The 57,462-nt window shown below is 62.4% G+C and carries 53 protein-coding genes, 2 tRNA genes and 1 pseudogene (1 of these 56 only partly in view); 45 read left to right on the top strand and 11 right to left on the bottom strand.

Annotated features, from left to right (window positions below):
• The 5 genes in view from KUV65_RS17225 to KUV65_RS17205 are tightly spaced (at most 34 nt apart) and all read left to right on the top strand, a layout consistent with a single transcriptional unit that may run on beyond the window.
• A protein-coding gene (locus KUV65_RS17225) for an ABC transporter ATP-binding protein (RefSeq protein WP_222192038.1) crosses the window boundary here: on the top strand, positions 1–345 show its 3' portion. 696 nt of this gene lie to the left of the window's left edge; only the last 345 of its 1,041 coding nucleotides appear in the window; its start codon lies beyond the left edge, outside the window; its stop codon occupies positions 343–345.
• Between the two features lie 4 nt (positions 346–349).
• Positions 350–1,399, top strand: a complete 1,050-nt coding sequence (locus KUV65_RS17220; protein WP_261331867.1) for an ester cyclase — start codon at positions 350–352, stop codon at positions 1,397–1,399.
• Entirely contained in the window at positions 1,396–2,415 is a 1,020-nt protein-coding gene (locus tag KUV65_RS17215) for a LacI family DNA-binding transcriptional regulator (protein ID WP_222191964.1), read from the top strand. The genes KUV65_RS17220 and KUV65_RS17215 overlap by 4 nt, the downstream gene beginning before the upstream one ends.
• A complete protein-coding gene (locus KUV65_RS17210) occupies positions 2,412–3,404 on the top strand; it encodes a nuclear transport factor 2 family protein (protein ID WP_222191963.1) in 993 nt (330 codons plus the stop codon). The genes KUV65_RS17215 and KUV65_RS17210 overlap by 4 nt, the downstream gene beginning before the upstream one ends.
• A gap of 34 nt (positions 3,405–3,438) precedes the next feature.
• Positions 3,439–4,425, top strand: coding sequence for a cupin domain-containing protein (locus KUV65_RS17205; protein ID WP_445159136.1), 987 nt, complete (start codon positions 3,439–3,441; stop codon positions 4,423–4,425).
• Between the two features lie 191 nt (positions 4,426–4,616).
• On the opposite strand, the pseudogene KUV65_RS17200 reads toward KUV65_RS17205, so the two are convergent.
• Together KUV65_RS17200 and KUV65_RS17195 are read right to left on the bottom strand one after the other, a co-directional pair.
• Positions 4,617–4,952, bottom strand: a pseudogene (locus tag KUV65_RS17200) (transposase); the annotation flags it as partial.
• Positions 4,936–6,402 carry a mannose-1-phosphate guanylyltransferase/mannose-6-phosphate isomerase gene (locus tag KUV65_RS17195; RefSeq protein WP_261331866.1) on the bottom strand — a complete coding sequence of 489 codons (1,467 nt, stop codon included), beginning with the start codon at positions 6,400–6,402 and terminating at the stop codon, positions 4,936–4,938. The gene KUV65_RS17195 and the pseudogene KUV65_RS17200, both read right to left, overlap by 17 nt.
• Positions 6,403–6,825: 423 nt before the next feature.
• Between KUV65_RS17195 and KUV65_RS17190 the strand changes: the two genes are divergently transcribed.
• A complete protein-coding gene (locus KUV65_RS17190; protein ID WP_222191962.1) occupies positions 6,826–7,413 on the top strand; it encodes a hypothetical protein in 588 nt (195 codons plus the stop codon).
• 60 nt (positions 7,414–7,473) lie between these two features.
• Complete coding sequence (locus KUV65_RS17185) at positions 7,474–8,430, top strand: hypothetical protein (protein WP_222191961.1); 957 nt, start codon at positions 7,474–7,476, stop codon at positions 8,428–8,430.
• 824 nt (positions 8,431–9,254) lie between these two features.
• On the opposite strand, the gene KUV65_RS17180 is transcribed toward KUV65_RS17185, so the two are convergent.
• Complete coding sequence (locus tag KUV65_RS17180; protein WP_222191960.1) at positions 9,255–10,190, bottom strand: hypothetical protein; 936 nt, start codon at positions 10,188–10,190, stop codon at positions 9,255–9,257.
• A gap of 91 nt (positions 10,191–10,281) precedes the next feature.
• Positions 10,282–13,368, bottom strand: a complete 3,087-nt coding sequence (locus KUV65_RS17175) for a glycosyltransferase (RefSeq protein WP_222191959.1) — start codon at positions 13,366–13,368, stop codon at positions 10,282–10,284.
• Between the two features lie 1,072 nt (positions 13,369–14,440).
• Here KUV65_RS17175 and KUV65_RS17170 point away from each other — a divergent pair.
• Together KUV65_RS17170 and eutC are read left to right on the top strand one after the other, a co-directional pair.
• Positions 14,441–15,817, top strand: a complete 1,377-nt coding sequence (locus KUV65_RS17170; RefSeq protein ID WP_222191958.1) for an ethanolamine ammonia-lyase subunit EutB — start codon at positions 14,441–14,443, stop codon at positions 15,815–15,817.
• Positions 15,814–16,572 carry an ethanolamine ammonia-lyase subunit EutC gene (gene eutC, locus KUV65_RS17165; RefSeq protein WP_222191957.1) on the top strand — a complete coding sequence of 253 codons (759 nt, stop codon included), beginning with the start codon at positions 15,814–15,816 and terminating at the stop codon, positions 16,570–16,572. Before KUV65_RS17170 ends, eutC begins: the two co-directional genes overlap by 4 nt.
• 250 nt (positions 16,573–16,822) lie before the next feature.
• Here eutC and KUV65_RS17160 read toward each other — a convergent pair whose 3' ends face one another.
• The gene (locus KUV65_RS17160) at positions 16,823–19,174 is read right to left on the bottom strand and encodes a DUF1989 domain-containing protein (protein ID WP_374107088.1); all 2,352 of its coding nucleotides are present in this window, start codon (positions 19,172–19,174) and stop codon (positions 16,823–16,825) included.
• 95 nt (positions 19,175–19,269) lie between these two features.
• Positions 19,270–20,613, bottom strand: a complete 1,344-nt coding sequence (locus KUV65_RS17155; RefSeq protein WP_222191956.1) for an NAD(P)-binding domain-containing protein — start codon at positions 20,611–20,613, stop codon at positions 19,270–19,272.
• A gap of 237 nt (positions 20,614–20,850) precedes the next feature.
• Here KUV65_RS17155 and KUV65_RS17150 point away from each other — a divergent pair, with 237 nt between their 5' ends.
• From KUV65_RS17150 to glnT, 6 genes are all read left to right on the top strand, one after another.
• A complete protein-coding gene (locus KUV65_RS17150) occupies positions 20,851–22,077 on the top strand; it encodes an ABC transporter substrate-binding protein (protein ID WP_308124719.1) in 1,227 nt (408 codons plus the stop codon).
• Positions 22,078–22,117: 40 nt separating this feature from the next.
• Entirely contained in the window at positions 22,118–22,750 is a 633-nt protein-coding gene (locus KUV65_RS17145) for a helix-turn-helix domain-containing protein (protein ID WP_222191955.1), read from the top strand.
• A gap of 197 nt (positions 22,751–22,947) precedes the next feature.
• Positions 22,948–23,838 carry a class II glutamine amidotransferase gene (locus KUV65_RS17140; RefSeq protein ID WP_222191954.1) on the top strand — a complete coding sequence of 297 codons (891 nt, stop codon included), beginning with the start codon at positions 22,948–22,950 and terminating at the stop codon, positions 23,836–23,838.
• 4 nt (positions 23,839–23,842) lie between these two features.
• Positions 23,843–24,529, top strand: coding sequence for a protein GlxC (locus KUV65_RS17135; RefSeq protein ID WP_222191953.1), 687 nt, complete (start codon positions 23,843–23,845; stop codon positions 24,527–24,529).
• A gap of 10 nt (positions 24,530–24,539) precedes the next feature.
• Complete coding sequence (locus KUV65_RS17130; RefSeq protein WP_222191952.1) at positions 24,540–25,865, top strand: FMN-binding glutamate synthase family protein; 1,326 nt, start codon at positions 24,540–24,542, stop codon at positions 25,863–25,865.
• Positions 25,866–25,933: 68 nt separating this feature from the next.
• Positions 25,934–27,250: a type III glutamate--ammonia ligase gene (gene glnT, locus KUV65_RS17125; RefSeq protein WP_222191951.1), complete on the top strand. Its 1,317-nt coding sequence runs from the start codon at positions 25,934–25,936 to the stop codon at positions 27,248–27,250.
• A gap of 30 nt (positions 27,251–27,280) precedes the next feature.
• Here glnT and KUV65_RS17120 read toward each other — a convergent pair whose 3' ends face one another.
• A complete protein-coding gene (locus KUV65_RS17120) occupies positions 27,281–28,228 on the bottom strand; it encodes a GlxA family transcriptional regulator (RefSeq protein WP_222191950.1) in 948 nt (315 codons plus the stop codon).
• 120 nt (positions 28,229–28,348) lie between these two features.
• Between KUV65_RS17120 and KUV65_RS17115 the strand changes: the two genes are divergently transcribed.
• From KUV65_RS17115 to KUV65_RS17050, 14 genes are all read left to right on the top strand, one after another.
• Positions 28,349–29,599, top strand: coding sequence for a sarcosine oxidase subunit beta family protein (locus KUV65_RS17115; protein ID WP_222191949.1), 1,251 nt, complete (start codon positions 28,349–28,351; stop codon positions 29,597–29,599).
• Between the two features lie 10 nt (positions 29,600–29,609).
• Positions 29,610–29,891, top strand: coding sequence for a sarcosine oxidase subunit delta (locus KUV65_RS17110; RefSeq protein WP_222191948.1), 282 nt, complete (start codon positions 29,610–29,612; stop codon positions 29,889–29,891).
• Positions 29,888–32,836, top strand: coding sequence for a sarcosine oxidase subunit alpha family protein (locus KUV65_RS17105; protein WP_222191947.1), 2,949 nt, complete (start codon positions 29,888–29,890; stop codon positions 32,834–32,836). Before KUV65_RS17110 ends, KUV65_RS17105 begins: the two co-directional genes overlap by 4 nt.
• Entirely contained in the window at positions 32,829–33,404 is a 576-nt protein-coding gene (locus tag KUV65_RS17100; protein ID WP_222191946.1) for a sarcosine oxidase subunit gamma, read from the top strand. Before KUV65_RS17105 ends, KUV65_RS17100 begins: the two co-directional genes overlap by 8 nt.
• Positions 33,401–34,303 carry a bifunctional methylenetetrahydrofolate dehydrogenase/methenyltetrahydrofolate cyclohydrolase FolD gene (gene folD, locus KUV65_RS17095; protein ID WP_222191945.1) on the top strand — a complete coding sequence of 301 codons (903 nt, stop codon included), beginning with the start codon at positions 33,401–33,403 and terminating at the stop codon, positions 34,301–34,303. Before KUV65_RS17100 ends, folD begins: the two co-directional genes overlap by 4 nt.
• Positions 34,304–34,389: 86 nt before the next feature.
• On the top strand, positions 34,390–35,274 hold the full coding sequence (purU, locus tag KUV65_RS17090) for a formyltetrahydrofolate deformylase (protein WP_222191944.1): 885 nt from the start codon (positions 34,390–34,392) through the stop codon (positions 35,272–35,274).
• Between the two features lie 99 nt (positions 35,275–35,373).
• On the top strand, positions 35,374–36,138 hold the full coding sequence (locus tag KUV65_RS17085) for a FadR/GntR family transcriptional regulator (protein WP_222191943.1): 765 nt from the start codon (positions 35,374–35,376) through the stop codon (positions 36,136–36,138).
• 391 nt (positions 36,139–36,529) lie between these two features.
• On the top strand, positions 36,530–37,909 hold the full coding sequence (locus KUV65_RS17080; protein ID WP_308124717.1) for an ammonium transporter: 1,380 nt from the start codon (positions 36,530–36,532) through the stop codon (positions 37,907–37,909).
• A 27-nt stretch (positions 37,910–37,936) separates the two neighbouring features.
• Positions 37,937–38,113: a hypothetical protein gene (locus KUV65_RS17075; RefSeq protein WP_222191942.1), complete on the top strand. Its 177-nt coding sequence runs from the start codon at positions 37,937–37,939 to the stop codon at positions 38,111–38,113.
• 92 nt (positions 38,114–38,205) lie between these two features.
• Positions 38,206–39,339 (top strand): aminomethyltransferase family protein, encoded by a 1,134-nt coding sequence (locus KUV65_RS17070; protein WP_222191941.1) that lies wholly within the window; start codon positions 38,206–38,208, stop codon positions 39,337–39,339.
• 79 nt (positions 39,340–39,418) lie between these two features.
• Positions 39,419–40,021, top strand: coding sequence for a dimethylamine monooxygenase subunit DmmA family protein (locus KUV65_RS17065; RefSeq protein ID WP_222191940.1), 603 nt, complete (start codon positions 39,419–39,421; stop codon positions 40,019–40,021).
• Positions 40,018–40,965, top strand: a complete 948-nt coding sequence (locus tag KUV65_RS17060; protein ID WP_222191939.1) for a PDR/VanB family oxidoreductase — start codon at positions 40,018–40,020, stop codon at positions 40,963–40,965. Before KUV65_RS17065 ends, KUV65_RS17060 begins: the two co-directional genes overlap by 4 nt.
• 14 nt (positions 40,966–40,979) lie before the next feature.
• Positions 40,980–42,023: a heme-dependent oxidative N-demethylase family protein gene (locus KUV65_RS17055; RefSeq protein WP_222191938.1), complete on the top strand. Its 1,044-nt coding sequence runs from the start codon at positions 40,980–40,982 to the stop codon at positions 42,021–42,023.
• Positions 42,024–42,030: 7 nt separating this feature from the next.
• Entirely contained in the window at positions 42,031–42,360 is a 330-nt protein-coding gene (locus KUV65_RS17050) for a DMT family transporter (protein WP_222191937.1), read from the top strand.
• Positions 42,361–42,402: 42 nt separating this feature from the next.
• On the opposite strand, the gene KUV65_RS17045 is transcribed toward KUV65_RS17050, so the two are convergent.
• Entirely contained in the window at positions 42,403–44,178 is a 1,776-nt protein-coding gene (locus KUV65_RS17045) for an SLC13 family permease (RefSeq protein ID WP_222191936.1), read from the bottom strand.
• A 170-nt stretch (positions 44,179–44,348) separates the two neighbouring features.
• A tRNA-Thr gene (locus KUV65_RS17040) sits at positions 44,349–44,423 on the bottom strand.
• Positions 44,424–44,514: 91 nt separating this feature from the next.
• Here KUV65_RS17040 and KUV65_RS17035 point away from each other — a divergent pair.
• From KUV65_RS17035 to KUV65_RS17020, 4 genes are read left to right on the top strand one after another with little or no spacing between them, the layout of a single operon-like run.
• Positions 44,515–44,694, top strand: a complete 180-nt coding sequence (locus KUV65_RS17035) for a hypothetical protein (protein ID WP_222192040.1) — start codon at positions 44,515–44,517, stop codon at positions 44,692–44,694.
• 15 nt (positions 44,695–44,709) lie between these two features.
• Entirely contained in the window at positions 44,710–45,981 is a 1,272-nt protein-coding gene (gene murA, locus KUV65_RS17030) for a UDP-N-acetylglucosamine 1-carboxyvinyltransferase (protein ID WP_222191935.1), read from the top strand.
• The gene (locus KUV65_RS17025) at positions 45,974–46,441 is read left to right on the top strand and encodes a DUF2948 family protein (protein WP_222191934.1); all 468 of its coding nucleotides are present in this window, start codon (positions 45,974–45,976) and stop codon (positions 46,439–46,441) included. Before murA ends, KUV65_RS17025 begins: the two co-directional genes overlap by 8 nt.
• On the top strand, positions 46,438–47,451 hold the full coding sequence (locus tag KUV65_RS17020; protein WP_222191933.1) for a GNAT family N-acetyltransferase: 1,014 nt from the start codon (positions 46,438–46,440) through the stop codon (positions 47,449–47,451). The genes KUV65_RS17025 and KUV65_RS17020 overlap by 4 nt, the downstream gene beginning before the upstream one ends.
• Before the next feature lie 73 nt (positions 47,452–47,524).
• On the opposite strand, the gene KUV65_RS17015 is transcribed toward KUV65_RS17020, so the two are convergent.
• Positions 47,525–47,869, bottom strand: coding sequence for a c-type cytochrome (locus tag KUV65_RS17015; protein WP_222191932.1), 345 nt, complete (start codon positions 47,867–47,869; stop codon positions 47,525–47,527).
• Positions 47,870–48,128: 259 nt separating this feature from the next.
• Here KUV65_RS17015 and hisD point away from each other — a divergent pair, with 259 nt between their 5' ends.
• From hisD to KUV65_RS16970, 9 genes are all read left to right on the top strand, one after another.
• Positions 48,129–49,433, top strand: a complete 1,305-nt coding sequence (gene hisD / locus KUV65_RS17010) for a histidinol dehydrogenase (protein ID WP_222191931.1) — start codon at positions 48,129–48,131, stop codon at positions 49,431–49,433.
• 34 nt (positions 49,434–49,467) lie between these two features.
• The gene (locus tag KUV65_RS17005) at positions 49,468–49,944 is read left to right on the top strand and encodes a UPF0262 family protein (RefSeq protein WP_222191930.1); all 477 of its coding nucleotides are present in this window, start codon (positions 49,468–49,470) and stop codon (positions 49,942–49,944) included.
• Positions 49,945–49,950: 6 nt separating this feature from the next.
• Positions 49,951–50,424 carry an arsenate-mycothiol transferase ArsC gene (locus KUV65_RS17000; RefSeq protein WP_308124716.1) on the top strand — a complete coding sequence of 158 codons (474 nt, stop codon included), beginning with the start codon at positions 49,951–49,953 and terminating at the stop codon, positions 50,422–50,424.
• Entirely contained in the window at positions 50,421–50,837 is a 417-nt protein-coding gene (locus KUV65_RS16995) for a ketosteroid isomerase-related protein (protein WP_374107087.1), read from the top strand. The genes KUV65_RS17000 and KUV65_RS16995 overlap by 4 nt, the downstream gene beginning before the upstream one ends.
• Positions 50,834–51,418 (top strand): GNAT family N-acetyltransferase, encoded by a 585-nt coding sequence (locus tag KUV65_RS16990; protein ID WP_222191928.1) that lies wholly within the window; start codon positions 50,834–50,836, stop codon positions 51,416–51,418. The genes KUV65_RS16995 and KUV65_RS16990 overlap by 4 nt, the downstream gene beginning before the upstream one ends.
• Positions 51,415–52,302, top strand: a complete 888-nt coding sequence (locus KUV65_RS16985; protein WP_222191927.1) for a carbon-nitrogen hydrolase family protein — start codon at positions 51,415–51,417, stop codon at positions 52,300–52,302. The genes KUV65_RS16990 and KUV65_RS16985 overlap by 4 nt, the downstream gene beginning before the upstream one ends.
• A gap of 67 nt (positions 52,303–52,369) precedes the next feature.
• The gene (infA, locus tag KUV65_RS16980; RefSeq protein ID WP_011455993.1) at positions 52,370–52,588 is read left to right on the top strand and encodes a translation initiation factor IF-1; all 219 of its coding nucleotides are present in this window, start codon (positions 52,370–52,372) and stop codon (positions 52,586–52,588) included.
• A 2-nt stretch (positions 52,589–52,590) separates the two neighbouring features.
• A complete protein-coding gene (locus tag KUV65_RS16975) occupies positions 52,591–53,166 on the top strand; it encodes a Maf family protein (RefSeq protein ID WP_222191926.1) in 576 nt (191 codons plus the stop codon).
• The gene (locus KUV65_RS16970) at positions 53,163–54,221 is read left to right on the top strand and encodes a ribonuclease E/G (RefSeq protein WP_222191925.1); all 1,059 of its coding nucleotides are present in this window, start codon (positions 53,163–53,165) and stop codon (positions 54,219–54,221) included. Before KUV65_RS16975 ends, KUV65_RS16970 begins: the two co-directional genes overlap by 4 nt.
• Before the next feature lie 3 nt (positions 54,222–54,224).
• Here the strand turns inward: KUV65_RS16970 and KUV65_RS16965 are convergent, their stop codons facing one another.
• Positions 54,225–55,424, bottom strand: coding sequence for a lytic murein transglycosylase (locus tag KUV65_RS16965; RefSeq protein ID WP_222191924.1), 1,200 nt, complete (start codon positions 55,422–55,424; stop codon positions 54,225–54,227).
• A 211-nt stretch (positions 55,425–55,635) separates the two neighbouring features.
• Here KUV65_RS16965 and KUV65_RS16960 point away from each other — a divergent pair, with 211 nt between their 5' ends.
• The 3 genes from KUV65_RS16960 (at position 55,636) to KUV65_RS16950 (ending at position 57,244) form a co-directional block, all read left to right on the top strand.
• Positions 55,636–55,818 (top strand): DNA gyrase inhibitor YacG, encoded by a 183-nt coding sequence (locus tag KUV65_RS16960; protein ID WP_222191923.1) that lies wholly within the window; start codon positions 55,636–55,638, stop codon positions 55,816–55,818.
• Positions 55,819–55,930: 112 nt separating this feature from the next.
• Positions 55,931–56,005, top strand: a tRNA-Phe gene (locus KUV65_RS16955).
• 63 nt (positions 56,006–56,068) lie between these two features.
• A complete protein-coding gene (locus KUV65_RS16950; RefSeq protein WP_222191922.1) occupies positions 56,069–57,244 on the top strand; it encodes a DUF6538 domain-containing protein in 1,176 nt (391 codons plus the stop codon).
• The last annotated feature ends 218 nt before the right edge of the window (positions 57,245–57,462 follow it).

Below are 57,462 nucleotides of genomic sequence, written 5' to 3'. Positions count from 1 at the left end.
TTCATCGGCAACCCGGCCATGAACCTGGTCGAGGGGCAGATGCGGGGCGGTGTGTTCACCGGCGCGGGGCTGGACATCCCCGGCTTTTCGCTGCCGGATGGCAAGGTGACGCTGGGGTTCCGCGCCGAGGATGCGACGCTCGAAGGGGGCGAGGAACTCCACGCGCCGATCTACACGCTCGAACTGCTGGGCGACAGCACCATGGTCACCGTGCGCATCGGCGGCGCGCTGGTCTCGGTCAAGGCCCCCAAGGATTTCCGGGCCGAGATCGGGGACATGTTCCGCGCGCATATCCCGGCCTCGATCTGCCATGTCTTCGATGGCGACACGGGCGAAAGGGTCTGATCCGATGGAGGCGCATCGCCTGAAAGACACGCTCGCGCCGTTTCGCAAGGCGGCTGAAACCGCGACACCCGACGGGATGCGTGCGGCCCTTGGTGAAGTGGTTGCGCCCGATGCCACGTTGCATCTGTGTCATCCGTTCGGCGACCTTATCGGGCCAGAGGCTCTTTTCGACACGGCCTATGCGCCCTTGTTGCAGGCCATGCCCGACCTCGAACGGCGCGACATGATCGTTGTCGCGGGCACGACGCCAGAGGGGCAAGGCTGGGTCGGGTGCATGGGCACCTACATGGGCACGTTCCTTGCCCCGTTCCTTGACATTCCGCCGACCGGGCACCTTGCTCACATGCGCTATCACGAGTTCTTCCGGATCGAGGATGGCCGGGTCACCGAGATGCAGGCGATCTGGGATATTCCCGAACTGATGATGCAGGCGCGCGCCTGGCCGATGGCGCCGCAACTGGGGGCGTTCCTGTGTACCCCCGCCCCGATGAGCGGGGACGGCCTGCACCTGTCGGGCGAAGGGCAGGCGGCCTTGGACCATGTCATCGCCATGCTGACCGATTTGTGTCGCTACCCCTCGGAAGGCAGCCCCGAGGTTATGAACCTCGATCGCTACTGGCACCCTCGGTTCAACTGGTACGGCCCCGCCGGGATCGGCACCGGGCGCGGGATTGCCGGGTTCCGGCATTGGCACCAGATCCCGTTCCTGCGCGCCATGCCCGACCGCAAGCTCGACGCGATGGGGGATCTGATGTCGCACTGGATCGCCGAGGGCGATGTGGTGGCCGAAACCGGGTGGCCCAACATGCGCCTCACCCTGACCGGCGGCGGCTGGATGGGATTGCCTCCCAGCCACGGGGAGGTTTTGCTGCGCAGCCTCGATTTCTGGCGGCTGGAGGGGGGGCTGATCCGCGAGAACTGGGTGCTCGTCGATCTGCTCGATCTTTATCGGCAGGTCGGGGTCGACGTTCTGGGGCGGCTGGCCGAATTCAACAAGGCCCGCAATATCGGCCCCGTCACCATACCCGACCCAATGGCCGAGGGGGCCGGATGACCGACGCGAAGGTGACATCAATCGACGTGGCGCGGCTGGCTGGCGTCAGCCAGTCGGCGGTCAGCCGGGTTTTTTCGGGCGCGTCGGCGTCGAAGTCGACGATTGCCAAGGTGCGCGCGGCGGCGGCGCAGCTTGGCTACCGTCCCAATTCGCTGGCCCGCGCCATGATCACCGGCAAAAGCCGGATCATCGGCCTGGTCGTGGCCTATCTCGACAACCAGTTCTACCCGGCTGCGATCGAGCGATTGGGGGCGGCGCTGCAAGAGCGGGGCTACCACATCCTGCTGATGATGGCCGAGAATTCGGCCGAGGGTGTCGAACAGGTGATCCAGGACCTGATGGCCTACCAGGTCGACGGGATCATCACGGCCTCGGTCGCGATGACCTCCGACCTGACCGAACGCTGTGCGGCGCTCGGTATTCCGGTCGTGATGTTCAACCGGGGGCAGGATGGTTCGGGCTTCAGCGCGATCACCTCGGCCAATCGCGAGGGCGGGGCCAAGGTGGCGGAGTTCCTGCTTGCCGGTGCGCACCAGAGGATCGCCCATATCGCGGGTTGGCAAGGCTCGTCGACCGGGCGCGACCGGACCGAGGGGTTCGTCGCGCGCCTGGCCGAGGCGGGTGTGACGCCGGTGGCCACCATCGACGGGATGTATGCGCGAGACGCCGCCGCCGAGGCCGCGCGCACGATCATGGCGCAAGACGCGCGGCCCGATGCCATTTTCGTCGGCAACGACCACATGGCTTTCGCGGTGATGGACGTGCTGCGCGGCGAACTGGGCCTGTCGGTGCCGGGTGATGTTTCGGTCGTGGGTTACGATGACGTGCCGATGGCCGCTTGGCCGGCCTATGATCTGACGACCTTGCGCCAGCCGATCAACCGCATGGTCGAGGCGACGGTGGACACGGTTCTGGGACAGATCGAGGACCCCGACCGGCTGCCCGAGAAAATCGAGATCGCGGGGCCGCTGATCGTGCGCGGCTCGGCGCGCATACCGGAAGGATGGACAAGATGAAGGGCTTTGACCCCAAGTTCCGCGACTTTCCCCATTACATCATCGGGATCACCAAGGAGATCTGGGAGGATCGCGGGATCTCGACCCTGCATGACTACTATGCGCCGGATATCGTGGTCCGGTCCCCGTCCTCGGTCGTCACCGGCAACCAGGGCGTGATTGCCGCCACGATGGCGACCTTGGCCGAGTTTCCGGACCGCACCCTTCTGGGCGAGGACGTGATCTGGTCCGGCGACCCTGAGGACGGGATGCTGTCCTCGCACCGGATCTTCAGCCAGGCGACCCATTCGGGGGATGGTGTCTACGGCACGGCGACGGGCGCGCAGCTGGGCTATCGCATCCTCGCGGACTGTCATGCGCGCGACAACATGATCGACGACGAATGGCTGATCCGCGACCAGGGCGCCATCGTCCGCCAACTGGGGTGGGAGCCGCGGGACTATGCCCGTGACCTGATCGCGAAGGAAGGCGGGCCGCTGAGTTGCACGAAGCCGCTGACGCCGGAAACGGACCGGCCCGGGCCGTATGTCGGCAAGGGCAACGACAACGAGTGGGGCCAGCGCCTGTCGGATCTGCTGACCCGTATCATGTCCGCCGATCTGCGCGCGATCCCGCAGGTCTATGACCGCGCCTGCCATCTCGAATACCCCGGCGGCCTGACCGCGCATGGCATCGAGGCGGCCGACTGGTTCTGGATGGGCCTGCGCGCGGCCTTTCCCAACGCGGCGTTCACGATCGAGCACCAGATCGGCCGCGAAGACCCGACCATGCCCCCCCGCGCCGCCGTCCGCTGGAGCCTCTGGGGCAAACACGAAGGCTGGGGCGCGTTCGGCGCCCCGACCGGCGCGCCCGTCTACGTGCTGGGCATCACCCATGCGGAATTCGGCACGCTTGGCACCACCGAGCCGACGCTGCGCCGCGACTACACGCTTTACGATGAAACCGCGATCTGGAAGCAGATCCTCCTTTACGCTGGCGCCGACGAGTGACGAGCGCGCCCCATCGCCCAATCAGGAAGACCCGATGATGACCCCGCCCGAAATGGAAGCCCGCATCGTCCGTTACGGCGATCTGCGGCCGTGCCGCACCGCCTTCATCGATGCGCATACGCCCGGCAGCGACCAGAAGGAGAACTTCACCATCATCGGCGGAGGCGTCTCCGAGGCGGCGGACCAGCATGTTCACATCACCATCCCGCATGGCTTCAACATCGGGGCGGCGGGCCAGCCCCCAAAATGCCGCAACAGCCTGCATTCGCATCGCACGGCCGAGGTGTTCTTCGTCCTGTCGGGCCGTTGGCGGTTCTTCTGGGGGCGTTGGGGCGACGCGGGCGAGGTCGTGCTGGAACCGGGCGACATCTTCAACATTCCAACCGGTATTTTCCGCGGCTTCGAGAATATCGGTGAAGACTACGGGATGATCATGGCGATCCTTGGCGGCGACGATGCCGGGGGTGGCGTGATCTGGGCCCCGCAGGTGATCGAGGACGCGCGCGATCATGGCCTCGTCCTGTCGGAGGAGGGCAAGCTCTACGATACGAAGAAGGGACAGAGCCTGCCTGATGGAGTCGGACTGATGCCGGTCCTCTCGGACGAAGACCTCAAGGCCTTCCCCGAGCCGACGACGCGGGAGGTCATCCCCGGCTACGTGGCACGCTACCTTGATCTGGTGGCAATGGCCGACCGCAAGCCGGTTCTGGTCATCGGCGAAAACGGCATCCTTCGGGACAAGCCCGGCTTTGAGGTCGGCCTGCTGACACGGGCGTCCTCGACCAAAACCATGCATCGCCATGACCGCCCCTCGGTCCTGATGCCGGTCAAGGGCCATTGGCGCGTGGTTTGGGACGGGACCGATCTCTATCCGGCTGGCGAGGCCACATTGGCCCCCGGAGACACGATGAGTGTGCCCGAAGACCTCGATCACACCGCCTATCCAGCCATGACCGGTGAGGCCGCGCTCTACCATATCGTCGCAACGGGGGATCCGGCAGGATTGACATGGCAGTACTGAGCAGGCTGGCAGAGGCGCATATGACGCGAGGCGCATTGGGAACTGCGCGGGCAAGAACCCAGTCTGCGCGCCCGGCGCTGGTCCAACTCAACGACCAAAACAGAATCTGATGACATGACATTTCGTTGCGATGCTCGGCTGTCTCATCTCCTGGAATGGCGCGGCGTTATAGGGTCTGGACCCGTTGAGCTTCAAGCCCAGTAGATGACCAGGGCAGCAAGTGCGATTGCTGACAGGAAGACCTTGGGGCAACGATCGTACCGGGTTGCCACACTGCGCCAGTCCTTGAGCCTGCCGAACATGATCTTGATGCGACTGCGCCGTTTGTATCGACGCTTATCGTATCTCACAGTCGTCTTGCGTTGCTTACCGCCTGGGATGCAGGGACGTATCCCTTTGTCCTGCAACGCTTCTCTGAACCAGGCGGCGTCATATCCAAGAACCCCGAGCAGCCAGTCGACCTCTGGCAAGCTGCTCAGCAGCGCTCGCGCGCCGATGTGATCGCTGACCCTAACAGCGGGCGTAAAAATCCTCGTACCGGATGATGTCATCCTCGCCGAGGTAACTGCCCGTTTGTACTTCGATCAGGACGAGATCGAGTTTGCCGGGGTTCTCCAGCCGGTGGACCGCCCCAAGTGGGACATAGACAGACTGGTTCTCGCTGACCATCGTGATGTTGTCGTCTACCGTCACGCGTGCGGTTCCCTCCACGATAATCCAATGCTCGGCACGATGGTGGTGTGATTGCAGCGACAGGGCGGCGCCGGGTTTCACAACGATCCTTTTCACTTGGAATCGAGCACCCTGGACGAGACTTTCGAAGCTTCCCCAAGGCCGATGATCAACCGGAAAGCTGTCGGCCTGATGTACCTTTGCCTCGCGCAAGGCGGCAACGGCATCCTTAGTGCGCTGCGCTTCCGACTTGCGAGTGATCAGCACGGCGTCAGGCATGGCGATGGCGACGATGTCATCAAGGCCAACGCCGATAATGCACTGGCCGTCCGCTTCGGCCCGCAGAAGAGTGTCTTTGCAGTCGATGGCGATCGACCCTTCGCTGACGGCCGTTCCGCTCGTGTCCCTGGCGCTTTCCTGCCAAACGGCATCCCAACTGCCGAGGTCGGACCATTTCCCGGTATAGGGCATGACAGCGAGGTTCGCGGCCTTCTCCATTATGGCGTAGTCGATGGACACGTCGTCCAGTGCATCCCATGCGGCCGGGTCGAGGCGGGTGAACCCCAGGTCGGTCGTGGCCGCGTCCAGCGCCGCTTTGGTGTCTGACAGGACCTTGGGGGCGTGTGCGTCGTAAGCGTCCCGCAACGTAGCGGCAGAAGCCAGGAAGATTCCAGCGTTCCAGAGAAAACCACCATCGGCCAGCATCGAGGCGGCTTGTTCGACGTTCGGTTTCTCGACGAAGCGCGCAAGACGTTGTGGAGTTGCTGCCGAGGCTTTCGCGCTCTCCGCCAGTTCCAGGTAGCCGTAGCCCGTTTCGGCGCGGGTCGGAGCGATGCCAAATGTGACGATGTTCCCCTCAGCCGCGGCAGGAAGTGCGGCCTCGACGGCTGCGCGGAACGACTCGGTGTCGGGGATCACGTGATCTGACGGTGCGATCAGCATCACGGCATCCGGGTCCTGGGCCTCAAGCAGCAGTGCCGCCGCGGCGATCGCGGGTGCGGTATTGCGTGCCGATGGTTCGATCAACACGGCTTGCGGCGCTTGCCGGATCGCCGCCAACTGTTCGGTTACAATGAAGCGGAACGGATCACCAGTCACCACGACCGGTGCCGTGAAAAGATCCCCCGACAGCCGTTGTGCCGAGCTCTGGAACAGGCTGTACTCGCCCATGAACTTCGAGAACTGCTTCGGATAAGACTTTCGCGACAGGGGCCAAAGCCGGGTGCCGGATCCACCGGCGAGAAGAACGGGATAAATCGGCATCGGAGAGGTCGATCCTTCACTGGTCAATTTGCGCGCGGTCAACAGCCGCCATCAGTTATGCTGCGATGATTGCAGTGCAAGGTTCGGCAAGCAATGCGGCCTTCCAAATAGGCGGTCGCGCAACACCTGTGTACAGGTTTTTGCATCGCTTTTCAGAGTTTTGACATCCTGCGCGGATGGTCGCCTCTTCGATTCAAGGAAAGTGTGAAAAGTCTCTAGGAATTTGGCTTTGGGGCTAATGGCCAATGGATGACAGTTACCACGAAGTCGATGTCCCAGAGGAGGGCCTTGGGGTAGCGGTCATCTATTTGGCTATTGATCCCGAAGCCAAGGGCCAACGGAACGTTGCCAATGAGTTGTACATGAAAACCGTTATAGGTAGCCTATACACCTTCAGTTAAAGAGGACATCAGTATGGTACCTGCTAATGGGCAGCATCCGAGGCATGAGCAGAAGAAACCAATCATGGCCCGCCCTGTGCTCACGCTCCCTCCGGAAGAGGCCACTGCCTTGCGGGCTGCATACGAGAGTGCGCAAACAATATTGGAATACGGATCCGGCGGATCGACCGTCATGGCGTCAGAGATGCAAGGGAAAAAGGTCTGGTCAGTTGAATCCGACCGCAGCTGGGCCGATAATCTCCGCGCCTACCTTCGGACAAACCCGCCTGCGACGGGGACCGATATAGTGGTGCACCATGCCGATATCGGCCCCACGAAGCAATGGGGGCACCCGGTTGACGACACGCACTGGCAGAAGTTTGCAGAATACCCCTTGGGCGTCTGGACGCTGCCGGATTTTGAGTCACCTTGTGTTGTTCTGGTGGATGGGCGTTTTCGCGTCGGTTGCGCCTTGGCCACGGCCTTTCATACCAATACTCCGGTCGATCTCTACTTTGACGATTATTTCGACCGTCCGCAATATCGCATCGTCGAGGAGTTCCTTGGGGAGCCTGAGAAAATTGGAAGGATGGCCAGATTCTGGGTCGAATCGATGCCGTTTCCATCAACTCGCCTACTTGACGTCATGAGATTGCTAACCAATCAAAATTAGTCACGGAACTCATCGTTAGCAGGCGCAAATATGAAGCAAATAACCTTTACCGCGATCACAATGATCCGGGGTGAGGAAGATATCGCTTTCTCGTCGTTGAAATATCATGCACGGCTCGGATTTGACAGGATTATTGTTCTGAGTCACGTGGAGTTCAGCTTTCTTCGCCAATGCGTTGATGTCCTGCGCGCCCAGTTCCGAGATACTGAGTTCTTTCTTGTTGAAATTCCGGCGTTAGAGTTCTCTGCAAGGAAGGGAAATTTTATTAATCATACGCTTTCAGCTTTTTTGAGGGGGGGAGAGGAGAACGTTATATACTGTTTTGACGCAGACGAGTTTCTTGCGACAGGAGTGTTTCATAGCATCACAGATCTTGTTGAAGCATATCAAGAGTTCATCGGTCTATCTGTTACCGATCCTGCCTGCCCACCAAGTCTCGCGACCCTCCCATGGAAGCACCTGATCTGCAATTGTGTCGACAATAATTTCGGCGCGAGCCACAAGGTATCGTCAGATGCTCTTTCCCGGGAGTTCTATGAAATCGAGGAGGATCGCGGGAAAGGAGATAAAGTCATCTTTCTTAAGCGCCACAATGTTTGGGTGCATATGGGATTCCATTGGGTGTTGGACGATGTAAGCCGCGAGATATATGAATCCATTGAAAAAGCAGAACTTTTCGTTCGGCAGTATAATCTAGGCGTCTATCATTTCCCGCTGCGGACGGAAGCTCAACTGAAGTTGCGCATCAAGACGTATCAGCAGTCGGCCGTAAGCTCCGAAAAATATAACGCTATTGGTGAGTATTTGAGTGCCAGCGATGGCGAGCGAGCGTTGCAGCAGTTTTTTGAATATGCAACGGCGTCAATGCCATATTTCTCATCCTGGACGGCTGCCGAGGAATACTTTGACGGTCGGCTTCCTCTTCATCGTTTAGCGCAGTTCGAGCCGTTTCTAGTGTCACCTAGGAAGTTTGTTGGTGCCGTATTATCGAATCCCATGAACGCAGGGCAAACATGAATGGTTATTTCGTACAGACCTGCCGTTCTGGCTTCTTTTGTCCATGAAATTGCCGCTCGAAGCGTCCGATTTGTCATGGCCGCAGCAGAATTCCATCTCGATGTGCACAAGATGGCACATAGCCAAGACATGGAAACGATATCGCCACTCTACCTATAATTCGGGAAGATTGAACTGTGATATTCTCCAGAGTTCCGACACTGACGCAGACAACGATGTATTATCTGCTGATCTTCAACCCCAGCAGATCGTAGATGTTGAAACGCAAGCATAAGGCGATGGGGTTCTAGGCAGATGTCGTGCTGGAGGTGAGCAGGGTAAGAAAACCTCAGCCGAGGCGGTGGGCTAGTCGGGATGAATCTTTCACCGTCAGGTTATTGCTCCAGGTAATGTTTCGAATGGCGACGACGATGCGTCAATGGGAGCGCGCTTTGTGAGAAGGTCCGACTGGCGTGCTCGAGCGCGGGAACCGCAAAAGACCCGAGATTTACGAGGAGCGAAGGCCACCGAACTCATGAGCGAGGCCGGTGCATGGCTGCGGGCGCAAAGGCGGAATGGATCGTTAGCCGACGCTCTAGTCAGGGCAAAGCGGTTGACGGAGCCGCAGGAGGGTGTGAAAGCCCTTGTGGCCCGGTATCCGGACTTCGCGGATACGTTTCACCTGAGATCGCGGATTTGTGTCGCTCTCTTAGCTAAGGAAGACGCCCGCGATACGGCAACGCAATCTTACCGCGCGTCAGGGGTTCTGAAAAAAATCGATAAACTGGAAAGCTCGCATTAGACGGCGCCCACAGTATCAGGCGGTAAAATGGAGCGGGCGCGGTTCAGTCAAGATGATTGATCACACGGCTGTCTTTCGTGGTGGGGTCTTGCAAGACCGCTTGTCGGAACCGGGAGATCAGCGCCGGGCTCGCTGTGCGGAAATACGGCCCTTTGTTACCGGCCTTGTCCAAGCCGTCTATTTGCCACCTCGATTGAAAGGATTCATTCTCGGCTTGGTAATGTGCCTGAAATGCGTTCAGTGCGATCTCATCTTCGAAAAGGGTCGTCTTCGGCTTGCTCGAGAAGTTCTGCAACAGCCAGCGGTTCACGGGGAAGTCGATCGCCTCGATCGGCACATTGGCATTCAACCAGTGCTTTATTTTCAAACATTCGCCGTCGAGGCTGGGATTGTAGAGACGTGAGTTGCCGCACCCGTCGAGGACGACCCCCGAAAAGTTACGGAATTGGTCCCACAGGGTATCCCAATTGCCGTCGTAAAGACCGACCTTGAGCGCAATCCTGTCGTCGAACGCGTCCCACCAGTCCGCGTATTTCGAATAGAACAGCTGGCCGCCATGCTGCTGGAGGAACTCGTTCGGCCCCGCCGACAGGCGCACGGCGTCATCCTTGACCCATTGCTTGTAGATCGACTGGATGACCTTCGCCTGATTGCGCACGAAATAAAGCACGTCGATGCGTCCGAACAGCTCAAGAAAGGTGGCCAAGTTCGCCGCACGGCGCGGATCCTGTGCCAGTTTTTCCAGAAGCTCCGAGGACAGGAGGATCGATGTCACGCTATCCCCTTGGGCCGAGATTTCCTCCTCCAGCGCCGCGATGAATTGCGCGGTCTCGTCATGATCGTGCAGGGCCTGCCACAAGCCGTGATGGGCGCCATCATGAGCCTGGCCCGTGGTTGGGTAGAGGACTCCCTGCCGCAACAACTCGGGGGCGTTCGCACGCAGATGGGCCTGTATGGCCGACGTACCCGTCTTGTGCATTCCGATGTGCAGAAAGAGGTGTAGATCGGTCCTGTGCATTCCTGTCCGTTTAAGTTCGCGCTAGGTCGTTGATTGAGACACCTACGCGCAGTTACCGATAAAGTATACGGGAGCGCCAGAACCCTTGGGTCGTAAACTCTGTGCTGCCTCGGTGGCGTTTCAGCTCCGCGTCGGCTTTTGCCACCTCGGAGAAGATCACTCCCATACGGTGTTCGGTGCTTTCTGCTTGGTAACGTTCCGCCGCCTTCGACGCGAAGTTCATGGCCATCGCGAACTGTTCGGGATCGCGTTCGAACAGGTTCATCCAGCGCATCGACTCGTCGATCCATTCCGTACGATTCCGGAACCGGGACCCAAAGCGTTGGTCGTGCACGATCTCGGTTTGCCCCGCAGCATCCAGAACCACCGGGATGCAGCCGGCAGACATGGCTTCCACCGTCGAAATGCCGAAATGCTCGAGTTCGTCTGGGTTTCTGGTAGCGTCCTTGCCGAACCCCGTGGCGTGCCAATAAAGGGCCGCGTCGCGATAGGCGTCTGTCAGGTCGTCGAAACTTGCATTCGGCCACAATTCCACATTTGCGCCTTCGGCGAGTTCCGCGACCAAGTCGAAGTATTCAAGGCAATCTTTGCGAGATCGATCCACGCCACCCACACAGATCAGCTTCCAATCGGCGAGATCCGGTTGCCGCGACGTCAGTTCCCTGAATGTCGCAACGATCTCGTGCTGCATCTTGCTGTGGCCGTCGGGGAAGAATCTGCCCACGTTAAGCACGACCTTCTTCTTGTCGGCCAGGGTTGGTTCATCGATGACCCGCCGCACCATCGGGTAGAGCAACTTCGATTCACGCGATCCCCACATCTCAATACACCAGTGGTGCGTAAATTGGGAGTTCGGCAAGAATGTGTAGCTGTCCAACATCGCTTCGGGAGCGCCCTGGTGCGGAAAGCTCACGATGAAAAACGAGTGTTTGGCTTTGGATGCCAAGTTCGACGCGTAGGTGGAGTTCACGAACACATCGTAGGCTGCCGTATCCTCTGGAGAGAGCGGGTAGAGTAGGATCTTTCGGAACCGTTCCCTGGGCAGCCGGAACCGGGCGACCAATTGATCGAGGTCGAAATCTGCGTCCGAGATGAGGTCAACCACACCGAAGCGGGACAAGTAGAACGCAACGTTGAGCGCGTGAAGTTCGCCGCCGCCCGCAGTCGCCCAGTAGGAATTGTAAATGCCCATGCGGAGCGTTCGGTGGCTGCCGTGGAACTCGCGCCCGGAGGTGAAGGCTTCCATCATGTCGTCGAGTTGGGCCATCACCTCCGGGTAAGCCTCTGACAGTGCGCGCTCTCGGTCCGTGCTATCCGGCGAACTGGCGAAGTAATTGGCCAGATGATTCAATTGCGACTTCTTTCGCGCGATCTGCTTGCTCGTAGTGGCGAGGCCGCGCCTGCGAGCGAAGTAGGCCGAATAATTCCGTTCGACCCGGCGCTGGAAGAACACCGATTTCTCTTCGCTGGTCGATGCGTGCTTGTGGTACACTACGCTCTTGGGGGCATAGCCGATGTTGTATCCGTCGCGACGCAGCCTAACCGATAGCTCGGTATCCTCATAATACGCAAAAAGATCCCCTATGAAGAGCGGCAGCCCCTTCAATGCCGTGCGATTGATCAAGAAGCTGCCTCCGCAGAGGTAACGCACGTCTTCATCCGTATCGTACTGCCCGACATCGTATTCGCCGAAACCGCGGTCCGCTATCACATCTTCGGATTTTTCATGAGACCCGGCATTATTGACGACCCATCGCCCGGCGTGTTCGAACATCGCGGGATCCAACAGGATGGAGGTTGCGCCCTCCGCGGTATGCATAGCGACCCCGTTGGCGCGGATCAAAAGTCTCGGCTTGTCCGGCCCGTCGATCTCCGGCGCGATTTCGATGGTCTTGCCCAGTTCGCAGGGAATTTTAATGGTGATGGTATGATCTTCCGCGCTCGTGATGCGGTCGCCCATAACCCGGCCATGATCGACGAAGAACTTCTTGTAATCGTGGTTCTTCAACACATGCGGCACGCTCAACCCAAAGGGACGGTCCCCCTGCACCGACAGCGTCAGGAATGGCTTGAAGAACAGAATTTTCGATGTCACGGCTGCCCGCTCGGGTGAGGATTTCATCGCGTCGACCAGTTCCCGAAGCCAGGCTTTGTCCACCGACATGTCGTTGTTTAGAACTGCGACTAGTTGCGTTGGTGCAAGGTCCAGCGCGAGGTTGGCGGCATCCGCAAAGCCGATATTCTCGTCTAGTTCGACAATTTCGGCGAACGGGGCGTTCTCGTGCATCCACTTGACTGACCCATCTGTCGACCCGTTGTCGATCACCATGACACGGTAGGACGGATAGTCGAGCTCGGCCAATGATGCCATCAGGTCCTGAAGATGAAATTCTCCGTTCAGGTTGATGACCGCGATGGTTACTTCTGGGCTGTCGGGGTAGACGAAACGCGCTGTCTGCGCCAACTTGCGCAGACAACGGATATCGGACGGGTTGCGTGCCCCGTGCATCGGGGCATACCCCGAGTAAATGCCTTGGGTGTAATAGTGCCAGAGTGGATTCACCCCTCTGTCGCCGCCAAGATGGGCATTGCGATACCATTCGAGTGAGAAGATACGCGACGGGTCCCGTCCTTCTTTCCAGCCGTATTCCATGAAGTGTTGCAACGGGTCCGTGGTGCAGCATGCCAGATCGCGATTTTCCGAAAGGTAGAAATCGCCATCGAAAACGCCGGTTGCCTTACAAAATGCGGCAAAGTCATCGGCACTTTCCGCCTCTTGGCCAATCGAGAAGGGGATCGCCGTGCCGTCCTGCACTTGGGAAATAGGCGTCGTCGTGGGAAGGCCGGCGTCCTTTCCCTCGAGAAGGTAGTGCACGACGGGGTTGATCCGCAAATCTCCCCCGAGATGCTCGGCGCGGTAGAAATTCGGGTCGAAGTCCGCTGTCGGCCATCTGCCCTCGGCATGTCCGTAACGAAAGAAGTGTTCAAGCAGATCTATCCCCGCGTTCACGACGTCAGGGCTGTGGCTGGCGTAGAAGGCGGGGTCGAATAGTCGTTCTTTTTCTATGTCTTGACGGTAGGCCTCGAGCGGGTCCGAGGCCAACCTTTCTTCGTCCGACCCTTTAGACCGGCGTTGCATCAGTAGTTTTGGTATGCGGACCATTGCAGAACTGTGAAAGCAGAAACAGGCGACGCATCTTATGCGCCGAGAACAAGCAGAGAAGGAGAGTGCGTTTCATTTGGTCAAAAGATCATCAAGCGCAAGTTGGACCATATTTCGACCGCTTGTCGACTGTGGCCGCAATGCAATACCTAAATTGATGTCGTGCGATTCCACTTTCAGCTAAATGCCTTTTTTACTTTAGGTAATGCTGGCATTGCACGCGGGCGAAGCGCCGATGCTGTTTGCCTGTCGATAATTTTCTTTAATTTTATTTGAGATATCGGGCAGCAGCGATGGCACGATCCACACGGCTCCCAAATCCATTGCAACCGGCCATGAATGAGGCTGCATCGCGACATCCTGTCCAGTTTTTTCGCGTAAACGGTGAAACGCGCAGCAGGAAAACAAGCGATCGCCGACCGAAGCGGACTAGTGAAGAACCCTCCTGCGGTGGAGGAGCCGCGAGAAAACAAGTCGGGGTCGCCACCAGACGGCAGGTGCGAGAGTTGCGTGAGGGGCAACGCATGACCCGGCTGATCTCACTGCGCATGCGGGGTTGTAAGCCGCTATGATGTCCAAGCTCGAAAACGGTGTGATCTCGGCCTCAATCAGAACGATTCCGGCGTGGGTGCATAGACCGCGCGTCCCCCTGAGCCAACTTTTCGCGGCCTCCGTGCGCCCACATGTGGCAGCATGGAAGGGCGGCGAGGGGATCGCCCCCGGGTCTGGCGGCGGTGCTTGCCGGGTCCGACATCTTGGGCAGGCCGATGGCGCAGCTTTTTCTCTGGGGAAGCCGTACGGTGAGCATCGCGCAGTCGCGAACCAAGGAAATCGCGGCAGAGCGCAAAGCTTTTGTCTCGCTTGATCACGATGCCGGAAGCCCGGGTTCGTCGCGGGCGATCCGTGCCCATGCGCATAACCGCGTGTTCCTGAACGGCAACGATCGCGGTCTTCTCGGCCTCGCCCGGCGGCTATTCCAGCGAACGCATGGGCTAAGATGCGCACGAGAGGGCTTGCCGCGGCAGGCCCTCGGTGGTCTCTTCATCGCATGGGATTTCACGCCGACATCAATGCAACGCGCTACAGCTTTCCGTCGCTCAAGGTCTTGCTGGCCAAGGCCAGCCCCGAGCGAAGCGGAGATCACCTCGCCGGCGTGTCGGCCGATGGCCCGGTCGAGCGGATCGCCGCGCAGCATTGTCTCGCCGATGTGCCGCTTGCCGCTTTTCTGGACGATGTGCTTGAGGTGGACGGCGATGCGGTGACCGATCTGATCGCCGCGCAGCATGATGCCGACGCTTTCTCGCCTGTGGCGTCCTTGACGGTGGGCGAGTTCCGCGACTGGCTTCTCGATCCGGGTACGACGGGCGTGCGGATTGCGGGCGTGTCCCCGGGGCTGACCCCCGAGATGGCGGCCGCGGTCAGCAAGATCATGCGGGCCCAGGACCTGATCGCCGTCGCCGCCAAGATCGAGGTGGTCACTCGCTTCAGATCGACCATCGGCTTGAAAGGCCGGCTTTCGACCCGCAACCAGCCCAATCACCCAACCGACGACAGTCGCGGCATCGCGCTCTCAGCGCTGGACGGGCTGATGATGGGCGCAGGTGACGCCGTGATTGGGGTGAACCCCGCGACGGACACGCTGCCCGACTACATCCGCATCTGCGAGGTGCTGGAGGCGATCCGAACGCAGCTCGATATCCCGACGCAACATTGCTGCCTCGGTCATGTCAGCACGGCGATCGCGGCGATCGAGGCCGGCGCGCCGATCGATCTCGTGTTCCAATCGGTGGCCGGATCGCAAAAGGCCAATGACGGGTTCGGTGTTACCCTCGCCATGCTGGACGAGGCCCATGATGCGGTGACGCAGCTGGCCCGCGCGCCGGAGGGCGCGAACCTCATGTATTTCGAGACGGGGCAGGGGGCCGCCCTCTCGGCAGAGGCGCATCACGGCATGGATCAACAGACGATGGAGGCCCGCGCCTATGCGGTTGCTCGGCGTTACCGTCCATTGCTGGTGAACACGGTGGTTGGATTCATCGGGCCCGAATACCTCGCCGACGGCAAACAGATCATCCGCGCGGGGCTCGAGGATCATTTCTGTGGCAAGCTGCTCGGCCTGCCGATGGGGGTGGATGTCTGCTACACCAATCACTCATATGCCGATCAGGAGGACATGGATATCCTGCTGACCACGCTGGCCGCCGCCGGGGTAAGTTTCGTCATCACGGTGCCGGGCGCGGATGATATCATGCTGAACTATCAATCCCTTGCCTTCCATGACGCGCAATTCATTCGTGAGACACTGGGCCGGCCACCGGCGCCCGAATTCGCCGCGTGGATGCAGACCAACGGGATCGGAACGCCCGAGATAACACTGCCCACCCTCGAAACGGCGCTGTCGCGTCTGAGGCTTCCGGCCGGATGAGCGACCCGAAACCCATATCCCGCGCCGAGATCGGTGCACTGACACAGGCCCGGCTCAGTTTCGGTGGTCGGGGCAGGGCCCTGACGACCGGTCAGGCGCTTGGCTTCGCGCTGGACCACGCGCAGGCGCGTGCTGCCGTTCTGGCCGAACTCGATACCGCGCAATTGGCGGAAACATTGGAACGCGTGGGGCTGACGCATCGCGTCGTAGCAAGCGCTGCGCCCTCTCGCGATGATTTCATCCGCCGCCCCGATCTTGGCCGGGCCTTGCCGGACCGCCACGCGGCAGCCCTGGCAGAAGAGGCTGCGCCGGACGTGGCCCTTGTCCTCGGGGACGGCTTGTCGGCCACGGCGGTTCACCTCAATGGTCCGGCCTTCATGTCGGAGCTATCCAAACGCCTTTCGGACGCGGGCATGACGGTATCTCCGATCATCCTTGCGCATCAGGCGCGCGTGGCCCTGGGCGACAAGGTCGCGCTGGCCTTGGGCGCGAAAACGGTTGTCATGGCGCTTGGTGAACGTCCCGGGTTGTCCGCCGCCGACAGCCTTGGTGTCTACCTGACCCATGCCCCCATGGCCGAAATCCCGGACAGCGCGCGCAACTGCATCTCCAACATTCGCGAGGCAGGAACGAGTGTCGAGGCCGCCGCCGATCAGGCGACGCGATTGATCGTAGCCATGCAGCGCTCCGGCCAGAGTGGCGTGGCGCTGAACCAGCTGCTGGCCCGCGACGGGGCGCTGCTCACTGGGCCTTGAGGTTCGGGAGGGCCCTCCCACCGCTGGGCTTGAATGCGGTCTTGCATGGGCGTGTCGTCGATCTGCGGATGTAATCCGCTGAGCATCCGGGGTTACGCGCGATAGAGCTCGGATTGTGGGGACCAGACCAGATGAACCTCTGAGACCCAACCATCATGGAAGACAGAGGCATGCCCCAGAAGAGGCATAAGCCTGAGGACACCGTTGCAAAGCTGGGTGAACGCGTCGGGGGATGCGACCGTTGGCGCGGTCAGGATCGTGGACGCGTCTTTTGCGGGTCGTAATGCGGAAAGGGCACGACGCGGGCGGCGTATCGTTTCAGGTGCCCGTCCAGTTGCCCGACCTCCACCTCGGTGCCCTCGGCAGCATGCGCCACATCCAGCCGCGCCAGCGCGATCCATTGACCCGTCCGGGGCGAACGCATGGCGGAACAGACCTCGCCCACCTGCGCACGCCCGATGCGGATGCAGTCGCCATGGGCCACGGCGTTCTGCCCCTCGATCTCAAGCCCCACGAATTTGCGCGACGGGTGCTCTTTGCGGCGCAACAAGGCCTCGCGCCCGACGAAATCGGCGGTCTTGGATTTCAGCGGCACCGTAAAGCCGATCCCGGCCTCGAACGGGTCGGTCTGGTCCGAGAAATCGTAGCCCGCAAATACGAGTCCCGCCTCGATCCGAACCATGTCCAAACCGGCCAGCCCCATCGGTCGCATCCCCATCGGTTGCCCTGCCTGCCAAACGGCGTCGAAGATCGCCGTGCCGTCTTTGGGGTGGCAAAAGACCTCGTAGCCCAATTCGCCCGTATAGCCGGTGCGCGAGATCACCACCGGCACCCCCTCGGGGCCGCCGAGGCGAGCCGGGGTAAAGCGGAACCACCCCATCTCGGACAGGTCGGCGTGATGCGGCGCGGTCCAGAAGATCGAGGTGATCAGATCGCGCGATTTCGGCCCCTGGACCGCAAGGTTGTGCATCTGGTCGGTCGAGGATCGGATCATCACGTTCATGCCAAGGCGCTGCGCCTCTTCGCGCATCCACGCGCCGCCCTCGTCCGAACCGCCGATCCAGCGGAAATTATGCTCGCCCAACCTAAACAGCGTGCCGTCATCGATCATTCCGCCATGGGGGTAGCACATGGCCGAATAGACGACCTGTCCGATGGCCAGTTTTTCCACGTTTCGCGTCAGCACCCAGTTCAGCAGTGCCTCGGCATCTGGGCCGGTCACCTCGAATTTGCGCAAAGCCGACAGGTCCATCGCCACGACACCCTCGCGGCAGGCCCAATAGCTTTCGACCGCATCGCATTGCGGGAAGCTGTTGGGCAGCCAAAAGCCGTTATAGTCCGCGAAATCGCGCGTCATCGCGGCAAAGCTGTCGTGAAAGGCGCTTTCTCGCGTCATGATCGGGTCCTCGTCAGGGGTCGGGCGCCAGGCCGTGGCGCGGGAAAAACGCTCATCCGCGCCATAGGTGCGCAGGTGAATGTCGGTCAGGTGCCAGCCATTGGCGGCGCTGGTGTCATCGGGGCAGGCCGATGACACACAGATCAGGTCGGTCAGCGCGCGGAGCAACACGTAGTCGCCGGGGCGCGACCATGGCTCGTCGGCATACATCACGCCGTCATGGTCGATGGCGGTGTTGAAAAAGAAATTCGCCGCCATCCAGCCAGGCCGGGCCGGGATGCCGTAGCCCGCCAGTTCCGCGTTGAAGTTGTCGGAACAGTTGGCGTGGCCCGGATAGCCGATATCGTCGTAATACTTGGCGTTGCAGGCCAGTGCGAAGGCATCGTGCCGCCCGCAGGTATCCTGCACCACCTCGACCAGCGGGGTCAGGTCGTGGTCGAAATACTTCGCATGCAACCCCGGCATCGGGTAGGCGTGCCCGTGGATCGTGCGGGTGGTGGTCACGTCGAGCGGGTGAAAGATGCCCTTGTCGACCTTGCGCGCGTCGAAGCATTGGAAATCGGTGCATTGGCGACCATCGACATCCATGATCTGGATGAACTCGCCCTTTTTCACGCGATAGGCGCGGGCGGTGGCCGAAGAAACGCGGATATCTTGCAGCGGGTCAGCCAGCGGGTCGGGCAAGGCATAGCTGCCGGCATGGCGGGGCTGCGCGCGGGTGATCGTGACCGACAGCGGCGTGGCCGTTGTCTGCGCCTCGAAATCCGGGGCGGGTGCAGGGGCTGCCAGCAGCACCCAGCCATTGGATTGCGCGGTAAAGCTGACCGCGTCGCCCGCCGGGGTGTCATAGTTGAACAGCCCGATGGCGGGTGCGGTTTCGATCTCGACCTGCCGCCGGACCAACCCCGCCCGTAGACGCGCCATGCCCGGGCGGTCACTGGCCAGCGTGGCGCGCAACCCGTCGCCCGCGGCATCCGCCGATACGCCCAACAGGCCCGGCGCGATGCGTCCGGCTGCGTCAGCAACCAGCATTTCGCAGATCTGTCCACCCTCGGCATTGGTGATGGTGATGCGGTCGCCGGGCTTGACCTCCCACAGGGCGGCGCCGCCGCCCGGCACGCTGTGGCGTTCCTCGGTCGGGGCAAGCCGATAGGCCGCCGCGCGACGCGGATGCGAGCCCCTTGGGGCACCGGGACGAAATGGCAGGCCGGAAGGATCGAGGATCACGGGGGACTCCAACGGTCAGACAGGAAAGGCCCGTGGGGCGCGCAGCCGCGCCCCACGGAGTGGCGAGGACGCGCTCAATTCTGCAGGTAGGCTTCCATGCTGTCGTCGAGCGCATCCTTCCAGGGGGTGTGGTGAATGGGGGCCATCGTGCCCGTGATGACCGATTTGTAGCAGTTGTTGCGGAACGCCATGATGTCCTGCGCCTTGTGTTTCTTCCACTGCATGAAGGCCTCGGTCGCGCCGTCCACGTCGAAGGACGGGTAGTCGGTATCCGCGATCAGTTCCTTGATGTAATCGGCCTGATAGGTGATGGCGTATTTCACATCATCCGAGGCCTCTTCGCGCACCTCGCGCTCGGCCACATCTGCCATCAGCACCTGCTTGTCAGCGGGCACCTCGATCCGGTCCAGAATGATGTCGCGCACATACCAGGCCTGGGCATCGAACATATTGAAGGTGAACCACTGGTCCTGCATGCCGAGGTAAAACAGCTTGGTATTATGGACGTAGGCCACCCCCTTGTAGAGGTCGGCCGTGGCGAGGCGGTTGGCCGTTTTCAGGCGCAGATCGTCGGGCAGGAACGGGAAATAGTGCTTGTAGCCTGTGCAAAGGATGATGGCGTCGACATCCTTGGTGCTGCCGTCCTTGAAGAATACGGTCTTGCCCTCGACTTTTTCCATCGCGGGCTTTTCTTCCCAGTTATCAGGCCAGGCAAACCCCATGGGCGCCGAGCGGTAGCAGCTGGTGATCGACTTGGCGCCGTATTTCCAGCATTGCGAGCCGATATCTTCGGCCGAATAGGACGAGCCGACGACCAGCACATCCTTGCCCTCGAACTCGCGCGCGTCGCGGAAGTCATGGGCATGCACGATGCGCCCGTTGAACTGGTCGAAACCGGGGTATTCCGGCACGTTGGGTGACGAGAAATGGCCCGACGCCACGATCACGTGGTCAAAGCGCTCCTTGTAAACCCGGTCGGCGACCATGTCGTGAACCGTCACTTCGAAATCGCCCGCCGCTTCGTCATACTCGACCCAGCGGATGACCGAGGAAAAACGGATCCAGTCGCGCACATTGGCCTTGAGCACACGGCCCTCGATATAATCGAACAACACGGCGCGTGGCGGGTAAGAGGCGATCTGTTTGCCGAAATGCTCCTCAAAAGAATAGTCGGCGAATTCCAGACCTTCCTTGGGGCCGTTCGACCACAGGTAGCGATACATCGAACCATGGACCGGCTCACCGTTCTCGTCGACGCCGGTGCGCCACGTGTAGTTCCACAGGCCGCCCCAATTCGACTGTTTTTCGAAGCAGACGATCTCGGGGATGTCCGCGCCTTTCTGGGCGGCGGACTGGAACGCCCGCAGTTGCGCAAGGCCCGAGGGACCGGCACCGATTACGGCGACTCGTTTTGTCATGGTCATAGCTCCACTGGCTTGATGCTTTGGTATGAACCAATATTGAAAACTGGTCCGATCATGTGACTCTGGTGTGGGCCAATATTTTTCCTATGGTCAATGAATTTTCTTTGGAGGAATATGAATCCACTGATTTGAGTGACCCGTTTGGCGAAAAAATAAGCTGGAGTTCAAAAAGTGAGCAGCTCATCGCTGGCGCAGAGGCTTGCCGTAGCCGGTTCCCTTCCGAGGCTGACCGTGCAGGATCGCGCTCCGATCCGGGTTGGTGTCTTGGTGCCGCTATCGGGCAGCGAAGAGCGCTGGGGTCGCCCCGGCGTCAAGGGCTGCCGCCTGTGGGTGGATTGGATCAACGCCCATGGGGGCATGATGGTGGCCGGGCGTCGGCATTTGGTCGAGTTGATCGTCGAAGACAGCGCCGCCGGGCCCGAGGGTGCGCTGGAAGCCGCGCGCCGCATGGTCGAGATGCAGCGCGTGCGCCTTGTCATGACGCTGGGGGGCGGCGAGTTGGGCCTTGCCTTGGCCTATCTGATGCAGCGGCGTGTTCTGACTGCAACGCTCCTGCCTACCGACCTGTCGCCGGATCACCCTTATCTGATTGCCCCGGCCGAGGTGCATCCCTTCTTTAATGTCACCGGGGTGGATTGGCTTGCCCGCCATTACCCCGAGGCGCGGCGCATGGCCATGTGCTCTCAGACCGATCTGATGGGGTTGCCATCGCTTGCAACCTATCGTGCCGCCTTCAAGGTGGCCGCGCGCGAAATCGTGGCCGAAGTGTCCTACGACCCCGACACCGCAGATGCGGTACAGATCGTCGCTCGCTTGATGGCCAGTGATCCGGATGTCTTGTGTTGGTGCTCCTCCGCGCCGCCGATGGTCGAGGCGTTGACGGTAGCGGCCTTCGAAGCCGGTTTCACGGGGCAGATTCTGTCCTGCACCTGTGACAATTATCAACGGTTGATTGCGCGCACCTCGCCCGAGTTCATGGAGCGGGTCATCTTTCAGTTTCCGGATTTCGACGACCCCAAGCTGGGGGACTCGGCGTTCTTCTTTCACAGGCCCAAGGCATTTTTCGACAGCTACAACGAAAGATTTCCGGGCCTGTGGTCCGCGGTCAGTTGGGAATACGCCTTCATTCTGGATTTATGGCACGAAGCGGTCGAAACCGCCGACAGTCTGACGCCGTCAACCGTTCTGACCGCGCTGAAGCGGGGACGGCGCATGCCGCATGCTTTTGGTCTTGCGACGTGGTGGGGAACCGAGGTGTTCGGAATCGACAACGCCCTGGTTGGGGACTGGCCGGTTGTAACGATCCGCGAGGGCAAGGCACGTATACAGGAGTTCGGCTCGGTGCTGGATTGGTTGAAGGTGAACGGCCCCCTTCTGGCGGCGGAATTGGGTGCGTTGAACCAGTTGTGGCACCAGCGTGCCAAGCCTGACCTGGCCCAGGCCTTGGCCGATGACTGAGACTTCGGTGCGCCCCGCACCATATGAGGAGAGCACGGACATGTCCGATCGCAACAAGCTGGAACAAAACCCGCACGCGGTGAAGGAGCCCCGCGAAAAGAACCTCGAGGTCGCCATTGGTCGACAGGTACGGGAGTTGCGCAAACGTCAGCGTATGACGGGGGCCGATCTCGCGGCGCAAACGGGCATCTCGGTCGGCATGCTGTCGAAAATCGAGAACGGGGTGATCTCGGCCTCGCTCAACACGATTTCGGCGTTGGCGCATGGGTTGCGCGTGCCGCTGGTCCAGTTGTTTGCGGGCTATGAAGAAGAACGCGGCTGCATGCATGTCAAGGCGGGGCAGGGCGCCGAGATCGAGCGCGCCGGAACGCGTGCCGGGCATCAATACAACCTGTTGGGTCATATCGGGTCGAACAATTCCGGTGTGGTGGTCGAACCCTATCTGATCACGCTCGACAGCAGTTCGGATCGCTTCCCGGCCTTTCAGCACGAAGGGATCGAGTTCCTCTATATGCTGGAGGGGCGTGTCAGCTATCGCCACGGTGACAAGATGTACGATCTGGAACCGGGCGACTCGCTGCTTTTCGATGCCGATTCTCCCCATGGTCCGGAGCAATTGGTCGAGATCCCCGCGCGGTATCTTTCGATCATCACCTATCCTCAGGCCCGCTAGGCAGTCACGAAGCGCCCGGAAAATGGGCGTGCCCGCCGGTGCGTGGCTGTTTCTGCCTGAAAATGATGCACATGCAGCTATGTTTCGGGGTTTTTCCCGCGGCGTGAAATACTTTCTTGAAAGGAAAATAGGTTTCTCTTTAGTGATGCCGTGACGGCGCGAACCTCGCCGGGATCACACCCATTACGGAGGAACCTATGTGTGGCATTGTTGGCCTCTTCCTGAAAAAGGATGACTTGCGCCCGCAGCTGGGCGACATGCTGACCGATATGCTCATCACCATGACCGATCGCGGACCCGACAGTGCGGGTATCGCGATCTACGGCCCTGAGACCGAGGGCATGGTGAAGATTACGGTGCAATCGGACAGCCCCGAGACGGCATTTGCCCATCTCGACGCGGCGCTATGCGCGGCAATCGACGCGCCGGTGACGATCAAGGTAATCGACACCCATGCCGTTCTGACCGTGCCTGAAGCGTCCGAGGCCGCAGCTATCGCATGGCTTGAGGAAACCGGCCTGCGCATCATGGGCTCGGGCGCCTCGATGGAGATCTACAAGGAAGTCGGCCTGCCCAAGGATGTCGCCGCGCGCTTTGGCCTGCGCGAGATGGGCGGCTCGCACGGCATCGGCCATACCCGTATGGCCACTGAGTCTGCCGTGACGACGATGGGCGCGCATCCGTTCTCGACCGCCGATGACCAATGTCTTGTTCACAACGGGTCACTGTCGAACCACAACCAGATGCGCCGCACGCTGGCGCGCAAGGGCGTGTTCACCCGCTCGGAAAACGACACCGAGGTTGGCGCGGCCTATATCTCGTCGCGCATCGCCGAGGGCGCCACGCTGGGTGAGGCGCTGGAGGGGACGATCAAGGATCTCGACGGGTTCTTCACCTTCGTGACCGGCACCAGGAACGGGTTCGGCGTGGTGCGCGACCCCATCGCCTGCAAGCCCGCCGTCATGGCCGAGACCGAGGACTACGTCGCCTTCGCCTCGGAATATCGGGCCTTTGCCGACCTGCCGGGGATCGAGGCCGCCCGCGTCTGGGAACCCGAACCTGCCACCGTCTATTTCTGGGAGCGCTGATCCAATGACCACCACGCTCGACATGACCGCGACCGACCTGCGCGCGGTCAACACCACGCTTCAGGCCGCGGCCCGCGCACAGGCCAACGAGGATTACGAGATCATCAATCCGCGCGGGGCCCATGCCATGGCCTGCGGCCTCGACGGGCCGCTGACCGTCACCATTAAGGGCTCGACCGGCTATTACTGTGCCGGGATGAACAAGGAAGCCACCGTCACCGTCGAAGGGTCCGCCGGGCCCGGCGTGGCTGAAAACATGATGTCCGGGATCGTCACGATCGAAGGCGACGCCAGCCAGTATGCCGGGGCCACGGGGCATGGCGGATTGCTGAACATCAAGGGCAACGCGTCGTCGCGCTGCGGCATCTCGATGAAGGGGATCGACATCGTGGTGCATGGCAATATCGGCCATATGTCGGCCTTCATGGCGCAGAAGGGCAACCTTGTCGTGCTGGGCGATGCGGGCGATGCGCTGGGCGACTCGCTCTACGAGGCGCGGCTCTTCGTGCGCGGCAGCGTCAAGTCGCTGGGGGCCGATTGCATCGAGAAAGAGATGCGGCCCGAGCACCTCGAAATCCTGGCCAAGCTGCTGGAGCAGGCCGGCGCCGATGCCAAGCCTGAAGAGTTCAAGCGCTATGGCTCGGCCCGCAAGCTTTACAATTTCAACATCGACCACGCCGACGAATACTGAGGAGCGCGACATGGACAAGACACCGCAGACCGAACCGCGCCAAAGCTGGACGTTCTCCAACTCGATCAACTCGGAGATCCGTCGCGCGGCCGATACGGGCATCTACGACATCCGCGGCGGGGGCGCGAAACGCCGCGTGCCGCATTTCGACGACCTGCTGTTCCTCGGCGCGTCGATGTCGCGCTACCCGTTGGAAGGTTACCGCGAGAAATGCGAGACGGCGGTCACGCTGGGCACGCGCTTCGCGAAAAAGCCCATCGAGTTGAAGATCCCGATCACGATTGCGGGCATGTCCTTTGGCTCGCTTTCGGCCAATGCCAAGGAGGCGCTGGGCCGTGGCGCGACGATGGCGGGCACCTCGACCACCACGGGCGATGGCGGCATGACCGAGGAAGAGCGCGGCCATTCGGAGAAGCTGGTCTACCAGTATCTGCCGTCGCGATATGGGATGAACCCCGACGACCTGCGCCGCGCTGACGCGATCGAGGTCGTGGTGGGGCAGGGCGCAAAACCCGGCGGCGGCGGTATGCTTCTGGGCCAGAAGATCACCGAACGGGTCGCAGGTATGCGCGATCTGCCGGTGGGGATCGACCAGCGCTCGGCCTGTCGCCACCCGGATTGGACCGGCCCCGATGATCTGGAGATCAAGATCCTCGAATTGCGCGAGATCACCAACTGGGAAAAGCCGATCTACATCAAGGTGGGCGGCGCGCGCCCCTATTACGACACCGCGCTGGCGGTCAAGGCGGGGGCCGACGTGGTCGTGCTGGACGGGATGCAGGGCGGCACGGCCGCCACGCAGGACGTGTTCATCGAACATGTCGGCCAGCCCACGCTGGCCTGCATCCGCCCCGCCGTTCAGGCCTTGCAGGATCTGGGCATGCACCGCGAGGTTCAGCTTGTCGTCTCGGGCGGTATCCGCAGCGGGGCCGACGTGGCCAAGGCGCTGGCGCTGGGGGCCGATGCGGTCTCGATCGGGTCGGCGGCGCTGATCGCCATCGGCGACAATGACCCCAAATGGGAGGCCGAGTACCAGGCGCTTGGGTCCACCGCGGGGGCCTATGACGACTGGCACGAGGGGCGCGATCCGGCGGGCATCACCACGCAGGACCCCGAGTTGATGAAGCGCCTCGACCCGATGGCGGCCGGGCGCAAGCTGCGCAACTACCTCAACGTGATGACGCTGGAGTGTCAGACCATCGCGCGGGCCTGTGGACACAACCACGTCCACAACCTTGAGCCCGAGGATCTCTGCGCCTTGACGATGGAGGCCGCCGCCATGGCGCAGGTGCCGCTGGCCGGGACCAACTGGTACCCGGGCAAGCCGGGCTTCTGACGCAATCGGACAAGATCGAGAGGGGCCTTTGCGCCCCTCTTTCATCAACAGGATAAAGGATGACGACGATGAGCAAACTGGCAGATTTCGCCGCGAAGACCGGCGTCAAGTATTTCATGATCTCCTACACGGATCTGTTCGGGGGGCAGCGCGCCAAACTGGTGCCCGCGCAGGCCGTCGCCGATATGGAAGAGGACGGTGCGGGCTTTGCCGGGTTTGCCACATGGCTCGACCTGACGCCGGCGCATCCCGATATGCTGGCCGTGCCCGACCCTGATGCGGTGATCCAGCTGCCGTGGAAGCCCGAGGTCGCCTGGGTCCCCGCCGATTGCGTGATGGAGGGCGAACCGGTCGAACAGGCCCCGCGCAACGTGCTGAAAAAGCTGATCGCCGAGGCCGAGGCCGAGGGGCTGCGTGTGAAAACCGGGATCGAGGCCGAGTTCTTTCTGCTGACGCCCGAGGGCGACAAGATCTCTGACCCGTTCGATACGGCGGAAAAGCCCTGCTACGACCAACAGGCCGTGATGCGCCGCTATGACGTGATCGCCGAGGTTTGCGACTACATGCTCGATCTGGGCTGGGGTCCGTATCAGAACGACCACGAGGATGCGAACGGCCAGTTCGAGATGAACTGGGAATATGCCGATGCGCTGGTCACCGCCGACCGCCACAGCTTTTTCAAGTTCATGGTGAAATCGGTCGCGGAAAAGCACGGGCTGCGCGCGACCTTCATGCCCAAGCCCATCGCCGGCCTGACCGGCAATGGCTGCCATGCGCATATCTCGGTCTGGGATCTGGAGGGCAAGACCAACGCCTTTGCGGGCGATGCCGGCGGCCAGATCGGCGAGGTGGGCCTGTCTCAGCAGGGCGGCTATTTCCTCGGCGGGATCATGAAACACGCCGAGGCGCTGGCCGCGATCACCAACCCGACGGTCAATTCCTACAAGCGGATCAATGCGCCGCGCACGATGTCAGGTGCAACCTGGGCGCCCAACACCGTGACCTGGACGGGCAACAACCGCACCCACATGGTGCGCGTGCCGGGGCCGGGCCGGTTCGAATTGCGCCTGCCCGATGGGGCCGTGAACCCCTATCTGTTGCAAGCGGTCATCATCGCCGCGGGTCTGTCGGGTATCCGCACCAAGGCCGATCCGGGCCCGCGCTACGACATCGACATGTATGCCGAGGGCCACAAGATCGAGGGCGCGCCGAAACTGCCGCTCAACATGCTGGACGCTATTCGCGCGCTCGAGGCCGATGACGAGTTGACGGCGATGCTGGGCGCCGATTTCTCGGCGTCCTTCATCAAGATGAAGCACCAGGAATGGAACTCATTCGTGTCGCATTTCTCGCGCTGGGAGAAAGAGAACACGCTCGATATCTGAGTGCGATGATCTTGCATCGGAAGGCCCGGCTCAGTCCGGGCCTTTTTCATTGCGCAAGGCCGAGGGTGGCGTGCCGAACAGGCCCGAGAACGCATCCGAGAAATGCGCCTGCGAGGAAAACCCGGTCATATGCGCGATCTCGGCCAGCGGCAGGCGCGTCTCGACAACCAATTCACGCCCGGTTTCAAGCCGGATGCGCCGGTATTCCTGCATGACAGACCGCCCCGTCGCGGCGCGAAACTGACGCTGCAATTGTCGGATTGACAGGCCCGAAAGGGTCGCGATCTGATCTTGCGACAGCGGGTCGGCGACATGGCTTTCCATCAGGTCCAGCGCGGCCTCGACCGGGGGCGGCACCGCGCCGTAAGCCCGCGCGGTCGCGCGGCGTTGCGGGGCATCTGCGCCGCGCACCTCGGTCTGGATGAACCAATCGGAAATCCGCTGCGCGAACCCCGTGCCATGGTCGCGGGCGATGATCGCGTGCATCATGTCCAAGGGTGCCGAGCCGCCCGCGCAGGTGTAGCGGTCGCGGTCGATCACGAACAGACGTCGCTCCAACAGCCAGTCGCCGGGCAGGGTGTCAAAATCCTCGTAATGATGCCAATGAACCGTGAAGCGCCGGTTTTCGAGCAGCCCGGCCTTGGCCAGTACCACCGCGCCGCCCGAGATGCCCCCAAGCGCCACGCCGTTGCGATCCGCCTGTCTGAGCCATGCGAACAGGGTTGGGTCATGGACCCGCGCCGGGTCGCCGCCGGCCACCACAAACAACAGGTCGTACAAGGGGACCGCATCGCGATAGCGCCGTGTTTCGAACATACCCCCGACGGACGAGGTGGCCTGCCGTCCCGTATCCGACAAGAGCGTGATGTCGTAGCGGAGTGTCGGCGAAAACAGATTCGCCGCACGCAAAGGTTCAAGCGCCGAGGCCGTCGACATCAGCGCGAAGCCGTCCAGTAGCAGAAAGGCGATTCTCTTCATCGGGCAGGCGGATCCGTGTTTTGTCGATCGTGGCCTAATAATGAATGCAAACGACCCAAAACAGGAAGAGGCAAAAGAATTCCCCAGCTAGAAATATCGCAAGAACATGGAGCACACCGTATGACATTCTCTGGCTTCAAGGTCGTGAAAGAGGCGCTGACCGGCCATAAGGGCTGGCGACCGCTGTGGCGCGACCCGGACCCGAAACCGGCCTATGATATCGTCATCGTCGGCGGCGGTGGGCATGGGTTGGCGACGGCCTTCTACCTCGCGCAGACCTTTGGCGAATTGAAGGTCGCGGTGCTGGAGAAGGGCTGGCTTGGCTCGGGCAATATCGGGCGAAACACCACGATCATCCGCTCCAATTACCTGCTGCCGGGCAACGAGCCCTTCTACGAGTTTTCCATGAAGCTCTGGGAAAACCTGGAACAGGCAACGAACTTCAACTCGATGGTCAGCCAGCGCGGCATCATCAACCTGATCCATACCGATGGCCAGCGCGACGCCTATCGCAGGCGCGGCAACGCGATGTTGCTGGCGGGCGCCGATGCGCGCCTGCTGGGCCGCGATGAACTGCGCCAGATGGTGCCGTTCCTGAACTTTGACAACCCGCGCTTTCCCATCAAGGGCGGGCTGATGCAGGCACGCGCAGGCACCGCGCGCCATGATGGCGTGGTCTGGGGCTATGCACGCGGGGCCGATCAGCGCGGCGTCGACATCATTCAGAATTGCGAAGTCACCGGCTTTCGGATCGAGGGTGGCGCGGTGCAGGGGGTCGAAACCTCGCGCGGCTATATCGGCGCCAAGAAGGTCGGCGTCGCGGTGGCTGGCAATTCCAGCCGCGTGATGGCCATGGCGGGCATGCGCCTGCCGATCGAAAGCCACGCGTTGCAAGCTTTCGTGTCGGAGGGGCTGAAGCCCACCATTCCCGGTGTCATCACCTTTGGCGCGGGCCATTTCTATGTCAGCCAGTCCGACAAGGGCGGGCTGGTCTTTGGCGGCGATATCGACGGCTACAATTCCTATGCGCAGCGCGGCAACCTGCCCGTGGTCGAGGATGTGATCGAGGGCGGCATGGCCCTGATGCCGATGATCGGGCGCGCCCGCCTGCTGCGCGCCTGGGGCGGGGTGATGGACATGTCGATGGATGGCTCACCCATCATCGACCGAACTGGTATAGACGGCCTATATTTCAATGGCGGCTGGTGTTACGGCGGGTTCAAGGCGACGCCGGCCTCCGGTTATGCTTTCGCGCATCTTCTGGCCACCGACCGCCCACACGAGACCGCCACCGCCTACCGGTTCGACCGCTTCGCGCGCGGCTATGTCATCGACGAAAAGGGCGTTGGCGCCCAACCCAACCTGCATTGAGGTCGCCCGGATGCTGATCCCCCATCCCCTGCTTGGCCTGCGTGACGCGCAGGAATTCACCTATCTCGGCGATGCGTCGCTGATGCATCGCCCCGACCCGGCGCGCGAGGACGCCGTGGCGGCCTTTGCCGACTACGTCTTCCTGCGCGACAACCCGGCGGGCGTGCATCGCGAGCTGTGGTTTCACGAGGCAGGCGACCGATCCTGGCTGGTCGTGACGCGCGACACCACCACGCATGAGATCCTCGGCGCGGAACTGGCCAGCGACGTGAAACTGGGGGGCGTGCAATGACCCGTCTGTCGAAAGGTGGTCTGATCGACCGCGACGCGCGCCTGCGCTTCAGCTTCAACGGCACCGAGTATAGCGGCTACCAGGGCGATACGCTGGCCTCGGCGCTGCTGGCCAATGGCGTGCAACTGATGGGCCGCAGCTTCAAATACCACCGCCCGCGCGGGGTGTTCGCCGCCGGCTCGGAAGAGCCCAACGCCATGGTCACGCTGCGAGATGGCGCGCGGGCCGAGCCGAACACCCGCGCCACGATGACGGAGCTTTACGATGGTCTCAGCGCACGGTCGCAGAACCATATCGGCTCTCTCGAGCGGGACCTGCTGGCGGTCAACGACCTGCTGTCGCCATTCCTTGCGGCGGGGTTCTATTACAAGACCTTCATGTGGCCCAAGGCGTTCTGGGAAAAGCTTTATGAACCCGCGATCCGCCGCGCGGCGGGGCTGGGGGCCTTGTCGATGCAGGCCGACCCGGATGAATACGACAAAGGCTTCCTGCATTGCGATCTGTTGGTCATCGGCGGCGGGGCGGCGGGGCTGTCGGCGGCGCTGACCGCTGGACGTGCCGGGGCACAGGTCATTCTGGCGGATGAGGATTTTGCCCTTGGCGGGCGTCTGCTGGCCGAACGCGACCGGCTGGACGGGGCCGAGGCGCGCGATTGGGTCGCCATCACCCGGGCCGAGTTGGATAGCCTGCCCAATGTCCGCGTGATGCCGCGCACCACCGTCTTCGGCGTCTATGACCATGGCATCTACGGCGCGGTGGAACGCGTGGCCGATCACCTCCCCACCCCCGGCGACAAGGTGCGTCAGACGCTCTGGCGGATCACGGCGAAGCGTGCCGTCCTCGCCGCCGGTGCAACCGAGCGGCATATCCCCTTTGCCGACAATGACCGCCCCGGCATCATGCTGGCCGGTGCCATGCGCGCTTATGCCAACCGTTGGGCCGTGACGCCGCTGAAACACGCGAACGACCCGATTGCCATCTTCACCAATGGCGATGACGGGCACCGCACGGCGATGGACCTTATCGCCCATGGCGCGCGCGTCCTTGGCGTGATCGACAGCCGCGCAGATGCGCCTTGCTTTGGCCAGTATGAGGTTTTTCCCGGGGCCACCGTGACCGGCACCAAGGGCCGCCAAAGCCTCTACGCGATCGAGATCACGCGAAACGGCCAATCCGAATGGCACTCGGTCGGGGCCTTGGGGGTTTCGGGCGGCTGGAACCCGAACGTGCATCTGGCCTCGCACCATCGCGGGCGGCCAGTTTGGGATGACGCGCTGCTGGCCTTCGTGCCGGGGCCGAATGGTCCGCAGGGCCTGATCCCGGCAGGCGCTGCGGCGGGCAAGGGTGGCGTGGCAGATGCGCTGGCTGATGGCATGCAGGCGGCGATCACGGCCCTGTTGGAGATCGACATCGCCGCCAAGCCCATTCCCCTGCCGCAGGCCGAAAACGCCCCCGCCGCGCAGGAGGCCTTCTGGCATGTTCCCGGCAAACGCCGCGCCTGGGTCGATTTCCAGAATGACGTGACGGTCAAGGATATCGTCTTGGCCCACAAGGAAAACATGCGCCCGGTCGAGCATCTGAAGCGCTGGACGACGCTGGGTATGGCAACCGATCAGGGTAAAACCTCGAACATCTCGGCCTTGGCGGTGATGGCCGAACTGACGGGAAAGACAATTCCGCAGACCGGCACGACCATCTTCCGCCCGCCTTATACCGGCGTCTCGCTCTCGGTTCTGGGCGGCGGCGATACGGGGCCGCATTTCCGGCCCAAGCGCCTGACGCCCACCCATCACTGGGCCGAAGCCCAAGGTGCCGAATTCGTCGAGGTCGGCCCATGGATGCGCGCGCAGTATTTCCCGCAACCCGGTGAAACCCATTGGCGCGAAAGCGTCGATCGCGAGGTTCTGGCCGTCCGGTCCGGCGTTGGGCTTTGCGACGTGACGACCTTGGGCAAGATCGACGTGCAGGGGGCTGATGCGGGCGAATTCCTCAACCGCGTCTATGCAAACATGATGGGCACGCTGAAGGTCGGCATGGTCCGCTATGGCCTGATGCTGCGCGAGGATGGCCATTGCTACGACGACGGCACCTGCGCCCGCCTCGCCGAGGATCACTACGTCGTCACCACCACCACCGCCAATGCGGGGCTGGTCTATCGCCAGATGGAGTTCTTCCGCCAATGCGTCTGGCCCGATCTGGACGTGCAGCTGATCTCGACCACCGATGCCTGGGCGCAGATCGCCGTGGCAGGGCCGCAGTCTCGCACGTTGCTGCAGCGCATCGTGGATGACGCCGACATCTCGAACGAGGCCTTCCCCTTCATGGCCTGCCGTGAATTGACGATTTGCGGCGGATTGCGCGCACGTCTTTTCCGCATCTCGTTCTCGGGCGAGCTGGCCTACGAGGTCGCCGTGCCTGCCCGCTACGGTCATGCGTTGATGCAGCGGCTGATGGAGAAGGGCGCGGACCTGGGCGTCACCCCCTACGGGACCGAGGCGCTGGGCGTTCTTCGCATCGAGAAGGGCCACGCTGCCGGGGCCGAGTTGAACGGCCAGACCACGGCGCAGATGCTGGGGCTGGGCCGCATGGTCTCGGTCAAGAAGGATAGTGTCGGCGCAATCATGTCCCGGCGCGAGGGGCTGGCCGGGGACAAGCGCCGCCTTGTCGGGCTGAAACCCGTGAACGCACAAAAGCCTGTGGCCGCCGGGGCGCATCTGTTCGCCAAGGACGCGTCGCGCGACATGGCGAACGATCAGGGCTGGGTGACCTCGGCCTGCTATTCGCCGCATCTGGACAGCCATATCGCGCTTGGCTTCCTCGAAGATGGCGACACCCGCATGGGTGAGGTCATCACCGCCGCCAACCCGCTGGAGGGGCAGGAGGTGACCGTCGAAGTCGTCTCGGCCCATTTCGTCGATCCCGAAGGAGGACGCCTGCGTGACTGACCTGACCCCCATCACCGCGCTTGGCGGAACGGTTGCACGATCGGAAGATTTCGGTGTGCTGCGCCTGACCGAACAGCCCGACCTTTCCCTTGCCTCGCTCAGCTTGCGCAAGGGGCAGGGGGTGCCATCCCCCTTTGGCTTGACGCTGCCCGGCGTTGGACAATCGTCGCAGGCAGGTGAATACGGCGCCTTCTGGATCGGCCGTGACCAATGGATGATCGAGGCGCAGGGCACGCAGGATATTGCCGCGATGCTCAAGGCCGAGGTGCCCGAGGCGTCGGTTACCGAACAGACCGACGGGTTTGCCACTTTCGAGATCTCATCGGCTGGCGGTGCAGGCCCGCTCGAGGCGGTTATGCGCAAGCTGGTCAATCTCGACCCGCAAGCATTCGAGCCGGGGGCAGCGACACGAACGACCCTTGAACATATCAGTGTCTTTCTGGTTCGCAGGGCCGAAGACAGGCTTGCGGTGATCGGCATGCGGACCTACGCGGGGGCGCTGTGGCACGCGCTGAGCACCGCCGCGCGCCGGATCGGCGCCCAGACAGACGGAGAACTTGCAAAATGACCGCCCAGATCATTGACGGAAAAGCCTTTGCCGCCACCGTGCGCGAGAAAGTGGCCGCCCATGTGACGCGCCTGAAAGACGATCACGGCATCACCCCCGGCCTTGCCGTGGTGCTGGTGGGCGAGGATCCGGCCAGCCAGGTTTACGTGCGAAACAAGGGCAAGCAGACGGTCGAGGTCGGCATGACGTCCTTCGAGCACAAGCTGCCCGCCGAAACCTCGGAAGCCGATCTGCTGGCGCTGATCGATCAGCTCAATGCCGATCCGGCGGTGCATGGCATCCTCGTGCAACTGCCGCTGCCGGGGCATCTGGACAGTGATCTGGTCATCAATTCCATCGATCCGTCCAAGGACGTGGACGGATTTCATATCTCGAACGTGGGCCTGCTGGGGACGGGGCAAAAGTCGATGGTGCCCTGCACGCCGCTGGGATGCCTGATGATGCTGCGCGACCATCACGGCAGCCTGTCCGGTCTGAACGCGGTGGTGATCGGGCGCTCGAACATCGTCGGCAAGCCGATGGCGCAACTGCTGCTGGGCGATAGCTGCACCGTGACCATCGCCCATTCGCGCACCAAGGACATCGAAGAGGTCTGCCGCCGCGCTGATATCCTTGTCGCCGCCGTGGGCCGGCCCGAAATGGTGACGGGCGACTGGATCAAGCCGGGCGCGACAGTGATCGACGTGGGCATCAACCGCGTGCCTGCGCCGGAAAAGGGCGAGGGCAAGACGCGGCTGGTGGGCGATGTGGCGTTTGCCAGTGCGTCCGAGGTCGCAGGCGCCATTACCCCGGTACCGGGGGGCGTGGGCCCGATGACCATCGCGTGCCTGCTGGCCAATACCGTGACCGCCGCCTGCCGCGCCAATGGATTGCCTGAACCCGAGGGGCTGACGGCCTGACCGCCTGAGCTTTTACCACACCGAAATCGACCAACCCAAGGATCAAGGGGGGTGCGGCCTGCGCCACCCCATAGATGGAGAGCACCATGACGAAATTTTGCCTGACCGTGACGTGCCAGACGCAACGCGGGATCGTCGCGGCGATCGCGACCTTTCTTGCCGATCAAGGCTGCAACATCACCGACAGCTCGCAATATGACGACATGGAAACGGGCCAGTTTTTCATGCGGGTCAGTTTCGACTCGCAGAAAGGCGCCGATCACGCCGCGCTCGAGGCCGCCTTTGCCAGCATCGCCGAGGCCTTCGACATGACCTTTGCCTTCCATGACGAGACGCGGAAGATGAAGGTCGTCATCATGGTCTCGCGCTTCGGTCATTGCCTGAACGACCTTCTGTATCGGGTTCGGATCGGTGCCCTGCCGGTCGAGATCGTGGCCGTCATCTCGAACCACATGGACTACCAGAAGGTCGTCGTGAACAACGACATCCCCTTTCATTGCATCCGCGTGACCAAGGACAACAAGCCCGAGGCAGAGGCCGCGATCATGCGGGTCGTCGAGGACACCGAGGCCGAGTTGATCGTTCTGGCGCGCTACATGCAGATCCTGTCGGACGAGATGTGCACCAAGATGTCTGGCCGGATCATCAACATCCACCATTCGTTCCTGCCATCCTTCAAGGGGGCCAACCCGTACAAACAGGCCTATGCTCGCGGTGTGAAGTTGATCGGGGCAACCTCGCATTACGTGACGGCTGATCTGGATGAGGGCCCCATCATCGAACAGGACGTGGTACGCATCACCCACGCGCAAAGCGCCGAGGATTTCGTCTCGCTTGGGCGCGACGTGGAAAGCGCCGTACTGGCTCGCGCCATTCATGCTCACGCGCACCACCGCGTGTTCCTCAATGGCAACAAAACCGTGGTATTCCCGGCCTCGCCTGGCGGCTATTCCAGCGAACGCATGGGATAAGACGGCCACGCCACGCGAGCATATGGCGATCATTCAGACTGTTCAGGGGCGCGGAAGATCCGCGCCCCTTTGCCGTTTCTTGTGGCGTGCGCTGGACCAGTGCTCAAAAATTGGTCTAAACGAGGGGAAAGTCCCAAAGGGAAATTCACCTTGCCCAAAATCAACCCGGCGCGTGGCGCCGCCCCGTTCCCTGGTGCCACAGTCAAATACGTGTACGAAACACTCAGTACGCGCATCGTGACGCAGGAATATGCCGCCGAGGAGCGTTTGCCGTCGGAGCGTCAACTGGCGCAGGATTTGGGCGTGGCACGCAACACGGTGCGCGAGGCACTGGACCAATTGGAAAGCCGTGGCTTGATCCGGCGGCGGGCGGGATCGGGATCTTTCGTTACCTACGACCCGGACGAACAGAATGCAGCGCTGGCGCCGGTTGCGCTCGACACTGGGCCGCTGCAGTTGCAGGTGGTGCGTGGGATCCTCGAGCCAGAGATGGTGCGCCTTGCCATCGTGAACATGACGCCGCGCCAGATCGAGGCGTTGTCCGTCGTTCTGTCCAAAATGGAGTCGGTTCAGACCGACGCAACCGCCTTTGTCCGGCTAGAAGAAGAATTTCACCGTCTATTGGCCGAGGGAACGGGCAATCCCCTGCTGTTGGCATGCTACAACCTTGTGCTGGATGCGCGTCGTCAGTCGTTTCGCACGGCGATGTATCGCCGCCATCTGACGCCGGCGCGGATCGCGATCTATCAACGTGGGTATAATGGCTTGTTCAACGCGATTGCCGCCCGCGATATCGAAGAGGCCAGCGAGTTCATGAAGCTTGCCTTGATCGAAGATCAGCGTCTGCTGTTGCAGGAAGATTGACACGCGGTTGGTTCAACCAATCTGACCAATTGGTCAAAGCTAGGGCCGGACATCTCCATATCGAAAAAGCCGCGAATCGCTCCCTTCAGGGGGTATTCCGGCGGGCAGGCTGCGGCAGATCATGCCGCAACCAGCATACGCTCGGCGTATCGGCAAGTTTTGAATGATTCCAGCTCTGCTCAGAAATTGATCTCAGAGTGCTCGCGGCGCTGTTCATTGCGCCAAAATGGGTCGAATTATCGCTTCAAGGAAATTCCCTACAGGAAAAAACTTTGATCATGGGTGATCTCCTGCGCCTTCTTTCAGTGCCAATTGAGCCAGTTCAAAGAATTGGTACTGACCAAATCTGGGTGCGTGACCCGCCACAGGCTCGCAAAACAAGGAGACGGACGTGGAACAGGAACTCGAAACCTTGGCTGCCGCCGTGGCCGAACTGCAGGGGAGCATCGCCGCGACGAACGGCACGTTCTCCGAGACTTTCTATTATCTGACGATCCCGCTCATGGTGCTGATCCATGCCGGGTTCCTCGCCTACGAAATGGGCGCCTCGCGCTCCAAGAACGCGCTGTCCTCGGGTATCAAGAACATTCTCGCCATCGCGATGATCGTTCCCTTCTTCTACTTCATTGGTTGGTGGATCTACTGGGCCTTCCCGACGGGCTTCACCCTGTCCGAGGGCGCGATGGGCATTTCGGGCGCAGCCTATGCCAATGCCGTGGCCTTGCCCTGGAGCGAATTCATGGGCCCCAACCTCGATGATCGCGCCTCGGGCGTGTTCTGGGGCGCCTTCGTGCTATTTGCGGCGACGACGGCCTCGATCCTGTCAGGCAGCGTGATCGAACGCATCAAGCTGACTGGCTTTGTGGTGCTGTCCATCGCGCTGGGGGCCTTTGTCTGGATCCTTGCCGCCGCATGGGGCTGGCACGCGGACGGCTGGCTGGTCACGCAGTTCGGCTACCATGACTTCGGCGCAGCCGGTGTTGTTCACATGATCGCCGGTTTCTTTGCCCTCGGTGTCCTGATCAACCTCGGGCCGCGGGTGGGCAAGTTCAACGCCGATGGCAGCGCCAACCACATCGCCGGCCACTCGATGCCGATGACGTTGATCGGCCTGATGCTGATCATCGCGGGCTTCTGGGGCTTTCTCATGGGCTGCGTGATCGTGCCGGGCGAGGCCTGGTCCTGGAGCGCGTCGATCGAGACGACGATCTACGGCACGCCGATGACGATCTCGGGCATGACCTTCAACACGCTGATGGGCTTTGCCGGCGGCATCATCGGGGCCTGGATGGTCACGCGTGACCCGTTCTGGATGATGTCCGGCGCGCTTGGCGGCATCATCTCTTGCGCGGCGGGTCTCGACCTGTGGTATCCGCCCATGGCCTTTGCCATCGGTTTCATCGGTGCCAGCGCGATGCCCTTCGTCGCCTCGTTCATCGAGAAGATGGGCATCGACGATGCCGTGGGCGCCTTCGCAGTGCATGGCTTCCTCGGGATGTGGGGCCTGATCGCGGTGGGCATCGCGGCACAGGGCTACCCGGCGCTCTTCGGTGAAGATGTCATCACCATCACCTTTGTCGGCCAGCTTGTCGGCGCCATCGTGATGGGTCTGCTGGGGTTTGTTCCGGGCTACGTCATCTCCTTCATCCTGAAGGTGACCGGCCAGCTGCGTGTCCCCGAAAGCGCCGAGGTCATGGGCCTCGACAAGGTCAAGGTGCCGGCCTCGGCCTACCCCGAGGCCCTTCATCCCTCGGTCAGCCCGGCTGAATGAACCCCCTGAAACGGAAAGGAAACCATCATGGAAGCCCCCTTTGAAGCCACCAGCTGGGACGGCATCACCGGTGCCATCTACGCAGGCTACGGATCGGTCGAAGGCCTCTGGCTGATTGCCATCCTCGCCATGGTCGTCGTCGCCATCATCTTCGGCTGGCGTCACGAAGAACACGCCTACAAGGCGACCGAACCCAAGAACTGACCCCGAGATCATGGCCCCCGGCGGCGCATCCCGCCGCCGGGGGCCACCCACCCCAAAGCCCAAACGCACAAAGACCCTGAGGACAAATAGACATGATCGCATCCTGGAGATTTTCGGCGCTGGCCGACCGCCACCGCGCCCTCGGCTCCGAGCTGGAAGACTGGAGCGGAATGGGCACCGCCTGGAGCTATGACAAGGACCAGACCGAGGAATACCTGGCGATCCGCACCAAGGCCGGTGTGATGGACGTCTCGGGCCTGAAAAAGGTTCACCTGAACGGGCCGCACGCCCAATACGTCATCGACAAGGCCACTACCCGCAATATCGAGAAACTGAAGCCCGGGCGCTCGACCTATGCCACGATGCTGAACGACCAGGGCAAATTCGTGGATGACTGCGTGATCTACCGCATGGGGCCGCACAGCTTCATGGTGGTTCACGGCTCCGGCGCGGGCCACGAGCAACTGTCGATGTATGCCGCTGGCCGCAATGTCGCCCTGACCTTCGACGACGATCTGCACGACATCTCGCTGCAGGGGCCGCTGGCTGTCGACTTCCTCGAACAGCACGTGCCCGGCATCCGCGACGTGGTCTATTTCAGCCACATCCAGACCACGCTTTTCGGTAAGCCCGTCATGATCTCGCGCACCGGCTACACGGGCGAGCGCGGCTATGAGATCTTTTGCCGCCGACAGGACGCGCCCGAGATCTGGGATACGATCGTGGCTGAGGGGGCCGCGATGGGCATCATCCCCACGCGCTTTACCACGCTCGACTGGCTGCGCGCCGAAAGCTACCTGCTGTTCTTTCCCTACGACAATTCCGAGATGTACCCGTTCGCGGATGAAGGCCCCGGCGACACGCTGTGGGAATTGGGCCTCGATTTCACCGTCTCGCCGGGCAAAACCGGCTTCCGCGGGGCTGAGGAACATTACCGCCTCAAGGGCAAGAAACGCTTCAAGATCTTCGGTGTGAAGCTTGAGGGCACGGACCCCGCCCCCGAAGGCGCGCCCCTGCTGAAAGACGGGGTCGAGGTCGGCGTGGTGACGATCGGCATGTATTCGCCCCTGAACGAGCACAACGTGGGCATCGCCCGCATGCCCGTCGATTGCGCGGTCGAGGGCACACCCCTGACCGTCAAGATCGGCGAGACCGAAGTGCCCGCCATCGCGCATTCGATGCCGTTCTACGATGTCGAGAAAAAGCGCCGCACGGCCAAGGGCTGAGCCCCTGACGCGACACTGCCGGGGAGAGGCCGATCCTCTCCCCGCCACTTCAGAAATCCGCAAGACCGAGGCTCCGATCATGCCCAACACCGTCTTTTCCCCTTCGATCGAAAGTCGCCCGACCTATGCCGGGCTTGCCCCGCGTCCCGGTGCCCCCGCGATCATGGTCGCGGACGAGGCCGGGGCCGCCGCGGTGACCCATCTTGCAACGGTCGATGCCACGGCGATGGCCAAAGCGCATGTGGTCCTTGTCGGAGCTCCGGCCGAGACCAGCGATGCGCTGGCCGCCCTGTCTCCCGCCGCTGTGCAGACCGTGCCCGATCTCGACACGGCGACCCCCATCGTCGAACAGTTGCTGTCGCAGGCGCGGATGGGGACGCAGCTGTTTCTGGCCGGGTCCGAGGGGTTGATGGGCCATATCTCGGCTATTGCACTGGCATCGGGCATGGCCCTCGAAGACATCCAGATGGAGCATCGCGGCTCGATCGCGCGGCGCATGCAATGTGTGCATTGCAAGGGCATCACCGACGGGGTCACGACCGATCCCTTCACCTGTTCGCATTGCGGTCTGACGCTATTCGTCCGCGATCACTTCTCGCGTCGCCTTGGCGCGTTTCAGGGCGTCTGCGTCGATGCCGAAACGCCCGGCGACATTCCCGCTACCGAGGAGATCCGCCCATGACCAAACTGGCCCTGAAAGTCGCCGCGGTCGAGCAACTGACCCCGCTGGTCAAACGCTTCCGCTTCGAGGATCCGACCGGCGCGCCATTGCCGGTGTTTTCCGGCGGCGCACATATCACCGTCGAGATGCCCAATGGCGACACGATCCGCCGCAATTCCTATTCGTTGATCTCCGACCCTTATGATCCGTCCGGCTACGAGATCGCCGTGCGGCGCGAAGATACCGGGCGCGGTGGCTCGAGCCACATGCACAGCGCCGTGGCCGAGGGCGACACGATCACTGTCTCCGTGCCCGCAAACCTGTTCCAGCTCGATCTGCGCGCGCGCAAGCATGTGTTGATAGGCGGCGGCATCGGCATCACGCCGTTCCTCTCGCAACTGCGCCAACTGGACCGCGAACAGAAACCCTACGAGTTGCACTATGCCGCACGATCCCGCGCCGAAGCGGCCGGAATCGCGCTCTTGCCGGAAGCCGCGCATATCCATGTTCACATATCCGATGAGGGCAATCGGATGGACCTGGGTGCCATCCTCGACGGGCAACCGCTTGGCACGCATGTCTATACCTGCGGCCCAGAGGGCCTGATCGCCGCCGTAGCCGATCAGGCCGCGCGCCTTGGTTGGCCGAAAAGCGCCGTTCATTCCGAGGCCTTCACCGCCCCCCCGCCCGGTGCGCCCTTCGAGGTCACCATCGCCTCGTCCGGGCAGATCGTTCCGGTCAAGGCAGATCAAAGCCTGTTGGAGGCGCTGGAAGCGGCCGGCGTGGAAATCGATTACTCCTGCCGCGGCGGCGCCTGCGGGCGCTGCGAGACGGCAGTGACCGCCTGCGACGGACAGATCGAACACAACGATCATTGGCTCAGCGCGGATGAACGCGCGGCGCAAAAGAAAATCATGCCCTGCATGTCGCGGTTCAAAGGCACGCGGCTGGAACTCGACCTGTAAAGAGGACCCCGACCATGACGATGCAATTCAACGACGAGACCTTTCGCGGCGATTACACCTATCGCAATTCGCCCGAGGCAATCCGGCGCTTTCCCTTTCCCTTCGACCAAGACAGTTACATGTACTCGGTCAATATCGAGCAGCACCCCGGCGGGCCGCAGGGCAGCCCGTTCGAACATATGTTCGACGTGGACGAGCATTACGTCGCCGAGATGCGCGACCGCGAGATCACGCTGGCCGAAGACCCGCTGCGCTGCCAGTCGCTGCCGCATATGGAACTGGCGGGCTGGGATCTGCTGGAACTGATCATGGTCAGCAAGGCGCGGGATTATCCCGATCTGTTCTCGCTGACCCGTGATGGCAATGACTGGCATTGGGTCAACAAGCCTATGGGCATCGACAAGCGCTTTACCTTTCTCGATGCCGCGACGCTGCCTTATGGGCCAATGGAATACATCACTCGCCAGACACAGGGCGATTTCGCGCTGCTGCATGAACGTGACGGCAACCTCTGGATGGATGCGGGCATGGTCACCTCGCAGGCCGATTGGTCGCTGGATTTCGATGTCGGGATGAACTTTTTCGAGTGGCACGCCCCGGTGCCCAAGGCGCGTCAGATGGGCGTGTTCGACAAGGCCTTGAAATTCCTGTTGGCCGTCGGGCAGGGGCAGCATTACCGCCGCCTGAACTGGACCATGACGGTCAATCCGCGCCTCGATACCTCGCCCGAAAACTACCACAAGTGGGGCCCGGAAAAGCGCACGATCACGCCCGAGAACGTGGGTCACAAGCAATTCCTGCGGGTCGAGTTGCAGACCTTCTTCCGCCTGCCGCGCTCCAACGCGCTGGCCTTTCCGATCCGCTGCTACCTTGCCAGTCTCGATGATCTGGTGACGCAGCCGAAATGGGGCCGTCGCCTGCACCGCGTGCTGCGCGACATCGACCCCGACCTGGCCGATTACAAGGGCTTCGCCGTCAACCGCGAGGTGATCGTGAACTACCTGTCGCAATATGATGATGGTGAACCCACGTCGCCCGGCATCTTTCCCGAGGATTGAGCGTATCATGGCGTGGATCTTGGTAACGGTCGCGGGCCTGCTGGAAATTGTCTGGGCCACATCGATGAAACAATCCGACGGCTTCACCCGCCTTTGGCCCAGCGTGATCACCATCGTGACCATGCTGGGGTCCTTTGGGCTGTTGTCGATTGCGATGCGCAGCCTGCCGCTGGGGACCGCCTATATGGTGTGGGTCGGGATCGGGGCGGTGGGGGCGTTCATCGCGGGCATCATCCTCTATGGCGAGGCGCTGAACCCGATGCGCGTTGCGGCCGCCGTCCTGATCGTGTTGGGCATGGCCCTGATGAAATTGTCCACCCAGGGGCCTGTCGCTTGATCGCAAGATGGTGCGGCCCGCCTTCGGGCCATCTGGCCGCTGCTACAGGGGCCAAACCATCAGCAGCATCGGGATGGAGACCGCAACCACGATGATCTCGAGCGGAAGGCCAATGCGCCAGTAATCGGAAAACCGGTATCCGCCCGGCCCAAGGATGATCGTGTTGTTCTGATGCCCGATCGGGGTGAGGAAGGCGCAAGAGGCGGCCACCGCCACGGCCATTAGATAGGTGTCGGGGTTTGTGCCCGTTTCGGTCGCGATGGACAGACCAACCGGAGCCGCAATCAGGGTGGTCGCGACATTGTTGAGGAAATCGGACATGGTCATGGTGACGATCATCAAGACCGTCAGCATAGCCCATTCAGGGTAGCCCTGCATCGCGGCGATGATTTGACTGGCAAGAAACTCGGCTCCTCCGGTTCGTTCAAAGGCTGCGGTCAACGGGATCAGGCTGGCAAGCAGGACAATGACCTTCCATTCGACCGAGGCATAGACCTCGCGCCCGCTGACAAGGCCGAGGCTGATGAAACAGATGACCGCAAGCGCCAGAGATACAAGCAACGGCAGCACGCCAAGCACGGCCATCAGTACCGCGCCGATGAAGATCGCAATGGTGGCTGCGGCCTTGTGGCGTTGGACAACATCCGTTCGTCGGCCCTCGATGGGCAGGACACCCATCCATTCGATGGCTTCATCGACCCGTTCCGGTGTGCCCAGCAACAGCAGCACGTCGCCCGCCCGTATGTTGAGCAGGCGGACCCGATCACGAAACCTGCGACCTTCTCGCGCGACGCCCAGCAACGTGACCGAGTGGCGATTCAGCAGGTGAAGTTGGCGGGCCGTCCGGCCCTGAATGCGCGCACCGTCCGGCACGATGGCTTCGCTCAGCATAAGACCCTTGCTGGTCAGCCCACCCTCGTGCTTTTCGGCGCCAGCAAATTCCAATGCTGCCTTTCCCATGAAGGTTTCGATGGCTTTGGGGTCGCCCTCGACCACCAGGAAATCGCCGCCCTGGATTGCTTCGCGCCGCGCAAGGCCGGGCCGCCGCGCCCCGTTGCGGATCAGGCCGATGATGTGGACGTCGGCGGCGTTCGCCTGTTGGTCGAGATCGCGTACAAGGATGGGTTGATCGGGGTCCTGATCGCCGACGCGCAATTCGGCGATGTAGCGTCCGCGCGACACGTCCTCTTCGGTCTCCTGATCCTGCAGTCGGGTCGGCAGCAGGCGCCAGCCCACCACGGACAGAAACGCAATCCCGACACAAGCCACCGTCAGGCCCACGGGCGTGAAGTCGAACATCGAGAAAGGTTCGCCCAAAGCGTCTGTTCGATATTCCGAGATCACGATGTTGGGCGGCGTTCCGATCAGCGTGATCATGCCCCCGAGGATCGTGGCGAAAGACAGCGGCATCAGCGTTTTGCCGGCCGCGCGCTTGGCTGTTCTGGCCGCGTCCATATCCAGCGGCATCAACACGGCGAGGGCCGCGACGTTGTTGATGACAGCCGACAGGATCGCTCCGATGCCGGAAATGACCGAAATATGCAGCGGCACGGGCCGCGTCGGGTCGATCAGGTGCCTCGCAACCAGGTCCACAGCCCCAGACGAGGACAGCCCGCGGCTGATGATGAGGACCAGCGCTATGATTGCGACCGCCGGATGCCCGAACCCTGCAAACAGGCCATCATAGGGCACAAGCCCCAGAACTGCAGCAAGGACCAACGTGGCAAAGGCCACGAGATCATAGCGGATCCGTCCCCAGATCAGGAGGAGGAAGAACCCGACAAAAAGCCCGGAAATCAGGGTGCGATCGTCCAGCATGCGCGCAGGCTAGCAGCCAGAGTTGTCGCGCAGAAGCGGTGTTTGGCTGCGCGAGGTGGGACGTGTTTTCGCCATTGGCGGCAGTTCGTTTGTACGAGGGACCCTCGCCCCGCGAACAGCGACCAGTAGGCACGTCGTCAGCGCGCGATCTTTTGGAGAGGTGCGTGAAATGGTGCCGCAGGGGAGGATTGAACTCCCGACCTCACCCTTACCAAGGGTGCGCTCTACCACTGAGCTACTGCGGCGCCGTTCACGTGGGCGGTCAATTAGACGCTTCGCGCAGGCCTTGCAAGCGCAAACTGGACGCCCCTTGTCCCGCGCTGTAAACCCCTGCCCATGACAGCAAGATCGTCGACAGGAAAACCCGGCAAACCGGACGCGGGCGACGCCACGAACCCGCGCGAGGCGCGGCTAAAGGCGGCGCTGAAGGCGAATTTGGCACGGCGCAAGGCACAGGCGCGCAAACGCGCCGACGGGTCAACGGGGCAAGACACCCCCGATCCGCAAAAGGATTGAGGAAAGGGACGCAGCGTGGACAGAATCATCGTCGAAGGGGCGGGCCCTCTGCATGGGCAAATCCCGATCGCGGGCGCCAAGAATGCCTGCTTGACCCTCATGCCGGCGACGCTGTTGAGCGACGAGCCCCTGACGCTGACCAATGCGCCGCGCCTGTCGGATATCCGCACCATGTCGACGCTTCTGCAATCGTTGGGGGCCGAGGTTCAGGCGCTGAATGGCGGGCAGGTTCTTGCGCTGTCGTCGCATGGGCTGAACAACCATACCGCCGATTATGACATCGTGCGCAAGATGCGGGCCTCGATCCTTGTGCTCGGCCCAATGCTGGCGCGCGACGGACGGGCCGTGGTCAGCTTGCCGGGGGGCTGCGCCATCGGCGCGCGGCCGGTGGACCTGCATCTCAAGGCGCTGGAGGCGATGGGCGCGGATCTGGACCTGCGCGACGGGTATGTCCATGCCGAGGCAAAGGGGGGGCTCAAGGGGGCGACGTTCGAATTCCCGCTGGTCTCGGTCGGGGCGACCGAGAACGCCTTGATGGCCGCGACATTGGCGAAAGGCACGACGGTCCTGAAGAACGCCGCGCGCGAGCCGGAGATCGTCGATCTCGCGCAATGCCTGCGCAAGATGGGCGCGCGGATCGAGGGGGAAGGCACCTCGGAGATCACGATCGAGGGCGTCGACCGGCTTCATGGCGCGACGCATCCTGTTGTCACCGACCGGATCGAGCTTGGCACCTACATGCTGGTGCCGGCCATTGCCGGGGGAGAGGTCGAGATCCTCGGGGGGCGGATTTCGTTGGTCGAGGCGTTCGTCGCAAAGCTGCGCGAGGCAGGGGTCGAGGTGGAGGAAACTGCAACCGGGCTCAAGGTGTCGCGCAAGGCCGATCGTATCCGGGCCGTCGATGTTGTGACGGAGCCGTTCCCGGGCTTCCCCACCGACCTTCAGGCCCAGATGATGGCGCTGCTCTGCCTTGCCGACGGCACGTCCGTTCTGGAGGAGACGATCTTCGAAAACCGCTTCATGCATGCGCCCGAATTGATCCGAATGGGCGCCAGGATCGATGTGCAGGGCGGCACTGCGACCGTCACCGGTGTCGACAAGCTGAAGGGGGCCCCGGTCATGGCGACGGACCTGCGCGCCTCGGTCAGCTTGATTCTTGCGGGCCTTGCGGCCGAAGGTGAAACGGTGGTGAGCCGCGTCTATCACCTCGATCGTGGCTATGAGCGGGTCGAGGAAAAGCTCTCGGGCGTGGGCGCGAAAATCAGGCGGGTTCAAGGCGATGACTGAAGACGCACGGTTCGAGGATGCAGGTGAGCGCCCGGTTTCGCTCCGCGCGCTTGATGCCGATGACCTGAAGGTGATCGCCAGCCTGGCGCAGGATGCCGTCTTTCCCACCACCGAGATGGGTTACGACAGCCGCCGGCGCAGGTTTGCCATTCTGCTCAACCGGTTCCGCTGGGAAGTCGCCGGTCGCCGTACACCGCCCGAACGCGTGCAATCGGTGTTGGCCGTGGAAGATGTGCTGCGCGTGGCCACGCAAGGCGTGGACCGCGCTGACCCCGATCTTGTCCTGTCGCTTCTGACAATCGAATGGGAGCCGGGTGAGGACGGCACCGGGCGTCTGACGCTGGTGCTGGCCGGGGACGGGGCGATTGCCCTCGATGTCGAGGCGCTGGAAGTGACCCTCAAGGACGTCACCAAGCCTTACGTTGCACCATCGCGAAAAGCGCCGGCGCACCCGGAATGATCGTCGCCCGGCCGCTCAGGACCACCGAGGTTGAGGCCGCCCATGCCCTGCGATTGAAGGGCATTTCAGAATTCCCCTTCGCCTTTCTGCTGACCATGGACGAAGCCCGGCACGCCGGGGTGGATCAGTTGCGCCGTCAGGCTGCGACGGGCAGCTTGATCGGCCTTTTCGACGGCGAATCCCTGATCGGCATGGCGGGCCTGAACAGCCCCACGCTCGATCGCATCCGCCATCGTGCCGAAATCGGTCCGTTCTATGTCGCACCGGACCATCATGGCACGGGCGCAGCGGGGCTCTTGATGCGGTCGGTGGTTGAAACGGCGCGTGGTCAAGGGACCTCGCTGTTGGAGTTGAACGTCTGGGAAGACAACGCGCGCGCCGTACAGTTCTACCGCTCCCACGGGTTCCGCACCGTGGGGCGGATTCCGGCGGCTGTTCGGGGGGAAAGCGGGTGGGAAACGGACCTGCACATGGTGCTCGACCTCGCACCGAAACTGCAAAACGCGCGTCCGCAGGCGGATGGAGCGGTCCCCAAACTTGAACCAGGGGATTGGGCCGCGTTTCGCGATATCAGGCTGGAGATGCTCGCGGAAAGCCCGACGGTTTTCGGGTCACGGTTGGAGGATTGGGCGGCGAAAGCCGAAGCGCAAATCCGCCGGTGGCTGACGGAGCTGCGCGCCTTCGCGGTCATGGATGGTGCGCGCTGTCTGTCGGTCGCGGCGTGGCATGCACAACCCGGTGTCGTGCAGCAGCACCGCGGGCATGTCATCTCGGCCTATACCCGGCCCGAGGCGCGCGGTGCCGGTATGTTTCGCGCTGTCATGGCGGCGGTCGAAGCAGACGCGAGGACGCATGGCATCCGCCAGATGGAACTGGATGTCGCCGATGGGAATGACGCTGCGGGGGCCTACGCCGCCTTGGGATACAGCGAGGTTGGACGCGTCCCCGATGCGATGAACCATGACGGGAAGATGTCCGACAGCCTGATCTTCATCAAACGGCTGGCTTGAAGGGCAGGCGGGGCGCCACTCGGCTTGGCGCATTCGGAACGAGGGACGGCCCCTTTCAGGGCCGCCCGCCTGGTCATTCTTCCTGGATGGACTCCAGATGCGTTGCGAGGGCGAGGATGCGACCGCGAACGATCAACTCGGCCCCGTACTCGCCGATCTCCGGCGCGAGTTCCGTCGAGAAACGATCCCCCCAAACCGGCATCGGGTAGCCATGCCCACGGACACCCGTGCGCCCGTCGATGATCTGGATCACCTGCAGCATCGGGAACTCGCCGTCGTTATTCAGCGAAATCTGCGTCAGGTCCGGCACGGGCACGGTCATGAACTCGGCCAAAGGCCCGTTCCCTTGCGCCGCGATGCCGTGGCAACTTGCACAGGCGCGCTGGTATTCCAACATCCCCGCTTCAGATTGTGCCATAACGGCCCCCCCGATGAGGGCCAAACCCGTTGCCAGCATACCGCTGATCAGTGCGTTTCTCATTGTTTCCTCCTATTCCAATGAGCGCCTTGCGGCCATTCTCAAGGATCAGCCCTCTTTGCTGACCCGACGTAATTTTACTTCGATTTGAAGCCGTTGCATTTGACATGAGTCAACGCGGCTGGATGGCGGCGCGATCTGCGCTTCACCCCGGCGTGCGAAACCGATAGACGAAGGCGCGGTCACGAAGGAGTTTGCGATGCCCCAGTTCCTCGACACCAGCGACGCCGATTTCGAGGCGCGATTCTCGGCGCTCTTGAACATGAAGCGCGAAGATGCCCCCGAGGTGGATGATATCGTGGCGGGTATCATTGCCGACGTCCGCACGCGCGGCGATAAGGCTGTGATCGAGTTGACCGAGAAATTCGACCGTTTGCAGCTGACGCCCTCCACCCTCGCGTTTTCGGCCGAGGAGATCGAGGCCGCGATTGCCGTCGTTCCCGAAGAAGAGCGCAAGGCGCTTGAACTCGCCGCCGAGCGCATCCGCGCCTACCATGCCCGCCAACGGCCAGATGATGCGCGCTGGACAGATCCCGATGGCGCCGAGCTTGGCTGGCGCTGGTCGGCGGTCGAGGCAGCGGGACTTTACGTGCCCGGCGGGCTGGCGAGTTACCCGTCCTCGGTCCTGATGAACGCGATCCCGGCGCAGGTGGCAGGCGTGAAAAGACTGGTGATCTGCGCACCGACGCCGGACGGAAAGGCCAACCCGCTGGTTCTGCTGGCCGCGAAACTCTCGGGCGTCGATACGATCTATCGGATCGGGGGGGCGCAGGCCGTGGCCGCCATGGCTTACGGGACCGAAACAATCACTCCGGTGGACAAGATCACCGGCCCCGGCAACGCCTTCGTCGCGGCGGCCAAGCGGCGCGTTTTCGGCAAGGTCGGGATCGACATGATCGCCGGGCCGTCCGAGATCCTCGTGATCGCGGATCGGGACAATGATCCGGATTGGGTTGCCTTGGACCTGCTCAGCCAGGCCGAACATGACGAGGTCGCGCAATCCATCCTGGTGACGGACGACGCGGCCTTCGGGCAGGCGGTTGCCGAAGCTGTCGAAAAGCGGCTTGAGACCTTGGAACGCCGCCACATCGCCGGGCCCAGCTGGCGGGATTACGGCGCGGTCATCACCACGCGTGATCTGACCGAAGCGGCGGAACTGTCGAACCGCGTCGCTCCCGAGCACCTGGAACTGTGCGTCGCCGATACCGAGGGTTTGCTCGACAAGATCACCCATGCCGGCGCGATCTTCCTTGGGCAATGGACGCCGGAGGCCATCGGCGACTACATCGGCGGCCCCAACCACGTTCTGCCCACCGCACGCTCGGCCCGGTTCTCGTCCGGGCTGTCGGTGCTGGATTTCATGAAGCGATCGACCTTGGCCAGGATGACGCCAGCGGGCTTGCGCGCGATTGGACCTGCCGCCGAAACACTGGCAATCTCCGAAAGCCTGGAGGCACATGGCCTATCGGTGCGCGCACGGCTCGATCGGTTGAACCAGGAATGACGATGCGGCGCAGACAGGGGCGGGGAGGTCGAAGATGAGCATCTGCCATATCGAGATTGATACCGCGGGAATGCCCGCGCCCACGCCCGAGATCGAGCAGGAGCGCAAGGTCGCGATTTTCGACCTTCTGGAAGAAAACACCTTCGGACTTCCCGCGCGCGACGAACGGGCGGTGCCGGAAGGCCCTTATCGTTTGACCCTTTCAATCCGCGAAAAGCGCCTGGTCTTCGACGTCGATACCGAGGATGGGCAGGATGCAGCCGAATTTCACCTGTCGCTGTCGCCCTTCCGGCAGGTGGTCAAGGATTACTGGCAGATCTGCGAAAGCTACTATGACGCGGTGAAAAAGCTGCCGCCCGGCCAGATCGAGGCCATCGACATGGCCCGGCGCGGCATCCACAACGAGGGCGCGCGCATCCTGCAAGAGCGGTTGGAGAACAAGGCCGAGGTCGATGTCGACACGTCGCGCCGGCTTTTCACTCTGATTTGCGTCCTGCATTTCGGGGGCTGACGGATCGTGGCGCAGGGCTTCCCCCAGTCGGTACTGTTCTGCTGCGACCACAATTCCATTCGGTCCCCGATGGCTGAAGGGATCATGAAGAAGTTCTACGGCCACCGCGCCTATGTGCAATCTGCCGGCGTGATGAACGAGTTGGAGATCGATGGCTTCGCCGTTGCCGTCTGTGCCGAGATCGGGGTCGAGTTGCAGCGCCACCGGGTCCGCAGCTTCGATGATATGCAGGAATGGGGGGATGATATCTCGGGCTTCGACCTGATCGTGTCGCTGTCACCCGCCAGCCAGCGCCGGGCGCTGGAACTCACCAGCAGCTATCACCTCGAGATCGAGTATTGGCCGGTTCTTGATCCATCCGGCCTTGGCCAATCCCGCGAGGAGAAACTGGCCGCCTATCGCCAGACGCGCGACATGATCGTGAAGAAGATGATCGAACGGTTCGGACCGCCGACAGAAGAGCAGGAGAGCGAGAAATGAGCGAAGCGATGGAGGCCGCCCGTGCCCTGGTGACCCGCTATTACGCGGCATTCAACACGGGCGATGTCGAGGGCATGGTTGCCTGCCTGTCACCCGAGGTGGCACATCACGTGAACGAGGGTGGGGTGCGCGTCGGGCATGAGAAGTTTCGCGACTTCTGCGCCCATATGAACCGCTGCTATGCCGAGGAATTGACGGATATCGTCGTGATGGCGCACCCGGACGGGGCGCGCGCGGCAGCCGAGTTCACCGTGAACGGCCGCTACCTCGTGACGGATGACGGGCTGCCCGAGGCGAAGGGGCAGGTCTATGTCCTCCCAGCGGGCGGCTTCTTTTCCATTGAGGGCGGGCTCATCACGCGGGTCGTGACCTATTACAACCTTGCCGATTGGGTGCGGCAGGTCTCGGCATGAGCCTCAGCTTCCGCGACTATACCGGCGAGGCCATCGCGGAGGTCGTGGAAGACCTCGCCCGGCTCAGGATCGCGGTGTTTCGCGACTGGCCATATCTCTATGACGGGGATCTCGACTATGAGCGCGGCTATCTGGGCCGCTACGCGCGTGGAGACAGCATTCTGGTCGCTGCTTTCGACGGCGAGAGGATGGTCGGCGCCTCCACCGGCATGCCGTTATCAGATCATGCCGACGATTTCGCAGATGCGTTTTCCAGCCAGAACATCGACTTCAAGGATGTCTTCTACTGCGCGGAATCTGTTCTGCTTTCCGAGTTTCGGGGGCAGGGGGCGGGACATGCATTTTTCGATCGCCGCGAGGCGCATGCAAAACGCTTGGGTTTCACTTTTTCCACATTTTGTTCCGTGGTGCGCCCCCTCGACCATCCCAAGCGACTGGATCACTATCAGCCGCTCGATCCCTTCTGGCGCAAACGCGGATATGCACCGCTCGAGGGCGTGATCGCCCGGTTTGACTGGCGCGATATCGGGGACGACTCGCAAACTGAAAAGCCACTGCAATTCTGGATGAAGCGCCTATGAAAATTGCCGCCGCTGCTTACCCGCTGGACGCCGTGTCGGACTGGTCGGCCTATGAGGCCAAGATGCGTCGCTGGGTCGAAGAGGCTGCCGTCGCCGGGGCCGACTTGCTTGTCTTTCCGGAATACGGGCGGATGGAACTTGCCGCGCTGGAGGGCGCGGCGATCGCGGGTGATCTGGAGGGGAGCCTTGGGGCGGCCTCGCGTTGGAGCGAAAAGGCCGATGCCTTGACCGAGGCCCTGGCGGTCGAGTTCGGCGTTCACATCCTTGCCCCGTCGGGGCCCGTTTTCGACGGCGGCGCGCGACCGGTAAACCGCGCGGCGTTCTTCGGTCCAGAGGGACGTCTCGGCCATCAGGACAAGCAGGTCATGACACGGTTTGAACGCGAGACCTGGGACGTGGTGCCGGGCGACCCCTTGCGTGTGTTCGAGACGAAGCTGGGGCGGATCGGCATCCTGATCTGCTACGATGCAGAATTTCCGTTGCTGAGCAGGGCCTTGGCCGAAGCCGGGGCAGAGATCATTCTTGCGCCCTCCTGCACCGATGCTTTGGCTGGCTATTCCCGTGTGCGGGTCGGGGCGATGGCGCGGGCCTTGGAAAACCAGTGTGTCGTGGTGCATGCGCCGACCGTTGGCGACGCCCCATGGTCGCCGGCGGTCGATGAAAACGTGGGCGCCGCCGCGATCTACGGCCCGCCCGACCTCGGCTTTCCCGCCACGGGCGTCATCGCCGAAGGCGCGCTGAACCAGCCGGGTTGGGTGATGGCCGATGTGGAGCGCACGGCAATCGCCCGCGTGCGAACCGAAGGGGCCGTGTTCAATCACGCCCATTGGCCGGAAAGCGCCGTACGCGCGCAGGTTTCGCCCTGCGATGCAGATAAGCCTTGAAAAACGGGCGCATCAGGCGCATTTACCGCGCATCTGCACCGCGAGGTGCGCAAACAAAGGAGTGATCATGGCCAAGGAAGAAATGCTCGAATTCCCTGGTGTCGTGAAGGAACTCCTGCCGAACGCGACGTTCCGGGTCGAGCTTGAAAACGGCCATGAGATCATCGCGCACACGGCAGGCAAGATGCGCAAGAACCGCATCCGCGTTCTGGCAGGCGACAAGGTCCAGGTGGAAATGACGCCTTACGACCTGACGAAGGGTCGTATCAACTACCGCTTCAAGTAACGGTGCGCCTGATCCTTGGGTCAGGCAGCCCGCGCCGGCGGGAGTTGCTGGGCGTGCTCGGCCTGACGCCCGATGCCATCACGCCCCCCGATATCGACGAAGATCCCCACAAAGGCGAGTTGCCGCGGCCCTATTGCGCGCGCATCGCGCGGGAAAAGGTGGCCGCCGTCGAGGCCGGGCCGGAGGATGTCGTGCTGTGCGCCGACACCACTGTGGCGCTGGGTCGGCGTATCCTCGGGAAACCCGCGGATATAGACGAGGCCCGCAGCTTTCTTGACCTTCTGTCCGGACGACGGCACCGCGTTTACACCGGGGTTGCTGTGAAAGCGGGTGGCCAAATCCGCGAACGCCTGGTCGAGGCACGCGTGCGGATGAAACCCCTCTCCGAGGCGGAACGCGAAGGCTACCTCGCGACCGGGGATTGGCAGGGCAAGGCGGGCGGGTATTCCATCCAGGGGCCGGCGGGGGCCTTCATCCCATGGATTTCAGGCAGTTACACGGCAATCGTCGGCCTTCCGCTGGCCGAAACGGCACAGCTGTTGCAGGCGGCGGGACTGAACGTCTGGGGGCCAGGATGAAGGGACGCGTTGTTCTTCTCGATCAAGTCTCGGGCCGCAAGGCTGCGGCGCTGATGGTTGATGGCCAATTGGCGGATCTTCTGATCGATGCGCCTGAAACGGCGGGCCCCCAACCAGGCGCAATCTACCGCGCCGTGGCGGACCGTCCGCTGAAAGGGCAGGGCGGCCTGACCTTGACGCTTGGTGATGGCGGCAAGGGTTATCTCAGGGCCGCCAAGGGGATCGCACCGGGCACGTCGCTGCTGGTTCAAGTCTCCGGCGTGGCCGAACCGGGCAAGGCCGCGCCCGTGACCCCGAAGCTGTTGTTCAAGAGCCGCTACGCGATTGTCACCCCCGGGGCGCCGGGCCTGAACATCTCGCGCCGGATCAAGGATGAAGCGGAGCGGGACCGCCTGCTCGAAATCGCCCATGCGGCGATGGAGGGTGCGCCTGAAGGCCATGGGCTGATCCTGCGCAGCGCCGCCGAAGAGGTGGCCGACGACGTGCTGGCAGAGGATATCCGCGCGATGCGTGATCTGGCGGCTGCGGTCAGCGCGGATGCCGACGGCCCGGCGGAACTGCTGCTGGACGCCCCCGATGCGCATCTGCTGGCCTGGCGCGATTGGGCCGAGCCGACGCCGGACGAGGTGGAGGACAGCCCCGGCTGTTTCGAGGCGTCGGGCGCGCTTGACGCGATCGAGGCGGCCTTGTCGCCCCGTCTGCGATTGACCGGCGAGGCGTTCGCCTATGTGGAGCCGACGCGCGCCTTGGTGGCCATCGACGTGAACACGGGCGGCGACACCTCCCTTTCGGCTGGCCTCAAGGCAAACCTGGCGCTGGCCCGGTCCTTGCCCGGCGCGCTAAGGCTCAAGGGCCTGGGCGGTCAGGTTGTTCTGGACCTCGCACCCATGCCCAAGAAGGAGCGTCGCGCCTTTGAAGACGCCTTGCGCCGCGCGTTCCGCCAAGACGGCGCCGAGGTTGTTCTGGCCGGGTGGACGCCGCTCGGCAACTTCGAGGTGCAGAAAAAGCGCGATCGGTTTCCCCTGGCCGAGGTCTGGCCCGGGGCGCACAGCTAAGGCTCAGGCGCGGCGCAGGGCAGCCAGCAGGCTGGGTGAGGCCTCGCCGGTCACAGGCAGGCCGCGTGCCTCCTGGAAGGCACGGATGGCGGCCTCGGTGCCTCTGCCGATGACCCCGTCGGGCGTTCCCGCGTCGAACCCGGCGCGGTTCAACAAGCGCTGCAACTCTCGTCGCTCGGCTTGGGTCAATCCGGTGGCATCCGGCCCGAAACTGCGTGACAGCGGCCCGCCACCGGCAAGCCGGTCAGACATGTACCCGACGCCGATCCCGTAATTGGTCGAAGGGTTGTACCGCAGGATCACGTCGAAGTTGCGCCACAGGATCCAAGCCGGACCAGCCGCGCCACCCGGCGCGTGGATCGCGGCGCTGCCATGGTCGGGCAGGGCGCTACCACTGGCCGTGCGCACGCCCATTGCCTGCCAATCGCTGGTGGCGCGTCGGTTGTTTCGCCCCGAAAGTGACGTGTCGAACCCAGGAGGCAGGCGCACTTCCATCCCCCAAGGCTGCCCCCGTCGCCAGCCGTGACGCTGCAAATAGGTGGCCGCCGTCGCCAAGCTGTCGGTCGGGTCCGCAGACCAGATCTCGCGCCGTCCGTCGCCATCGAAATCGACCGCATATTCCTGGTAGACCGACGGCATCACCTGCGTGTGGCCCATCGCGCCGGCCCAGGATCCCAGCATCCGGTCCGGCGTGGTGTCGCCCGATTGCACGATCCGGATCGCGTCGAGAAGCTGCGCGGTGAAAAACCGTTCTCTCCGCCCTTCCCAGGCCAGCGTCGAGGTGGCCGAGATCACGGGAATATCACCCAGCCGGGTGCCATAGGCCGTCTCGACGCCCCAAATTGCGGCAACAACCTCGGCCGTGACGCCGGTTGCCGATTCGATGGCGTCCAGAGTGGCGCGCTGTGGCCGGATGCGGGAGCGCCCGAGGCTCACATCCTCGTCTGAGGCCACCAGCGCGAGGTAATCCTCGGTCGTGCGGCGGAATTCGGTCTGGTTGCGATCGCGCTCGATCACGCCGGGAAGATAACCCTGCCCGCGAAACGCCCGGTCGAAAGCCTCACCCGTGATCCCTTGCGACAAGGCGCGGGGGCGAAAGGCCGCGACCCACGCATCGTAATCGGCATTTGGTTGCGGCCGGAACGCGGGATCGTCACTTGGCCCCGACGCGCCGACGCCGCTTGTTGGCCCGAGGGAGGGCATGCAGCCGGCTGTGACCAAACCTGCTGCGCCACCTGCCGCAAGTACGCTTCGCCGCGAGATGTGCATCCGTGCCTCTCCCTACTTAACCCCCAACCTTCGTAACCGGCCCCAACGCCTTGCGTAAAGCATTGCCAAGCCTTCGGTTGCGACCGGGCGACCCGTTCGGCATAGTGCCGCCGATCTGCCGACGACCAGGCCCGAGGAGGGATTCATGAGCTGCCCCATCTGCGGCAAGGACACCGTGCAACCCTACCGCCCGTTCTGTTCGCGGCGATGTGCCGATGTCGATTTGGCACGGTGGCTGAACGGCTCCTATGCGGTGCCTTCGCAAGACCCTGAGGACATGGAACGCGCCGAGGAAGAAGTCCGGACGGCCCAGTCGAAACCGCACTAGGAATGCCGAATGCTCCGGCTGTGATTTTTCGCACCGGAGGGTCTGGACACCCCGCGAGGAACCCCCTAGAACGCCGCTCACCCACGGCGAGCTTGAGTGTCGCCGAACCCGTGCCCGGGTAGCTCAGGGGTAGAGCAGTGGATTGAAAATCCTCGTGTCGGTGGTTCGATTCCGCCCCCGGGCACCATTCCCATCAGGTAAGCCTCTGTTTCCCCTCAGCTTTCGCTACTGAGAGCTGGAGGCGTAGACCATGCTGGAGACCAAATCCGCCCCTTTCACATTTGTGAAGCAGGGCATCTTCTACTTCTCGCGTCGGGTCCCGAGCGACCTGTCCCACCACTACAACGCAAGCCGGATCATGTATTCGCTCCGCACGAGGTCCGCTGCTGTGGCCACGTCGAGAGCGCAACGAGCGGCACAGCAACTCGACGAATACTGGTATCACCTGCGTATCCGTGACGTTGATCTTCCGGGGAAGCACCTTCTCCGCATGTCGGGGCAATCAGCTGCAGCCCAGCCTGTTCCCGGTGGTGATGCCAAAGATGTCACGGTGACGCTGAGCGAAGCTGTATCGATCTACATCCGCCTGAAAGGCAAGGATCGACCCATCACCTTCCATCGAGCCGCTGAGAGAAGCTGTGGGTACGTCATCGATGCCTGTGGCGACAAGGACCTCGCGGCCTACACCCGAGCTGACGCGAACAGCTTCAGGGATGCACTTCTCGAGAAAGGGTTGGCCGGGAGCAGCATTACTCGTGTCTTCGGCACCGTGCGTTCTGTCTTCAACTTCGCGGCTGCTGAGATCGGCATCACGGCAACAAACCCGTTCGCTGGGGTCTACTACGACAGAAAAGCCGGGGTTGAGGACCGCCAGCCTTTGCCCATCGAGGCGATCACATCGCTCCAGCAGCTCTGTAAGGCTGAGGATGACGACCTGCGTTGGCTCGTAGCGATGGTGTCCGACACAGGGATGCGGCTTGCGGAGGCGGCTGGCCTGCTTCTCGACGACATCCGTCTGGCAGACCCGATACCCCATGTCGTGGTGCGAGAGCATCCTTGGCGTCGTCTGAAGACCGCCGGGAGCGCACGAACAGTACCGCTCACAGGGTCCTCGCTCTGGGCAGCTGAACGCGTCCTTGCTGAAGTCGGCAACAGCGAGTTCGCCTTTCCCCGTTTCAACCGAACCGACAGGACGAACGCCAACTCGGCGAGTGCTGCGCTGAACAAATGGATGAAGCAGCACGTCCCGGAAGGATGCACCATGCACAGCTTTCGCCATTCGATGCGTGACAGGTTGCGAGCCGTTGAGTGTCCCTCAGACATCGTTGACCAGATCGGCGGATGGCAGACCGAGGGGGTAGGGCACAGCTACGGGCGGGGTTACCCGCTCGAGGTATTGGCCAAATGGGTGAACGCGGCGGTGTAGCTCCAGAGCATGGTCTACGCCTCCAGCTCTCAGTAGCGAAAGCTGAGGGGAAACAGAGGCTTACCTGATGGGAATGGTGCCCGGGGGCTGTAGTTCCATTCCCGTTACAGGCACCCTCGACAAGGTTCCCTTCAGCAAATCAAGGGGTAGCCGCGAGAGTGTCGACCGGTCAAGAGGCGCGAAATGGTCTACGATCCGGTCTACGGCTGTCCATCAGG

Source organism: Maritalea mobilis, assembly GCF_019800885.1.
GTDB lineage: Bacteria > Pseudomonadota > Alphaproteobacteria > Rhodobacterales > Rhodobacteraceae > Roseibacterium > Roseibacterium beibuensis.
The sequence above is the reverse complement of the archived record's forward strand: the minus strand, read 5'-3'. Positions and strand labels throughout refer to the sequence as shown.

Coding starts and splice junctions, on each gene's coding strand:
- KUV65_RS16990 (WP_222191928.1), top strand. CDS start 50,834: ATGAGCCTCAGCTTCCGCGACTATACCGGCGAGGCCATCGCGGAGGTC.
- KUV65_RS17140 (WP_222191954.1), top strand. CDS start 22,948: ATGTGTGGCATTGTTGGCCTCTTCCTGAAAAAGGATGACTTGCGCCCG.
- purU (WP_222191944.1), top strand. CDS start 34,390: ATGACGAAATTTTGCCTGACCGTGACGTGCCAGACGCAACGCGGGATC.
- KUV65_RS17050 (WP_222191937.1), top strand. CDS start 42,031: ATGGCGTGGATCTTGGTAACGGTCGCGGGCCTGCTGGAAATTGTCTGG.
- KUV65_RS17210 (WP_222191963.1), top strand. CDS start 2,412: ATGAAGGGCTTTGACCCCAAGTTCCGCGACTTTCCCCATTACATCATC.
- KUV65_RS16970 (WP_222191925.1), top strand. CDS start 53,163: ATGAAGGGACGCGTTGTTCTTCTCGATCAAGTCTCGGGCCGCAAGGCT.
- folD (WP_222191945.1), top strand. CDS start 33,401: ATGACCGCCCAGATCATTGACGGAAAAGCCTTTGCCGCCACCGTGCGC.
- KUV65_RS17020 (WP_222191933.1), top strand. CDS start 46,438: ATGATCGTCGCCCGGCCGCTCAGGACCACCGAGGTTGAGGCCGCCCAT.
- KUV65_RS17035 (WP_222192040.1), top strand. CDS start 44,515: ATGACAGCAAGATCGTCGACAGGAAAACCCGGCAAACCGGACGCGGGC.
- KUV65_RS17060 (WP_222191939.1), top strand. CDS start 40,018: ATGACCAAACTGGCCCTGAAAGTCGCCGCGGTCGAGCAACTGACCCCG.
- KUV65_RS17135 (WP_222191953.1), top strand. CDS start 23,843: ATGACCACCACGCTCGACATGACCGCGACCGACCTGCGCGCGGTCAAC.
- eutC (WP_222191957.1), top strand. CDS start 15,814: ATGAGCGACCCGAAACCCATATCCCGCGCCGAGATCGGTGCACTGACA.
- KUV65_RS17185 (WP_222191961.1), top strand. CDS start 7,474: ATGATCCGGGGTGAGGAAGATATCGCTTTCTCGTCGTTGAAATATCAT.
- KUV65_RS17170 (WP_222191958.1), top strand. CDS start 14,441: ATGGGATTTCACGCCGACATCAATGCAACGCGCTACAGCTTTCCGTCG.
- KUV65_RS17045 (WP_222191936.1), bottom strand. CDS start 44,178: ATGCTGGACGATCGCACCCTGATTTCCGGGCTTTTTGTCGGGTTCTTC.
- KUV65_RS17220 (WP_261331867.1), top strand. CDS start 350: ATGGAGGCGCATCGCCTGAAAGACACGCTCGCGCCGTTTCGCAAGGCG.
- KUV65_RS17215 (WP_222191964.1), top strand. CDS start 1,396: ATGACCGACGCGAAGGTGACATCAATCGACGTGGCGCGGCTGGCTGGC.
- KUV65_RS17110 (WP_222191948.1), top strand. CDS start 29,610: ATGCTGATCCCCCATCCCCTGCTTGGCCTGCGTGACGCGCAGGAATTC.
- KUV65_RS17025 (WP_222191934.1), top strand. CDS start 45,974: ATGACTGAAGACGCACGGTTCGAGGATGCAGGTGAGCGCCCGGTTTCG.
- KUV65_RS17175 (WP_222191959.1), bottom strand. CDS start 13,368: ATGCAACGCCGGTCTAAAGGGTCGGACGAAGAAAGGTTGGCCTCGGAC.
- KUV65_RS17070 (WP_222191941.1), top strand. CDS start 38,206: ATGATCGCATCCTGGAGATTTTCGGCGCTGGCCGACCGCCACCGCGCC.
- KUV65_RS17130 (WP_222191952.1), top strand. CDS start 24,540: ATGGACAAGACACCGCAGACCGAACCGCGCCAAAGCTGGACGTTCTCC.
- infA (WP_011455993.1), top strand. CDS start 52,370: ATGGCCAAGGAAGAAATGCTCGAATTCCCTGGTGTCGTGAAGGAACTC.
- KUV65_RS17005 (WP_222191930.1), top strand. CDS start 49,468: ATGAGCATCTGCCATATCGAGATTGATACCGCGGGAATGCCCGCGCCC.
- KUV65_RS17180 (WP_222191960.1), bottom strand. CDS start 10,190: ATGCACAAGACGGGTACGTCGGCCATACAGGCCCATCTGCGTGCGAAC.
- KUV65_RS16985 (WP_222191927.1), top strand. CDS start 51,415: ATGAAAATTGCCGCCGCTGCTTACCCGCTGGACGCCGTGTCGGACTGG.
- KUV65_RS17015 (WP_222191932.1), bottom strand. CDS start 47,869: ATGGCACAATCTGAAGCGGGGATGTTGGAATACCAGCGCGCCTGTGCA.
- KUV65_RS17145 (WP_222191955.1), top strand. CDS start 22,118: ATGTCCGATCGCAACAAGCTGGAACAAAACCCGCACGCGGTGAAGGAG.
- KUV65_RS17205 (WP_445159136.1), top strand. CDS start 3,439: ATGATGACCCCGCCCGAAATGGAAGCCCGCATCGTCCGTTACGGCGAT.
- KUV65_RS17120 (WP_222191950.1), bottom strand. CDS start 28,228: ATGAAGAGAATCGCCTTTCTGCTACTGGACGGCTTCGCGCTGATGTCG.
- hisD (WP_222191931.1), top strand. CDS start 48,129: ATGCCCCAGTTCCTCGACACCAGCGACGCCGATTTCGAGGCGCGATTC.
- KUV65_RS17105 (WP_222191947.1), top strand. CDS start 29,888: ATGACCCGTCTGTCGAAAGGTGGTCTGATCGACCGCGACGCGCGCCTG.
- KUV65_RS16995 (WP_374107087.1), top strand. CDS start 50,421: ATGAGCGAAGCGATGGAGGCCGCCCGTGCCCTGGTGACCCGCTATTAC.
- KUV65_RS17065 (WP_222191940.1), top strand. CDS start 39,419: ATGCCCAACACCGTCTTTTCCCCTTCGATCGAAAGTCGCCCGACCTAT.
- KUV65_RS17075 (WP_222191942.1), top strand. CDS start 37,937: ATGGAAGCCCCCTTTGAAGCCACCAGCTGGGACGGCATCACCGGTGCC.
- glnT (WP_222191951.1), top strand. CDS start 25,934: ATGAGCAAACTGGCAGATTTCGCCGCGAAGACCGGCGTCAAGTATTTC.
- KUV65_RS16965 (WP_222191924.1), bottom strand. CDS start 55,424: ATGCCCTCCCTCGGGCCAACAAGCGGCGTCGGCGCGTCGGGGCCAAGT.
- KUV65_RS17155 (WP_222191956.1), bottom strand. CDS start 20,613: ATGACAAAACGAGTCGCCGTAATCGGTGCCGGTCCCTCGGGCCTTGCG.
- KUV65_RS17190 (WP_222191962.1), top strand. CDS start 6,826: ATGGCCCGCCCTGTGCTCACGCTCCCTCCGGAAGAGGCCACTGCCTTG.
- KUV65_RS17055 (WP_222191938.1), top strand. CDS start 40,980: ATGACGATGCAATTCAACGACGAGACCTTTCGCGGCGATTACACCTAT.
- KUV65_RS17115 (WP_222191949.1), top strand. CDS start 28,349: ATGACATTCTCTGGCTTCAAGGTCGTGAAAGAGGCGCTGACCGGCCAT.
- KUV65_RS16960 (WP_222191923.1), top strand. CDS start 55,636: ATGAGCTGCCCCATCTGCGGCAAGGACACCGTGCAACCCTACCGCCCG.
- KUV65_RS16950 (WP_222191922.1), top strand. CDS start 56,069: ATGCTGGAGACCAAATCCGCCCCTTTCACATTTGTGAAGCAGGGCATC.